We start from the raw sequence: 56714 nt of genomic DNA on the forward strand, positions 1-56714 counted from the left end.
CTCGAGTACGGGGCGAATCTCTGTGAGCACGCTGGGAAGGCGGTTTTTCGTTCGGGGGGGGCGGGGGTAATTTCAGTAAATTGAGCCTGGCGTAATCCGATAAGCATTGCCTAACCTAATACTGTTTCAGGTGGTGTTCGCGATCGGGAATCGGCAACGGAAGCGAGGCGGCGACGATGAACGGAAAACGTGGATCGACCGGAGAACCCCTCTCCGGAGGGGGAGCCGGGGACGCGGTGGCGTCGCAGACGGATGACGGGCGGTTGGTGCACGTCGCACCGGTCGCAGCTGGTGGCCGACCATCCACCCGCGACATGCTCGTCGCCGCCGCGATCGGCGTCGCGGGGTCTCTCATCATCGTGCCCCTGACCTACCTGCAGGTGTTCGCCGGCATCGCCCACGTTTATCTCGTCGCGGCGACGCTCGGGCTGTGGTTCCTGCAGTGCGTTGTTCCCCTCATCGTCGTCCGCAAGCCTGGCGCGAGCCTTATCGCGTGCCTTGCCATGGGCGTCGTGTCCGCGGCGACCACCCCGTTCGGCGTCGCCGCAATCGGGGCGCTGACTATGGAAGGATTGCTCATCGAGCTTCCGTTCATGGTCACCCTGTACCGGCGGTGGACGCGTCCCCAGTTCGTGGCGTCGGCGATGTTGTTCTCCGCGCTGATGGGAACGATGGCCCCGCGCGCAGTCGGCGTCGACTCGCCGACCACGCCCATGACCCTGATTAGCTTCGCCGTAGCCTTGGCATCGAGCCTGGTGTTTTTGGTCCTGGGCTTTGCCGTCGCAAAGGGGCTTCGCAGCCGCGGAGTCACCCGGTGACCGGCGGAGCACCCGCGTGCGCCGGTGCGACACGCGGGACGGCCCCGGCCCGGTTACGGGTTAGTGGCGCGGGCGTCCGGCACGCCGATGGGCGATGGGCACCCGACATGGTGGATCTCTCCTTCGATTTCGGCACGATCAACGCCATCACGGGACCCGTGGGATGCGGAAAGACGAGCCTGGCCCACCTCATCGCTGGACTGATCCCCTCGCACATCCCCATCGACCATGCCGGATTCGTGCACATCGTCGATGCCGACGGCACCGAACGCTCCGTGGACGGGGACCGGGTCACCTTCGTCGGGCAAGACCCGTCGACGCAGGTGCTCACGCTCCGAGTCGTCGATGACGTGTCGATGGCCCTCGAGTTTTCCCTCGTGGAAGCCGGCATCGTCGCCAAGCAATCAGCCGAGGCCCTATCGGAGCTCGGGCTGTCAGAGCTCGCGGAGAAGGATCCGTGGGCTTTGTCGGGTGGGCAACGCCAGCGGATGGCCATCGCCGGTGCTGTGGCCAGGGCGCCGGAGGTCATGATCTTCGACGAGCCCGCGGCCCACGTTGACGAGGACGGTCGTCGGTCGCTGTTCGCCGCCATCCGTGATTTGCGGGCCCCGGGGCGCGTTATCCTGCTCATCGAGCACGACCTCCGCCCGTTCGACGGGTGGGTCGACACGGTGACAATCCTCGATGCGGACGGGAGCGTCGCCGCGCACGGAGCACCGGAGGGCATCGCGGTGAAGGGCATTGCGACGTCGGCCGCGCCCGCCGGAGCGCCGGACGCCAGTACGCCGGGCACGGGGGCACCGGACCGTCCCGATTTGGAATCGGAGGCGGATGCCGTTCCACTGCTGGCCTTGACCGGAACCCACGTGGCCCGAGGCGGGGAGAGGATTCTGGACGGGGCCGATCTGACACTGGAACGGGGCGAGATTCATGCCCTAGTCGGCGCCAACGGAGCCGGTAAGTCCACCTTGCTGGCGGTGCTGTCAGGCCAGATGAAGGCGGGAGCGAACTTCCGGATCGACGGCGCGTCCGCCCGGCGCGTCCCCGACGCCTTCGCGTCGTGGGCGTTCCAGAACCCCGAGCACCAGTTCACCCGCGCGACCGTCGCCGCGGAAATCGACTCCGCGCTGGCCGGCACGGACCCGCACGGACCACTCGGCGCCGATGAGCTGCGGAAACTGCGGGAAGCCCTGTGCCCCAGGGCACTTGACCCCGTCTCGCCGTTCGTCCTGTCGGGCGGACAGAAAAGACGGTTGGGCATCTTCCTGGCGGTGGCGGCCAATCGCCGTTTGCTGCTTCTCGACGAGCCGTTGGCGCACCTGGATTCGCCGAGCTCGCGCATCGTACTGGATGCGCTAGCGGAATACGCCGGGGCCGGCGGAACCGTTGTGTTCACGTGCCACGACCGCCGTGTCGCGCGAACGTGGGCAGATAGGGCGAGCATCGTCGCCGAAGGGAAGGTCGCCTGGTCCGGTCCCGCAGCCGACCTGCCGGCTTCCCCGGAGTCGTCCCGGCGGGATCGCCCACTGCCCGCGGCCGGCGCACGGACGTCCTTGGACGAAAGCCCCTGGACCAGTGAATCCGCCGCTCGAAGGCGCGCGGGGTTGAACGCCATCACGATTGTCGCGGCGGTGATGTTCGTCCTCGTCGCCGCGCTGCTCTCCGGCGGAGACGCCGTTCTCGCCCTGACGGTGGTCGCGTTCCTCGCACTCGCTGCGATCGCGGAACGCGACGTTCGGGCGACGGCGGGGAAGGTCCTTCTTGTCCTGTTAATCGGGGTGTTCTTCGGCCTGCTCGGGTGGCGCTCCGAGTTCTACGGAGGTGGGGATGCGTCGGAAGCCGTCCGCCACGGCATCCATCACGGACTGCTGTTGATGGCCGTGTTCGCGGGGACGGTCCTGGTCTCCGCGTGCATGCGCGTCGAGGAGCTTTTCGACGCCATGGTGCAACGCCTCCGGGTGCCCTACACATGGTGCACCATAGCGATTTCCGGGGTGAGCATCGCAGCGTTCCTGCGCAGTGAAATCCCCCAGCTGACATGGGCGATTAGATTGCGCTCGATGCGACCGGAGCAGTCTTTCCGCTCCGGTTTCATTCGCGCGACGACGCCCGCGCGCATCGCTTTCCCGTTGTTCGTCAGCGCCGTGCGCTGCGCCGAAAAGCTGTCCCTGACCCTGGCGATGCGCAACTTCGGCCTCTATCCGCGGCGTACCTTCCGCACCGATCACCCCTGGCGAGTGCGTGACGGGTTCGCGGCCGCAGCGTCCGCCGCGGTCTTCGTCGCCGCCCTGGTGTCCGCAGTGACTTGACGGGCGCCTGGAACCGGCGGGTCCCGGGCCCGCGAGCGTTTCTGAGCTTGTGCGGAGACGCGCCCCACCCAGTTGCTTCACCCTTTCAACCCTTCAGACACATCCTCCGGGTCACGCCATGCGGGCCCGGTCCGCCCGGCACCGGCATGGCGCCGACAACCGAAAGAGGTACCAATGAACACGATCCGGACCATCAGCGACGTGCTTCGGGACAAGGCCGATGAGACGAAAAAGGGGATCACCTTCGTCGAGAATCGGCGGGACGTCTTCGTCCCGTATGGCCGGGTCCATGCGGAGGCGGTGGCGGCTGCGACTCGGTTGGCCGAAGCCGGCATCGGCCCCGGCGATCGCGTGATCTTCCAGGTTTCAGAGAACCGTGGGCTCATCCGGGCGTTCTGGGGCTGCGTCTACGCCGGCGCGGTTCCGGCGCTTGCGCCGCCGGTGTCGGGCCCGGTTGACGTCGACAGGGTGCGGACGCTCTCGGACATGATGCCCGGGGCCCCGATCCTGGTCGACGAACGCAGTTACACGCTGCTCACCGGCGCAAACGGTGCCGTGGTCGTGGGCGAGGACCGGCTGCTCGACGTGTCCATCGTCAATGACGCTGCCGCGGAACCGGTTGCGGCGATGCCGGGTGATGCTGAATCGGACTTCTCTCAGGCGGGTGACGTGGATTCCGGGGATGGCGCCGGGGCGGTCCCCGCGTTCCCGGTGCGAGGTGGGACGGCAGGCGAAGCCCTCATCCAGTTTTCGTCCGGCTCCACGGGATCGCCAAAGGGCGTCATCGTAACCAACGAGTCCGTGCTGAACGGGCTGCGCGCGACAATCCCACGCCACGCGCACCGGTACGAGAACAAGATGCTCACGTGGCTGCCGTTGACCCACAACCTTTCGCTGATCGGCTTCCACGTCTACGCCCTTTTTCGTGGGTACGACCAGGTGTTGCTGCCGGTTTCCGAGGTGGTCGCCGATCCCCCGAGGTGGTTCGAGGCCGTGACCAGGCACCGGCCGACGGTGACAGTGTGCCCGAACTTCGCGTTCAAGCATTTCCTGCGCCATCTCGAGCGCCGGCCCCTCGGGGATGACCACGGTTACGACTTCTCCAACGTCCAGAAGCTGATGAGCGGTTCTGAGCCCATCGACGCTCCATTGGCCCGGAGGTTCCTCGCGGCGATGTCCGCCGTGGGCCTCCGGGAGGATGCCCTGACCTCCGCCTACGGAATGTCCGAAGCTTGCCTGCTGGTCACGACCCGGGATATCTACTCGGGTCTGTCCACGGTGCGACTTGACCGGACGGGCATCGCCACGGGGCAGCGTTTCGAGGACATCGAGAGCGAGTCCGGAGCTGAGTTCGTCGCCTTGGGCAAGGCCGTCCCGGGGATTTCCTTGACCATCCGCGATGACGGGGGCGGGGTCCTCGGCGACGGCACCGTCGGTGAAATCCACATCGCCGGCGCTCCGATGACCCGCGCCGCGATCACAGCAGAGGGGATCGTGGAGCACGAGCTCACCGATGATGGGGCGTTCGCAACGGGGGACATGGGCATTCTCCGCGACGGCGAGTTGTTCGTCCTCGGCCGGAAGAAGGACATCATCTTCGTCAACGGCCGGAATTACTATTCGGCTGATTTGGAAGCCGTGCTGGAGAATGTGCTTGACCGCGATGTTGCCGTTCTCGGCCGGAGCAACCCAGCCACGGGCGAAGAGGAGATCGCCGTGTTCTTGGCCAGGCGGACCCCGACCGATCGTAAGGCCGACGATGCGACCGGTGCCGGGCAATCGGACGGGGATGAGCCTCCGATCGATGAACAGGCGGTGGCCCGGTCCGCGACGACCGAGCTGATGCGCGTCGCCGGGGTGCCCGTCTCCAGGGTTCTGTGGGTCGACGAGCTGCCCGTCGCGTCGAACGGCAAGAAGCTCCGCCGCAAGCTCGAGGCTCTGCTCTGAGGCGATGACGATGACCAATGAAACGATCGCGCCGGCCGTCGCATCTACCGCCGTGGGAAGAGCCCGCACCGGGGCTCGAGTCGCCCCCGAACGGCTGTCGGAGTCCATCGCCGACGCCATCGGCGTGCACCTGGATTCGGCGGACGTGAAACTCCGCGACCACATCCCGAACTCCCTGACTTTCCTCCAGATGCTGCTGGCGCTGGAGGACGAGTACGGGGTCACCATCGATTACGCGGCGATGGACCCCGGGGTCACGGTCGCTGATTTGGCGGCCGTCATCGACGCCGCCCGGGGTGGCGCTGATGCCGGATCTGCCGCAGGCGCCGCTGCCGGGGCCGATCCCGCTGTAGCGACGGGTGAGTCGGATGACGGCTGTGCCGGCAAAAATGGGGCTGGTCCCGCGGATGCGGTCCCGCTCAATCCAATCCAGACCGCCTACCTGCTCGGCGCGGACGAGGACATCGAGCTTGGTGGCCAAGCGACGTACATCTACGCGGAATCCCGGCACGACTATTCGTTGCCGCAGGTGGAGGAGGCCGTGCGGGCGGTCTTCGGGCGTCACGACGTGCTGTTCCATCGGCTCGACGTCGATGCCGGGGTCTTGAGCCCGACCGGCGTGTGCCTCGCCACCGTCGAGGTAGTCGGGTCCGGCGACGATATCGACGCGGCGGTGGGGGAGATCCGTCGGGACATGCGAACCGCGGCGCGATCGTCGAACGAGGACGGCCCCATGGTCGCCGCGAGGCTGCTCGCAGATGCGGGCGGGTGCAGGATGTTCATCTACTTCAACATGATCGTCATGGATGCGGGTTCGGTGTACCTGTTCTTCGACGAGCTCGAATCCCTGCTGGCCGGGGAGCCGCCGGCTCCGGCTTCCAGATATGGGGATGCCCTGGCGGCAATCTCTGCGCGCCGGCGCGACGGGAAACGGGCCGAGGACCTCGCCTACTGGGAGAAGAAGGCCGCAGATCTGCCGCGGCGTCCGGAGTTCCCGGCGGCCGTGGGGGGTGGCGACGATTGGTCGACCCGGCGCTTGGGCACGGTGCTCGACGCGGAGGTCACCGCCAAGCTCAGCGAACGTGCCCGCCGCATTGGAGTTACCCTGTCGTCGCTGGTGATGGCCGTCAACGCCGCCGTCGTCTGCAGGTGGCTGCCCGAATCCGCGTTGACGGTCAACGTGACTGTCAGCGAACGCAGCGGCCTCGCCGCGGGCACGAGGGTGATGGGAGATTTCACTTCATCGATGCTTGTCGGCGTCGACGCCGGGAGAGCCGCGACCATCGACGGGTTGGCGGAGGCAATCGACCTGGACATCCGCGAAGGGCTGTCCCACCGCTGCGTTTCCGGTGTGGAGGTGCTACAGCGATTCCTCCGGGACGCGGCCAATCAGTCCCAGGCCACCGCTCCGGTGGTGTTCACCAGCTACCTCGGCGGCGAGCGGGGAAGCGGGCGCAGCCCGGTCATCGAACGCGTCTACACGCAAACCGCGCAGGTGTGCCTCGACATCCAGGTGATGCCGGCATCGGGCGGGATGGCGTTGTCGTGGGACGTGGTCGACGATTACTTCCCTGCGGTAGATGCGATGTTCGGAGTCGTTGCGGAGGCCCTGGACGTGGTGGCGGAGGGGGGAGAGGCTCTGCCCATCCGTCATGCGGAGACGGAGAGGGCCGTCGCCCGCTACAACGATGCTGCGGGCCCGATCCACAATGACACCCTGGTTTCGCTTGTCGAAGCCGCATGCGCGGCGACTCCGGATGCGCCGGCCGTGCGCCTAGCCGCCCGGGGCATCTCGTACACCTACGCCGAGGTCTGGGCCAGGGCCGGACGCATCGCCCGCCAACTCTCGGATTCCGGCGTCGGGGCGGGGGATGCGGTGATCGTGCGCTACACCAAGCATCCCGACGACATCGTCAACATGGTCGGCGCATTGCGTGCGGGAGCCGCATTCGTGCCTGTCGACGCGGGCATGCCGGCCCAGCGACAAGAATACGTAGTGGAAGCCTCAGGTGCGGCGGGCCCGATTCTGGACACCGGCGTGATCGATGAACTGGACCAAAGCGGAGTAGAGGGCGTCGGCAAGCCCGCAGCCGCGGAAGTCTGCGACCGCGCGGGCAGCGCGGGTGCGCACTCTTCGCCCGGCACTGCCCCTGACGACCTTGCCTATGTCATCTTCACCTCGGGGACCACGGGCCGGCCAAAGGGTGTGCGGATCAGTCATCGCAACTGTGTCAACACCATCCTCGACGTGAACCGGCGGTATGGGGTCACCTCCGCTGATTGCATCATCGGATTGTCGTCGCTGGGATTCGACCTGTCGGTCTACGACGTGTTCGGTGCGTTCGCGGCAGGCGCGACGGTGACGATGGTCGGAGACGAACGCAACGCCGATGAAATCCTCGACGTCTTGCGGGAAGAGCGGGTCACGCTGTGGAACTCCGCGCCCGCCCTGTTGGAGCTCGCCCTGGTCCGGGCGACGGACGACGACGTGTTCCCGGATGTGCGCACCGTATTGCTCAGCGGCGATCGCATCGCAGCGGGGCTTCCGGCGCGCGCCATGGACATGTTCCCGAACGCGTCGATTAATAGCCTGGGCGGTGCGACCGAAGGAAGTATTTGGTCCATCCAGTACCCGCTGCAACGCGACAGCCTGGAAAACCGCATTCCCTACGGGTACCCGCTGGCGAACCAGGGCATCCACGTGCTCGCGCCCGACGGGGTGCATTGCCCCGTCGGGGTGCCGGGGGAAATCCACATCAGCGGCCTCGGCGTCGCGCAGGGGTATGCGGCCGATCCGGAGCGGACCGCTGCCGCCTTCGGGTATGTCCCAGGCATCGGTCGCTGCTACCGGACCGGAGACGTGGGCATGTTCAACGCGGAGGGTTTTGTGGAATTTCTCGGCCGCCGCGATCGTCAGGTGAAAATCGCGGGCTTCCGCGTCGAACTCGGAGAAATCGAATCGGTCCTCGAGCGGTCCGGCCTGGTGACCGCGTCGATGGCGGCCGTCGTCGAATCGGGCGATCGGGGACTACTGGCGTGCCTCTACGTTCCGGTGGACGATATGACCGGCTCGCGGGATGCCGTCCGGGCCGAGCTTGCCCGCTGCTTGCCAGCGTACATGGTACCGACGGTCCTGCTGCCGGTGGCGCATCTGCCCGTTACCGTCAACGGGAAACTGGATCAGGAGGAAATTCGTAGGCACGTCGGCGCCGCGGGCGGCGGGGCAACGGCCGATGGCGAGGTCGCCGGGGCGGGGGCCGGAGCCGTGGGCTCGGCTGGTTCCGTCGCCGACCCCGGGGCGATCGAGTTGGTGTCCGGAGTCTTCGACGAGATTCTCGGGGAAGCCCCGTCGACGGGTGCCGCGGATCCGGCGTGCGGCGCGGGAGAGTCCTTCTTCCGCCGCGGCGGCGATTCCCTGCAATTCCAGGTTATGATGCGCGCGATCCGGCAGAAGACGGGAGTCCGGCTCCGTTTCCGCGACGTCATCGAAGACCCGACCATCGCGCACATCGCCGGCCTTGTCTCAGATGCCATGCGGGAGTCCGGGGCCGAGTCTGAAGCCGTCTCCGAGGCAGTGCCTTCCCCCGATTGTGCCGTCGGTGCCGGTTCAGCCGCAGGAGGCGCCCGAGAATGCCCCGCGAGTGCCCACGGAAAGGATCCGGTGGAACAATTCGGGGATGACCCCCACGCGCCGTTCCCCTTGACTGACATGCAGAAGGCCTACTACGTTGGCCGGAACTCTGGGTTCGAGCTGGGCGGCGTCACCGAGCACTACTACATCGAATCCGTCACCGAACCCGGTACCGACATCGATCGCCTGGAAGACGCCCTCGACAAGCTAATCCGCAGGCATCCGATGCTGCGCGTCGTGTTCACCGCACAAGCCACGCAGCGGATCCTGCCGGAGGTTCCGCGCTACCGTATTGATGTCGCCGACTACCGGACCGCCGATGAGGCGACCGTGGTCGAGGCGGTGCGGCGCAAGCGCGATGAGCTGAGCCACCAGGTATTCGATCTGGGCAGCTGGCCCTTGTTCCATCTGTCGGCGTTCGCGCTCCCGGACGGGCGGCACCGCCTGTTCTTCAGCGTGGACATGATCATCGGAGACGGGGCGAGCCAGCGGATTTTCATCGACGACCTGGACAAGCTGTACCGAGGAACGGAGCTTCCGCCCGTCACTGGCGACTACCGCGCGTACGTCTTGGAGATGAAGCGTCGGGAAGCTTCGGCGGTCGGGCGGGGCGAAGAGACGTTGACTCGGACGGTGGTCGAGGAATTCCCGCCCGGCAACACCCTTCCATCAAGCGGTGCGGCCGCGGACGTGGATGTGCCGCGGATGCGTCGCCTGTCGTACACGTTCACCGCTGAGGAAACCGCACTGTTGCGGGAAAGGGCCAGCGCCGCCGACGGCAGCGTGTCCGCACTGCTTCTCGCCTGCTATGCGACGAGCCTGTCGCTGTGGTCGAAGGGGGATTCGGTCGGCATCAACATCACCACGTACAACCGTGATTCCGAAATCGCCGACGTCGCCGGCGTCTTCGGTGATTTCACCGGCGTCATTCTGATGCCTGTAAAAGCGGCCGCCGACCATGATCTCCGTTGGTGGACGGCGGAACTGCGCAACCGGCTGCTCGGGCACATGGCGGCCGGGTACTCCGGGGTGTCGTTGCTCGGCACCATCGCGCGCCACCGGGGTCTGCCCGTCGGACAGGCCATAGCGCCGTTCGTGTACACCTCGTTGCTGTTCGGCGAGGGGGCCGCGGCAGGCGATGGCTCGGGCAAGGATGCCCACGTCCTGGGAGACGTCGATTACGCCATCTCCCAGACTCCGCAGGTGCTGTTGGACAACCAGGTGATGGAGGTCGACGGGCGTATCAACGTCGCCTGGGATTTCGTCGAGCAGATCCTGAAACCGGAACTGGTGGAGGACATCTTCGACCATTACATCAGGTCGGTGTCGGGCTTCGCCGGGGGCTGCTCCGAAGCGGCGCCGCTGAGCGTCGGCCAGGTTCGGCACCTGCGCCTGGCGGTCGGGGGCACTTCTTCCGGCGGTGGGGTGATCGACGACGGCGTCGCGGGCGTGTTATCGGCAGAGCGCGACAGGGCGGGCGCGATCTCGAGGATCGCATCCGGGGACCTGATGGGCCGAGTTCGCGGATACCTGACGGTCATCACTGGGATAGTCCGGGCCGACCTCGGCGGCGCCGAAGCCGGCGCGGACGACAACCTGTTCCTCCTCGGCTACGACTCCCTGGGATTCGTGAAACTGATGCAGCGGATCCAGGACATCACCGGGGCGTCGGTGCCGCTCGCGGAAGCGCTGGCCAAGCCGACGCCACGTGGCGTGGCAGAGCTCGTCGGCCAGTCGACGGCCACGCCGACCGACCGGCGGGACGCGGATGACCCCGGCGCGTCGGCCACGGACCGTTCGCTGGTTCTATTGCGCAGCGGTGATGAGGCGCGCCCGATCTTCCTCGTCCACGGCGGATTCGGCACCGTCGACATCTACCGAGACCTGGCACTCGCGATCCCCGGTGGCGGGCAGGTGTGGGGTGTCGGCTTCGCGGAGTTCGAGAGACCATTCCCCCACGCTATCGGCATCGGCGATATCGCGGCCCACTACTCGGGCCGGGTCCGCGAGGTGCTCGTCGACGGTGCCGCCCCTGCGATCGTTGGATGGAGCCTCGGCGGCACCATCGCGGCCGAGATGGCGCTCCGTTTGGCCGATCTCGATCCTGCGCTGGTGTTTCTCGACAGCCTGGCTCCGGGGATCGCGGTCGACGTCGGGGATTTCGACGCGGAATCCGAAAAGGGGCTGCTGTCCCGGGTGATGCCCTCGATCGCCGATCTCCCGCACGGAACGCCGGTTGCCCGCCTCTGGGCGGAGTTCGGCGGGGTCGACGAGACCGATGAGGAACGAGGGGCCCGCCTGCGTGCCCTGGCCGCAGCGGTCGCACCGACGCTCCTGGAGGACCTTGGGCTTTCCGGCGACCGGGTGACAGCGACGGAGTTCAACTCGCTGCGCTCGCTCATCGATGCCCGCACTCGGTACCGGCCCGAGGGGCGGGTGAGGGAGGCGCTGTTCGTTTTCCCCGATGACGGCGAGGCTCACAACCACGACCAGTGGCGGGACCACCTCGTCGATGACCTCTGCGTCGCCGGCGTCGCGGGAAACCACTATTCGTTCGTCCTCGGAGAGGATGCCGCGCTGACTGGGGCTCTCATCGGGGAGTACATCGAACACCGGCGCCGGGCGCCGGAAACGGACGACAGGGCAGTGGACCCGTCGTCCGATGGAATCGACCGGTCGCGGGACCGGGGAAACGAGATGGAAAGTGACTGATCGACGAAACGGCGGGGAAGCACGGGACCGCGACGCGGGCGAACCTGTGAAAGTGCTGGTGGCCGGAGGTACCGGCGTCACCGGACGGCTCGTCCGGGGGATGCTCGGCGCCGTCGACGGGATCGAGCTGGCCTACACTTCCCGAAAGAAACCGGACGATGGCCCGGGGCGGCACTTCCCGCTGAGGATCGCCGCCGGCCACAACGAGATCTGCAGGGTATTCCGCAAACACGATTGGGTGGTCAACTGCACCGGCCCGTTCGAGGTGCACGCAGACTCACTCGCCCGTGCTTGCATTGACTCAGGCACCGGATACATCGACGTCAACGATTCGATCGACGCCCGCCGCGCAATCATGGCCCTCGACGGGGATGCCCGGCGGGAGGGGGTTCCCGTGCTCACCGGGTTCGGCCTGTGCCCGGGCTTGTCGACGGCACTGTTGATTCTCGGGGCCCGCGCTGCGGGGGTCGAAGAGGTCCGCGATGTGCGGGTCGATCTGAGAATCGGCGCCGACCAGGAATCCGGGGCCGCGTCGGTCGAGTCGATGTTCCGGACCATTCGCGGCGGATACCGCGCGATGCTCGGCGGCGCCATTGTCGAAGTGCGGCGCAACCCGGTGTCGTCGCAAAGCGGAATCGGCTACGAATGCCCGGACGTCGACGTCGTACGCGAGGTGTGTCCTTCGATCCGTGGATATTCCTACCACGTCGCCTTCGATGCCCTCCCCGATGCGTTGGTGGAGAAGATCTGCACGTCGAGACTGTACGCGATGCCCGTTGTCTCCGGTCTGCTCGCCCGTCTCGGGGCGGCCGTGACATCGCGGAAGGCGCGGGCGAAGGGCACTCCGCAACCCGCCGAGCTGGTCGCCGCACTGTCGTCCGCCGGCGCGGGCGATGCGGGGCCGTCGGCCGAGACGACCGTCGTCCGGGCGACCGGCCCAGGTTCCTACAAAATGACCGCGGCGATTGCTGCCGCCACCGTTGTGGCGGTGGCGGGGAAGCCGGTCACGCCGGGGTGCCGGGATCTCGTCGGCCACCCCCGGCTCCTCGAACCGGTCCTCGCCTTCGCCCGCGATGCGGGCATCCATATCGAGGTGCCGCATGACAACCCGACCACGGGGCCGCTGCCGACAGCGGCCCACTGCGATACCAAAGAAAAGGGGAAACGATGACGGAGAAAGCTGAACGAGGTGCGGCGATCGTCGTCCGCAACCTCACGAAGAGCTACCCGATTGCGGGCAAAGCGGGCACCGCGCCCGAAGGCGGTGCAGGTGCCCCGCCGGACGGCGGGCGTAAGGGAAAGCGCGGTGCCCGGATGCGCAAGCATGTGCTCGACGGCGTGAGTTTCACCGTGCCCGCCGGGGCGATTGTGTCGTTCCTCGGCCACAACGGCGCAGGCAAGACCACTCTCATCCGAATCCTGTCGACGCTCATCACCGCAGACTCCGGCGAGGTGAGCATCTTCTCGCGCGATGTGAAAGAGGATCCGGTGGGCGTGCGCGCCGACATTGCCACCACCGGCCAATTCGCGGCGATCGACGAGAACCTCACCGGCCGGGAGAACCTGGAGTTCTTCGGGCGTCTGCGCGGACTCGACCGCGCCGACGCGGCCGCCCGCGCGACGGAACTACTCGCGCAATTCTCGCTCGCAGACAGTGCCTCGACGTTGGTGTCGGCCTATTCGGGTGGCATGCGGCGGCGCCTCGACATCGCCGCGTCGCTGTGCGTCGTGCCCAGGCTGCTGTTCCTCGACGAACCCACGACGGGGTTGGACCCGGTCAGCCGCGAAGAGCTGTGGGGCTTCATCCGGCAGCTGCGGGACGACGGAATGACCCTGGTGCTGACCACCCAGTACCTGGAAGAGGCGGAGGCGCTGGCAGACCACGTCCATCTGCTCAAGGACCGCCGCATCGTCGCCAGCGGAACGCCGGAGGAATTGCGCCGCGACTTCGGGTCGCACGTGCTCCGCGTGTCCTTCGCCACCGCCGCCGGGGCGGAGGCGTTCGCCCGCTGCCTCGGGGGAACGTGCCTGGACCGCGCCCGCGTCGCGGGGAAGTCGGTGTCCCTCGACGTCGACCCCGGACCGCGGATCCTCGAGGCGGTGGCGCGGGCGATGGAGGCCTCGGAAGCGTTGCCGGATTCGCTGAGCGTGTCGCCGCCCACCCTCAACGAGGTGTTCATATCGATGAACGCAGGGGGTGCGGCGCGATGAGTGCGACGTCGGTCGCGGCGTTTCTCCATCGGGATCTGCTGCTGTTGCGACGCAACACCGCGTCGCTGATCTCCATGTTCGTAGTTCCGCCCCTCTTCCTGCTGTGCCTGTACGCGGTGTTTGGGTACTCGGCGGGGCAATCCGGCTTCGGGTACCTGCGTTTCGTGCTCGGCGGCTGCCTGTTCCAGGCGGCGATGTTCACCGCCGCGGCGTCGGCGATGGCGGTGGGACAGGACGTCGAATCCGGGCTTGTTGACCGCGTGCGCGTGTTGCCCGGGGCCACAGGCGGCTATGTCGCCGGCAGGCTCGCCACCGATTTGCTGCGGATGTCCGCGTCGATCGCGGCGCTGCTGGTCGTCGCGTGGGCCTGTGGCCTCGACATGGCTGTCGGTGACGTCGCGTGGACTGTCCTGTGGTCACTGCTCGCCGCAGCGGTTCTGTCCCTGGTCACGGACGGGGTGATCCTGATGGTGCCCGCCCCGGTGTCGACGGCCTCATCGATCCAGGCGCTGGAAATGCTGCTGCTTATGTTCTCCACCGCGTTCATTCCGGCGACCGCTTTGGACGGCTCCCTTCGCGACGTCGTACGTCACATGCCGTTTTCGCCGATGATCGAGGTGATCAGGGCAGCGTCCCCGGACGCCTTCCCGGATAGCGCCGGGGAAGAGGCAGCCCTGTGGCTCGGTGTCGCGGTGGTCGCCGGAATCGTCCTGTTCATCCGCCGGTTCACTTCGAGGAGCGAATCATGATCGACGCCATCTTCGTGCATTTGCGGCGCATCGCCCACATTTGGCTGCGGCGCCCCGACTTCTGGTTCATGACGTTCATTGCTCCGCTCGTGTACCTGTTCATCGTCAACCGCATGTTCGGTGGCCTGGTCAGGCAGCTCACCGGAGAGTTCGAACTCCGGAACGCGGTCATCCTGGTCGTGACGGCGTGGGCGTTCATCCTGGCCATCACGGGATCGTCCACCGTGTTCGTTGAACGCAGCAATGGCTTCCACGAGCGGTTAATCACCATGCCGTCACCGTACGCGGCCGTGCCGGCCGCACGGATTATTGCCGAGTTCATCCGGATCATGGCGATGACGGTCGTTGTTGCGGCGGTGGCCGCCTTGCTTTCCGACGGCCCCCCGGAGGTGTCCTGGTGGTGGAGGATCGCGGTGACCGGCGCGATGGTTGCCGCGGCGGCCGCATGCACCGGCACGTACATCGCGTTCTCCATCACCAGCCCCCAGGGTTCCGTGGCCCTCATCCCGTTAATCATCGTTGCGATGTTCGTCAACACGGTGCTCATGCCCGCCGACCACTTCCGTCCTCTCCTGCGCGGAATCGCCGGGCACACCCCCGTATCCGCGGCCGGCGAGGCCGTCAACGGCACCGGGGCTGCGGGTCTGGTGGTCTGCGCGGCCTGGTTCTTAGGCATCGCCGTGCTCGCGGCGTGGGGCATCGCCGTGAAAACGAGGCCGGGGGAGTCTGCATGACGGGCACGTCCACGGGCGCGGCGCCGCCGACGACGGCCCGCGAACCCGAGCACCTAACCCGAAACCGCCGCGTGGACGCGGCCCACACCCCCGGAGACAGAACCAGATGAAGTCGATTGCCCAGATCGTCCAGAACAACCGCAGACTCCTCGTGGCCTACGAGGACAAGGTCCAACCGAGGTTCCTCAGCCGCTATGCGCGTGAACCGATGGACGCCGCCGCCGTGTATCGGCAGCTCCGTGCGCTGGATCCCGGGCCGGATGCGCCGGCCCGGGTTCTCGACCTCGGTTGCGGAACCGGGTGGCTCTCCCGCATGCTCGCCGCCGAGCCTCGCTATCGCAGGGCGAACATCGTCGGCTACGACCTGTCGCCCAATGCGATCCGCATCGCCCGCGAACGCGCCGCCGTCGAAGGGCTCGGGGCCCGGACGGAATTCCACGTCGCCGACGTCCTCGCGCCGCTCGCGGGAGAGACCGGCGGGGCCGATGAAATCTGGGTCTGCGGCGCGCTCCACCAAATGAAGGATGCGGGTGCCGCGCTCGGCAGGGTCGCCGGGCTGCTCGCCGACGACGGCATCGCTTACGTGCAGACGTTCGCCGAGGATCCCGACGTGAACGAGCGGGTCGACATGGCCATCATGGCGAAGATGGGCCACCGGGTGTTCCGGGACAGCGAGCTCGAGGACCTCGCCGAAGCCAACGGGCTGAAGCTGGGCGGAGCCTCACACGCCGGCATGGTGTACTTCTGTACTCTCACGAAGAAAAGCGCAATCGGGGAGGCGGGCAAGTGAGCGCCGTGGACGGGACTGTAGGCCCGTGGTCGCTGCTCGCCCCGATCCGGACCCGGATGCGTGCGGTGGTCGCGTTATCCGTCCTGTCGTCGGTGGCTACCGTCGCTTCGCTGGTCGGCATCATCGACATCGCGATGACGTACCCGGAGGCCCCGGAGCATCGGACGTGGTTGGCCGTGGCTGTCATTGTCGTCGCCGCAACGGTGCGCATGGCCGCGGACGGCGCCGCCGGCATGCTCTCGCACCGGGCGGATAACGACCTGCAGCTCCACCTTCGGCGCCGGCTGGTCGCCCAAATCCGGAAGTTGCCGCTGGGCTGGCTGGACGCCCGGCGCTCGTCGGGAATCATCGGGTCGGTTGAGAAGGACGTCGCGGCTGTCCACCAGCTCATGGGCCACACCGTCGGTGAGACCGTGGTGGCGGTGCTGGTTCCTATGCTTTCCCTCATCGCGCTCGTCGCGGTGGATTGGCGGATTGCGGCGGTGGCGGTCGTCCCGGTGCTGGTCACCTTCGCCCTGATGGGTGTGATGATTTCGCGCGGAGCCGGTCTTCAGCGCGACTACGAGCGAGCCTCCGAAGGAGTGATGGCCGCGGTCATCGAGTTGGTGCGAGGTATCTCAGTGATGAAGTCCTTCGGACGCGCCAACCAGGGCGCGGGTCGCTACGATGCCGCGGCGCTGTCGTTCGTCCGTGCGTGGTCTGCCTGGTCCCGGCAGTCGAACATCTATCTCGGGGTCATCGACGTGGTGACGTCCCCGATCACAGTCCTCGCAGTGGTGTGCGGGGCCGGCCTCGCTCTGAGGGACGCCGCGGGAGGTCTACCGGAGGGGCTCGTCGCCGGGCTGGTTCTCGGCCTTGGACTCTCCGCGGCGATCGTGCGGGTGGCCATGAACTCCGAACCCATCATCGCGGGGATCGCTGCCCTGAAGTCCATCGCGGAGGTGCTGGGCACGCCGCCGATCGTCGAGCCCGCCGATCCGGTGCCCGTGCGCGGAGGCGCGCTCGAGGCCCGGAACCTGGTCTTCTCCTACGGCGATGGGCCGCGGGTCCTCGACGGGATGTCCGCGACGTTCGAACCGGGGACCCTCACTGCGCTGGTGGGGGCCTCCGGTTCCGGAAAGTCCACCGTCGCCCGGCTGTTGGCGCGTTTCTACGACCCCGTTGAAGGCTCGGTGCTGCTGGGCGGCGCCGATCTTCGCGACATTGCCGTGCGTGACGTGCACCGCTCGGTGTCGGTGGTGTTCCAAGATCCGCAGTTGCTCACGCTGCCGTTGCGGGAGAACATCCGGCTGGCCAGGAGAGACGCCACCGACGGCGAAATCATGGCGGCCGCGAAGCTCGCGAACCTCGATGCGGTCATCGCGGCGCTGCCGAAGGGCCTGGATTCGGTGGTCAACGTCGACGTGACCTTTTCCGGTGGTGAGGCGCAGCGCGTGGCCATCGCGAGGTCGATCGTCACGGACGCGCCGGTGCTCATCTTCGACGAGGCAACCGCTTACGCGGATCCGGCTTCCGAGGCCCTCATCCAGTCCGCAATCGAGCGTTTGGCCCGTTCACGGACGGTGATTGTGATCGCGCACAGGTTGAGCACGATCCGCAACGCCGACCGCATCCTCGTTCTCGACGGGGGAGCGGTCGCGGAGGCGGGTACCCACGACGAGTTGCTTGCGCGCGGTGGCCGCTACCGGGATTTGTGGCGCGCGTTCGCGCTCGACGACGAACCATCCGCCCCGCGGGGCACTGAATTAGACGATGAAAAGGCGGGGAACCGATGATTCGGGACTTGTGGTCGATGACGGATCGGCGCTCGAGAATGACGCTGGCGTGGCTCATTGCGTTGGCCGCGCTTGCCGCGCTGGCTCAGGGAGCGGCGTTCGTCGCGCTGCTGCCGCTGCTGTCGGCTCTGGCCGAGGGAGATGATGCGACGGCGTGGCGTTTCACCGGCGTCATCGCCGGCCTCGCGGCCGCCCATGCGGTGCTGTCTCTCGCCGCGGGGACGGTCGGCAGGGCGAATTCCGCAGCGGTACTGTCGTCCCTACTGCGTTCTCTGGGCGAACGCGTGCTGACGTTGCCACTCGGGTACGTCACCAAGTCCACGGCCGGCCGCTTTTCGGAGATGGCATCGTCGGGTATCGCGTTCGCGGCGTCCGTGCCGCATGTGATCCTGCGGCCTGTCATCGCCGCGGCGGTTGCGCCGACCGTCATCGCCTTCGGAATTCTGGCGGTGGATTGGCGCGTCGGTTTGGTTCTCGTCGCGTCGGCGCCGGTGATCTTCTTCGCCTACCGGGCCATTGGTCGCGTCGGCGGGGAGTCGGACGAAGCGCATGCTGACGCCGTCGCTGCCGTCTCCGGCAGGCTGATCGAGTTCACCCGCTGCCAGCAGGCGATTCGCGCCGCGGGCGACGGTTCGGCGGCGGACGCGATGGTGGATGAGGCAATCCGGGCCCAACACGATGCGTTCGCGAAGGCGACGTCGACGCAGGGGGCGGCCATCGGACGGCTGGGTTCGGTCGTCCATGCGGTGTTCACGGCGGCGGTGATAGTCGCCGTGGCAGTCGCCGCGACGGGCGGGATGGCGCCGGCGCATTTGGCGCCGATGCTCATCGTGGTCGTCCAGTTCACCGGACCGATCACCACGGCGGGAGCGTTGTCCGGCGGTTTCGGTGCGGGCCGCAACACGTTGGCTGCGTTGCGTGACCTGCGGGCAATCCCCGCCCTTCCCGAACCTGCCGCACCGGAGCTGCCCGACGGGCATGACGTGGAGTTCCGCGACGTGAGCTTCGGGTACGGGGATAAGAAGGTTCTCGACGGCGTCAGCTTCCGTGCACCTCAGGGAGCGCTGGTTGCCGTAGTGGGACCGTCGGGGGCGGGCAAGACGACGGTCATGCGGCTGCTGTCGCGTTTTCATGATCCGGACTCGGGGGAGGTCCTCATCGGCGGGGTACCCTTGCCTCGGATTGGCACCGACGGCGTGAACTCGCTGGTGACCCCGGTGTTCCAGGAGACGTTCCTTTTCGACGCGTCCGTGCGGGACAACGTGGTCTTCGCCGATCCCGGATTCGGTTCCGAGCCCGGTGACGGGGATCGCTTGCGCGAGGCCGCCCGGCGTTCCGGGGTGGACCGCATCGTGGAGCTGCTGCCTTCCGGGTGGGATACCCCGGTGGGGGAGGAGGGGACGCTGCTGTCGGGAGGCGAGCGGCAGCGCCTCGCCATCGCCCGGGCGCTTCTGAAGGATTCCCCGGTGGTGCTTCTCGACGAGCCGACGTCCTCGCTGGATGCGGCCACTGAGCGGGCGATCGTCGGCACGATGGAGGCGTTGCGCGGCGATCGCACCGTGATTGTCGTCGCCCATCGCCTGCACACCGTTCGCGATGCCGACCTCATCGTCGTGCTTTCGGAGGACGGGACGGTCGCAGAACGGGGCACGCACGATGAATTGCTGGCGAAGGGCGGCCGCTACGCCGAGTCGTGGGCGTGCCGGACGGGGAGCTCCTCGGGCGCCTGATCCTCATCACCTGGTCGATGCCCTCACGGGCGCCCTGCCGCAGCTTCCCGAATCCCACCGCCAGGCGCTCGGTGGACAGAGCGAAAACGCCGACGAAAACGCCGAGCAGCACGAACACCGACGAGCTGTAAAGACTGAAGCTCCCGGGAACGTGAAAATAGCCCCCTTCCCGCTACTGCTACCGCCCGTGAATCTGGTTCTGCGCAATCTCCAGCCCGTGGCTGGCGATTAGCTCCACCGCCTCCGCAGCAGTGGGCAGAGTGAAAGCGAGCTCCTCGCGTTCCTTAGCATTGAAATTACGCAGCACGTAGTCCGCCGGATCTTGGCGGCCCGGAGGACGGCCAATGCCAATACGCACCCGCATGTAGTCCTTCGTGCCCAACGACTTCGTGGTCGAGCGCAGGCCATTGTGGCCATTCTCGCCCCCGCCGCGCTTAAGCCGTACCACGCCCGGGTCCAGGTCCAGCTCATCGTGGACTACCACGACGTCGGTAGGCGCGACGTTGAAGAACTTGGCCAGCGCCGCAATCGGACCACCCGACAGATTCATGTAGGTCCGGGGCTTAGCCAGAATCACCTGTCGCTCGCCGCCATCGGAGGTCTTAAACCGAGTCTGCACAATCTCAGCGTTGGACTTCTTATGCACGCTAAACGACGAAGGCATCGGAGAAGTGCGGCTCGCTAGTTCATCTAGCACCAGATGCCCGACGTTATGGCGGGTGAGTTCATATTTGGGCCCAGGGTTGCCGAGCCCCACGACAAGCAGAGGTGTGGTGGAGGCGTTCATGAATTCAATCTTGGCACACGGTGCGCGGTCTGTTGGCTTCGGGGAGTTTCAAGAACAAAAAAGGGACGGACCAGAGTGTCCGTCCCTTTTTAGCTAAACGTGAAAGCCTGTACTGGTTCAGTCAGATAGAGCCATTCAGCGTTTGAATTACTCAGCCTCTTCCTCAGCTGGCTCATCCGGGGTCTCAGCCTCGCCCATGCCCTCGATGTCGGCATCGACGTCACCAGCCGGCTCCTCCTCCGGCTCGACGATGTTGAAGATGAGCAGGTCAGCGTCGTCGGTGAGGACCAGGCCCTCTGGCAGGGTAACGTCGCCGGCGTGAACCATGGTGCCGACCTCTGCACCCTCGACGGAGACCTCGATCTCTTCCGGAATAGCCAGAACCGGTGCATTGACCAGAATGGTCTCGGCATCCTGCATGAGCAGGGCACCCGGAGCGAGCTCGCCAGTCGGAACGACCGGAACCTCAACCTCAACCTTCTCGTCACGGTGAATGGCGAGCAGGTCAGCGTGGTCGATGTCGAGAGTCAGCGGGTTCTGGTCAACAGCCTTAACCATGGACAGCTGGGACTCGCCCTCGATGTTGACGTCCAGAACAGCGTTGACACCGTGGTTACGGATGACAGCGTGGAAATCCAGAGTGTCAACGAGGATGTGCTTCGGAGCATCCAGGTCAGCGCCGTAGATGACAACCGGGATGTCGCCAGCAACGCGGGCACGGCGAGCGGCACCCTTGCCGAACTCGGTGCGGTTACGAGCATCAATCTTGATGATGTTGGGCTTTGCCATGAAAATGGACTCCTAAACGATTCGATACTGAGTCGTCGAGTCGAGCACGTGCCGCATCCATGCCACCGTGGGCGCAAAAGTTGGGCTGCGAGCGTCGCGTCGATAACGGCAACCACCTACTGTGGTCGCCCTCGCCGAGACTTACCGGAAAAATTGTAGTGGACTAACAGGTCAAACAGCAAACCCCGTCACCACCAGCAAAACTAGGTTGCTGGTCGCGGCGGGGTGCCCGTCGGCAAGCGGAAAGAGCTTATGCCTGGCCCTCGAAGAGAGTGGTGACGGAACCGTTTTCGAAGATCTCGTGGATCGTCTTAGCCAGCAGCGGCGCGATTGGCAGGACGGTCAGGTTGTCCCAGCCCTCGGTGGACTGCGGCAGAGTATCGGTGGTGATGACCTCGCGGGCACCGCACTTCGACAGGCGCTCGCGAGCTGGGTCAGAGAAGACGCCGTGCGTGGTAGCGATGATGACATCGGAAGCGCCAGCCTCACGCAACACCTTGACAGCGCCGGCGATGGTGCCGCCGGTGTCAATCATGTCGTCGATGAGTAGACAGGTCTTACCGGAGACCTCGCCGACCACACGGTTGGCGACAACCTGGTTCGCGACATCGACGGAACGGGTCTTGTGAATGAAAGCCAGCGGGGCGTCGCCCAGGGTGTTGGCCCACTTCTCGGAAACCTTCACACGGCCGGCGTCAGGGGAGACCACGACCAGGTTGTCCAGGGAGTAGTTCTTCTTGATGTACTCCGACAGAATCGGCATGGCGTGCATGTGATCGACCGGGCCGTCGAAGAAGCCCTGAATCTGGTCGGTGTGGAGGTCCACGGAGACGATGCGGTCAGCGCCTGCGGTCTTGAGCAGGTCAGCGACCAGGCGAGCGGAAATCGGCTCACGGCCACGGTGCTTCTTGTCCTGGCGGGCGTATGGGAAGAACGGCAGGATAGCGGTGATGCGCTTGGCTGAACCGCGCTTGAGCGCGTCAATCATAATCAGCTGCTCGATGAGCCACTTGTTCAGCGGTGCCGGGTGCGCCTGCAGTACGAAGGCATCGGAACCGCGGACGGATTCCTCGTAGCGCACGAAGATTTCGCCGTTGGCAAAATCACGAGCGGTCATCGGAGTCAGCTCTGTGCCGAGCTCCTTGGCAACTGCCTCGCCCAATTCCGGGTGTGCCCTTCCGGAGAAGAGCATGAGGTTCTTTTGGTTATCGATCCACTGGCCGGTCATCTGCCGTCTAGCCTTCCTGGTCTTCCTTGTTGTTGTCAGCGTTGTCAGCTACCTGCGCCGCCTGCGCTGCCTCAGCAGCAGCGGTACCTGGACGCTTCCGCTCGACCCATCCCTCGATGTTGCGCTGACGGCCACCACTGACCGCCAATGCTCCCGGAGGAACGTCGTCCTTAATAACAGTACCTGCACCTGAGTACGCACCATCACCCACGGTCACCGGAGCGATGAACATGGTGTCGGAGCCGGTGCGAACATGCGAGCCGATAACGGTGCGGTGCTTGTTGACGCCGTCGTAGTTCACGAACACGCTGGAGGCACCAATGTTGGAGTGCTCGCCAATCTCCGCATCGCCGACGTAGGTCAGGTGCGGAACCTTCGAACCGTTTCCAATCTGCGCGTTCTTCGCTTCTACGAAGCCGCCGAGCTTCGCGCCGACACCGAGTTTGGTGTTCGGGCGAATGTAGGTGAACGGTCCGACCGTCGCATCCTCGCCGATCTCCGAATCGGAACCGTGTGTACGCACGACGCTGGCGCGCTTGCCGACGACCATGTTGGTCAGTGTCGTGTCCGGTCCCACGGTGGCCCCGTCGCCAATCACAGTCTTGCCGTGCAGCTGCGTGCCCGGCAGAATCGTGACGTCGCGGCCGATTTCCACCTCAACGTCAATCCACGTGGTGTCCGGATCGACGATAGTGGCGCCCCCGCGCATAGCTGCCTCGCAGGTGCGACGGTTGAGCTCACGGCCAAGGGTAGCCAGCTGGACGCGGTCATTGACACCGGCGACGACGGTGGCGTCGGCGAGGCGGTGACCGCGCACTGAGCGGTCGGCCTCACGGGCGATGCCGATGACATCGGTGAGGTAGAGCTCGCCCTGGGCATTGTTGGTGTCCAGCTGCTTGAGAGCGTTTGCCAGGGTCTCGGCATCAAATGCGTAGACACCGGAGTTGACCTCGGTGATCTCGCGTTCCTCGTCGGAGGCGTCCTTTTCCTCCACGATGCGCAGAACTTCGCCGTCGGCGTTGCGAACGATGCGGCCGTAGCCGTGCGGGTTGTCAGCAGTGGAGGTCAGCACAGTCACAGCTGCGCGTGGCTTGCGGTTGTGCTCTTCGAGCAGCGCCTGGAGCGCTTCGGAATCCAGCAGCGGAACATCGGAAGTGGTCACCAGAATGGTGCCATCGAAGTTCTGCAGCTCGGGGTGCTCCAGCGCGCACTGAACAGCGTGGCCGGTACCGTTTTGCTCGTCCTGGTGGGCAATGACGACACCGTTGGAGTGCTCGGTATCCGAAGCCCAAGTCCCGATGGCGTCGATTACCTTTTCGCGCTGGTGGCCAACGACAACAGCAATCTCATCCGGATTAATGCCCTTGGCGGCATAGAGCGCGTGCTCCAACATGGTACGACCGCCGATAGCGTGCAGCATTTTCGGCGTATCGGATTTCATTCGGGTGCCTTGACCCGCGGCGAGAATGACCACAGCGGTGGCCGAACCGTTCGACATGAAACTTGCTACTCCTCGGTCAGGGTGCATCACGGTCACGGCGGGGCGAAAAGTCACTTCTTAATTAAGGGGCCGGCCCCCCGCTTGCTCTCCCACCAGGACTCGAACCTAGAATGCCGGTACCAAAAACCGGAGTGTTGCCATTACACCATGGGAGAATGGGGCAAACGCGAAAAATTGCATGGCTGATTCGACTCAGCCAACTCGCTTGCGCCTGCGATATACGATAGCAAGACTTTAGCCACTAATCTAAAAGCATGGCCTCCAATTCTCCGAGACGACGTATGACCGGTCCACAGCGCAAAGCTCAGCTGACAGAAGTCAGCCGTGGAATCTTTGCCGCCAAGGGGCTTGATGCCGCCTCAATGGAGGAGATCGCTGCCGCAGCCGGGGTCTCAAAGCCGGTTGTCTACGAGCATTTCGGCACCAAAGAGCGGCTCTACCAGGCAGTCGTCGACCAGGAGATGAAGACCCTGGAGGCCACGATTAGGGAAGCGTTGTCCCTGGGACGCTCGCGTTACCGCATCGAACAGGCGGTGTTGGCACTGCTGACTTATGTGGAGGAAAACCCGGAGGGATTCTCGATTATTTCTCGCGACCCCGGCGTGGCGGGTGGCTATGAGACGCTGCTGAATAATGCCACTGAGTCGGTTACGCCTATCCTCGCCGAGGCTTTCAAACGCGCCGGCTTCGACCCGGCCATGTCGGTGCTCTACGGAAACTGCATGGTCGGTATGGTTTCGCAGACCGCTCGCTGGTGGATGGAGAAGCGCAGTCCGGATAAGGAGACAGTGGCGGCGCACATCGTAAACCTGTGCTGGAACGGGCTGGCCGGCATGGAGGGTTCTCCGACTCTGCATGGTTCCGCTGATGTGCCAGCGGCCGCTGAGGGCGCGAAGTTCGGGGCAGGTGCTGCAGCAGACCCGATGCAGGTGGCGGAGAACGGCTAACCAGCACGCAGGGTGGATCCGGGGTGCATGGTTATATTGGGGCTATGCCAACTTCTGCGTCCTCCTCGGCGAAAGCCACACCCAGCATTCTGCCGAACCCGCTGTCGGGGCTGGAAAGCCTCGTTGTCACGGATCCTCAATTTGTCGGCGTGCTCGGGCGCATCGGCGAAGACGAGCTGGCGCTCACGGGTGCGGACGCGGTGCGTTCGCACCTTATTTACGCCATGTCTACGAAGGTGCCGGTGCTGGTCGTCACGGCTACCGGCCGCGAGGCGGAGGACCTGACCGCCGAGGTCAAGTCGATGATCGGCGACCGTGTAGCTATGTTCCCCTCGTGGGAGACGCTCCCGCATGAGAAGCTTTCGCCGGCCGTGGATACTGTGGCGCAGCGTCGTAAGGCGCTTTACGACGTTCGCCGGGGCAAAGTCGACGTTCTGATTGCGGCGGTGCGCTCGTTGGTGCAGCCGATTGTGGACGACCTCGAGGCTGAAACCAGTGCCCCCATTCACGTTCAGCTGGACCAGGACTGCGAGAACCTAGTTGAGCGGTTGGTGCATCACGGCTATTCGCATGTGGACATGGTCGGCAGGCGTGGCCAATTTGCCGTGCGTGGCGGCATCGTCGATGTTTTCCCTGCGACCGAAGAGCTGCCGGTACGTATCGAGCTCTGGGGTGACGAGGTCACCGACCTGCGCGCCTTTTCCGTCGCTGACCAGCGCACGATCTCTGAGGTAGAGGTCGACCAGCTGGATATCTTCCCGTGTCGTGCACTGCTTATCGACGACGACGTGAAGGCCGCCGCGGAGAAACTCGCCACCACGCGCTCTGGCCAGGTCCAAGAAATGCTCACCCGCATCGGCGATGGCCAGTGGGTGGAGGGCATGGAATCGCTGATCCCACTGATTAGTCAGCATCCGATGAAGATGCTCACCGAGGTCATGCCGGAGAAAACGCATGTGCTCATGTGCGGGCCGGAGCGCATTCGCTCCCGCGCACAGGACCTTATCAGTGCAGGCGAGGAGTTTATGGCCGCAGCGTGGGAAACTGCTGCGATGGGTGGCTCGGCGCCAATCGCCACGGATGGGCTGGAGCCCAGCGCGTACCGCAGCTTGGCCTCTATCCCGATGCCCACTTCGTGGCATATTTCCCCGCCCGGCATGCTGGAGGCGGGAGTCACCGAAGATGATGTGCTGCCACTGACCTTCGAGCCTGGGCCCGCGCCACGCGGAGACTTAAAGGAAATTGGTCACCTGATGAAGCAGCTGCGCGATGCCACGGTCGCGGGGGAGCGAGTGGCGTACGTGGCGGCGACGCCCGCGGGGGCGCGTCGGCAAGCGGAAAAGTTTAGGGAAGCCGGAATTGCGACGCGCATGGCGGCAGGCCCGGAGTATCCCGAGTCCGGAAGAATTACCGTCTACCAGGGTGTTTTGCACGGTGGTCTGGTATTCCCGCGTATTCCCGGTGGCGCGCTGACTCTGATTACCGAGCAGGACATCACAGGTAACCGCATCGCGGAAGGTGCGCTTGGTGGGCGCCGCAAGCCGGCGAAGCGCCGTGGTCGCGTGGATCCGCTGGCGCTGAAGGCCGGTGACTATGTCGTGCACGACACGCATGGCATTGGTCGGTTTGTGAAGCTCACTGAGCGCACCATCGGCACGGGCGAGGATCAGGCACGCCGCGAGTACGTGGTGCTCGAGTACGCACCGAGCAAGCGCGGAGGTCCCTCGGACCAGCTCTACGTGCCGATGGAGAGCCTGGATTTGCTGTCGCGCTATGTCGGCGGCGAAAAGCCCACCCTGTCGAAGATGGGCGGGTCGGACTGGAAGTCCACCAAGCGCAAGGCCCGTGGTGCCGTCCGCGAGATTGCGGAAGAGCTGGTCAAGCTCTACGCCGAGCGCCAAGCCGCGCCGGGCCACGCGTTCGCGCCGGATACGCCATGGCAGCAGGAGATGGAGGATAACTTCCCCTTCACCGAGACCGAAGATCAACTGCAGGCCATCGACGAAATTAAGTCCGACATGGAAAAGCCGGTGCCGATGGATCGCGTGCTCATCGGCGATGTCGGCTACGGCAAGACCGAGGTGGCACTGCGTGCTGCCTTCAAGGCTGTTCAAGATGGCCGTCAGGTGGCAGTGTTGGTGCCGACCACACTTCTGGCGCAGCAGCACTTGACCACTTTCACCCAACGTATGGAGGGCTTCCCGGTCACCATCCGTGGACTGTCCCGCTTCACCTCGCCGAAGGACTCCAAGGAGGTCCTCGAAGGGTTGAAGAACGGGACGGTCGACATTGTTATCGGCACGCATCGTCTCCTGCAGACCGGCGTGCAGTGGAAAGAACTCGGCCTGGTCATCGTTGACGAGGAGCAGCGTTTCGGCGTCGAACACAAGGAACACATCAAGGCGCTACGGCACCACGTCGACGTACTCACCATGTCCGCAACGCCAATTCCGCGCACGCTCGAAATGTCGATTGCTGGCATCCGCGAGATGAGCCAGATTCTCACCCCGCCGCAGGACCGTCACCCGGTGCTGACATACGTCGGCGCGCAGTCCGACAAGCAGGTCGCCGCTGCTATCAGGCGAGAGCTGCTTCGCGACGGCCAGGTGTTCTACCTGCATAATAAGGTGGAAACCATTGACAAAGTCGCCCAGACTATCCGCAATTTGGTGCCCGAGGCCCGCGTGGTAGTGGCCCACGGTCAGATGGGGGAGGAGCAGCTGGAGCGCACGGTCGATGGCTTCTGGCAGCGCGAGTACGACGTGCTGGTGTGTACCACCATCGTGGAGACCGGCCTGGATATTGCCAACGCCAATACGTTGATTGTGGAAAACGCGCACCATATGGGCCTTTCCCAGCTGCACCAGCTGCGTGGTCGTGTGGGCCGTTCCCGTGAGCGCGCCTATGCCTACTTCCTCTACCCGGAAAATCAGACGCTGACGGAGACTTCCTACGACCGTCTGTCCACGATCGCGCAGAACAATGACTTGGGTGCCGGTATGGCTGTGGCCATGAAGGACCTGGAAATGCGCGGTGCCGGAAATATCCTCGGTGCGGAGCAGTCCGGTCACATTGCCGGTGTCGGCTTCGATATGTACGTCCGACTGGTTGGCGAGGCCGTGGCCGCGCTGAAGGCAGTGGCCGATGGTGAAACTCCGGATGCTTCCGATAACGAACCGAAGGAAGTGCGGATCGATTTGCCGGTCGATGCGAATATTCCGGCCGAATATGTGTCGTCGGAACGCCTACGTCTAGAGGCGTACCGCAAATTTGCTGCCGCCAGTGCGCTGGACGATATCGACGTAGTGCTCGAAGAGCTTGTTGACCGTTACGGAACCCCACCCATTGAGGTGGAGAGACTGGCGGTTATTTCACGACTTCGAATTATTTGCCGGGAATTCGGCGTGCATGAAGTTCAAGCCATGGGTGCGCACATTAGAATAACCCCTATGGAGCTTGCTGACTCCAAGCAGGTGCGTCTCAAGCGCCTGTATCCACAGGCGACCTATCGTGCGGCAACGCGCACGGTTTCCGTCGGAATGCCGAAGGAAGGGCGAGGGTTGCGGGCAAAACCTGTCCGCGATATTGCATTGGTGCAGTGGGTAGCAGACTTCTTGACATCGATGGCGGGAATTCCACGTATGGATATCTCGCACATGGGAAAGGACTAGAAACCGTATGACTATCATCAAGCTCGATAGCCGCTTTCCAACAGCGATTCCGCTGGAAGCCGCTAGCCTGCTGACCGGTGAAGTCAGCTACACCGAAGAAGTCCCGATCCGTGTGCGCTGGGCAATCGCCGACGCCGGTGGGCACTCGGTGTCCCAGGCGGAGATTCTGGTCACCACCGATATGGAAAACGACGAGGTACTCGATCGCCTCGATGCGGGCGAGAAGGTCTACTCGGTCGAGCTGGATGATGCGCAGGACCCAGCAGCTCCGGCAGCTCAGGTTGCGGCGGCTCCCCAGCAGGACTCGGTGAAAGAACCTGAGTCAGAACCGGTTGCAGAGCCAGGGGCAGAGCCTGTTGCAGAACCGCTGACTCCGCAGGAACAGCTTGCCGCAGCTCGTCTGCCCCACGTCGTCGAGGCCGTGGACATCATGGCGGCAGCACGGCGCACGGGGCAGTGGGAAGCTCGCCAGACGCACAAGAGCCTGCTGCCGTATCTCATTGAAGAGACCTACGAGTTTGTCGACGCAGTCAACGAGGGCGGTGACATTCGTAGCGAGCTGTCAGATCTGCTGCTGCAGATCCTCTTCCACGCTGAAATCGCGGAGGACTTCGACTTCGACGATGTGGCGACCGACTTTATTTTGAAGATGCGCGCTCGTCAGCCGTACCTCTTCGACGGCACTGTGGCCGAGGGAGAGATGGTGTCGGAGGAAGAACAGGAGCGACTGTGGGCTTACGGCCGCGGACGTCCGCGCTCGAACCCGGCCACACAGCTGCCAGCTCTGACTTTGGCTGAGGAAGCCATCCGCCGCGCACGTGCACTGGGACTGTCCGATGCAGACATTCCAGTGGAGATTCTGGTCCCGACCCCGGGGCTGGAGACTGAGTCCGGTGCGGAAGAACGGACCCGACAGGCTTCACGCGCATTCCTGACTGAGCTGGCCCAGATGGAGAATCAGCAGGCCGGCAGTGCTGAGCAGTGGGCAGCGGGCAGCGAAGATAACGAAGAGGCTGAGGACTTCGGCCCGTCGGAAAGCGACAGCTAGTTTCCAGCAAAAGTGATTTCTGTCCTCGAGTTTGAGTGATTTTTACGGTCTACCCCGTAGAGTAATTCCCCATGCCTTCTAATTCTCCCTTTGATGAATACGCGCACCCCGCACCCCGCGGGGCGAAGCCGCGTGGCCGCAGTAAGGGGAAAAAGAAGTCCTCGAGAGGCTGTGGCTGCCTCGGTCTAACCTCCCTGGCGGTGCTGATCATCATTGGCACGGTTGGGGCGTTGGCTATGTTCACTGGACCCGTAATCCCGTCGTTGACCAAGAAGCCGATTCCGGATAATGTGCCGCCTGCTGCGGCTGAGCCACCGCCGATGATTGATGTCAACGCGCCCGGGCGCACCTCGGAACAGCTCCGACAGTGGGCGCAGCAGATTTCCCCGAAGACGGGTATTTCTGAGGACGCTCTCCGCGCCTACGGCAACGCATATGTGATTGCGGCAGAACAGTTCCCGAACTGCCACCTGGAGTGGAACACGCTTGCAGGACTGGGCAAAGTGGAGACTAATCACGGCACGTACTCGGGCAATTGGCTCAAGCCGGCTCATATCGGCGCCGATGGGGTAGTCAGTCCGACGATTATCGGTCCGCCGCTGGACGGCACGAGTGGGTTTGCTGAGGTTCTCGATACTGACAACGGTGAACTCGACGGTGACACAGAGTATGACCGCGCTGTGGGGCCGATGCAGTTTATTCCCGAGACCTGGCATCGTTTTGCGATGGATGCTTCTGGTGATGGCGTCGCCGACCCCAACAACATCGACGACGCAACTGCGACCACGGCACGGATGCTCTGCAGTGGGGAACGCGACCTCGCCACCCCGGAAGGGTGGGCATCTGCAATTCGCTCGTATAACCAGTCTGAGCAGTATCTTCGCGATGTTCGGGATGCTGCGGCGAACTATGCGCTGAATCAGCCCGCATAGGGTGAAAAGGATTTAAGGCGAAGGTTGGCAAACCGTGCCACAATTGGAGTCATGTGCCGGAACGGTTCCGGCGGAAAGGTGACCTATGGCTGCAATCATCGAGTTGAACGCACGCGAAATTCTGGACTCCCGTGGTAACCCGACCGTTGAGGTTGAGGTGCTGTTGGAAGACGGCGCTGTGGGCCGCGCTGCGGTTCCGTCCGGTGCCTCCACCGGCGTTCATGAGGCACACGAGCTCCGCGATGGCGGAGACCGTTACCTGGGCAAGGGGGTCGAGAAGGCTGTCCGCGCTGTGCTCGAGGAGATTGAGGACGCAATTATTGGCCTCGAGGCTGAGGACCAGCGTCTGGTTGACAAGACCATGATTGAGCTGGACGGCACCGACAACAAGTCCCGCCTGGGTGCTAACGCAATCCTGGGTGTTTCCATGGCTGTTGCCAAGGCTGCTGCTGAGTCCGCTGGCCTGGATCTGTTCCGCTACGTCGGCGGCCCGAACGGTCACGTTCTGCCGGTTCCGATGATGAACATCCTCAACGGTGGCGCACACGCTGACTCCGGCGTTGACGTCCAGGAGTTCATGATTGCTCCGATTGGCGCCCCGACCTTCAAGGAAGCACTGCGCGTCGGTGCTGAGGTCTACCACGCACTCAAGAAGGTCATTAAGGACAAGGGCCTGTCCACTGGCCTCGGTGATGAGGGCGGCTTCGCTCCGTCGGTTGACTCCACCAAGGCTGCTCTTGACCTGATTGTTGAGGCAATTGAGGCTGCAGGCTACAAGTTGGGCGACGATGTCGCTCTGGCTCTCGACGTCGCTTCTTCCGAGTTCTTCAAGGACGGCAAGTACCACTTCGAGGGCGGCGAGCATACCGCTGAGGAGATGGCAGCTGTCTACGCTGACCTGGTTGAGAACTACGCCATCGTCTCCATCGAGGATCCGCTGCAGGAGGATGACTGGGAGGGCTACACCACCCTGACTGCTCAGCTTGGTGACAAGGTCCAGATCGTCGGCGACGACTTCTTCGTCACCAACCCGAAGCGTCTGGCAGAGGGCATTGAGAAGAAGGCCGCTAACGCTCTGCTGGTCAAGGTCAACCAGATCGGTACCCTGTCCGAGACCTTCGAGGCCGTCGCAATGGCTCACAACGCCGGCTACAAGTCCATGATGTCCCACCGCTCCGGTGAGACTGAGGACACCACCATCGCTGACCTGGCCGTCGGCCTGAACTGTGGCCAGATTAAGACCGGTGCTCCGGCTCGCTCCGAGCGCGTTGCTAAGTACAACCAGCTGCTGCGCATCGAAGAGTACCTCGGCGATGCCGCAGTCTACGCTGGCCGCAGCGCTTTCCCGCGCTTCAAGTAAAGAGCTGAGGCGCTGCGAAAGCTGCGTCTAGCACTGCCCGTCCGCACCACGCACGTGGTTGTGGGCGGGTTTTTGTTATTTCATCGGCTGGCGGTCGGGTAGAGTGTGGGGCATGAGTGCATCGGACCGATCTCGCCGCGGAACACAGTCGCGCCCCGCAGGGGCGGGGCAGCGTTCGGCAGCGGCAATCGCATCAGGAATGCGCTCGCTGAGCACGGCACAGAAGATCGGTATTGGTCTGCTGGTGCTTTTCTTAGTTTCTGTTCTCGCAATTCCGCTGCGGACTTTTGCACAACAGCAGGCGGATGTAGCCGCCACGCAGGACAATATTGCTCGCATGGAACAGCGAATTAAGCAGTTAGAGGATGAAAAGGAGCTTTACTCCAACCCCGCCTACGTTAAGGAGCAGGCACGTCTGCGCCTGGGGCTGGTAGAGCCGGGGGAGACCCCATTCCGTATCCTCGATCCGGCCGTGGGCGAACAGCCTGTGACGCAGCCGGAGGAAATTCCGCAGCACCAGGCTAAGAAGTGGTACGAGACGCTGTGGGATTCCATTTCCATCCCGCCCGAACCCGAAGAGACTCGCCCGAATCCGGGGCGCGATCAGGCAACGAGGCCAGAGAGCTTGCCGACGGTACCGGAGTCCTAAACCTCCATACGGCTACCTGAGCCTCTCGGTGAGGTTGCATGCGCGGCGGAGTGTGCCGTCGTAAAGCGAAACAACGCGCTTGTAAGGCGACTGTGAGATTATGTGTCAGTAAAACGGAAGCAAAAGGAGTGTGACCGATGTCTGTGGATACCGCAGATTTGGAAGTGATAGCGGAGCAGCTCGGACGTGAACCGCGCGGTGTAGTGGACATCTCTTACCGCAGCCCCGACGGCACTCCTGGTGTGGTCAAGACGAAGCCGCGCTTGGACGATGGCACTCCGTTTCCCACGCTCTTTTATCTGACTGATCCGCGACTCACCGCGGAGGCCTCCCGGTTGGAGACGACCGGCGTGATGAAAGAAATGACCGCGCGTCTGGAAAGCGACGAAGAGCTCGCCGCCGATTACCAGCGCGCGCACGAGGCGTTTCTGGCAGAGCGCAATGAGATGGAAGACCTGGGCACGGACTTCTCCGGTGGCGGCATGCCGACGCGCGTGAAGTGCCTCCACGTTCTTATTGCCTACGCGCTGGCCAAGGGGCCGAATCACTTCCGACTGGGTACTGAGTCGGTGGCGCTGGCGGCGGAGAACGAGAAGCTGCGCGGTACCGCGATTCCCGCAGATTGGCCCACGATTGCCGAGCTCGGTATTGCGTATCCGGGGGTGGAGGGATAAATGACGACCCTCGCTGCCGTCGACTGCGGCACTAATTCGCTTCGCCTGCTTATCAGCCGGGTCGAGGTTGTCGATGGAGTTCTCGAAATCACAGAACTGCACCGACTGATGGAAATCGTCCGCCTTGGCCAGGGCGTGGATGCCACTGGCATGCTGGCTCCAGAGGCGCTGGAGCGCGTGCGGGAGGCTCTGACGAAGTATGCGGAGCTTATGCAGGTCGAAAAAGTGCAAGCAGTCCGAATGGTGGCGACATCGGCGACACGCGACGCAAGCAACCGTGACGATTTCTTCGCCATGACCCGCGAGATTCTCGCTCCGTGGGGTGCAGAGGCCGAGGTTATTTCCGGCGACGAGGAAGCGGCGCTGTCCTTCCGCGGGGCAGTCGATGACTTGGAGCCCGAGCTGGGGCCGTATTGCGTCATCGACGTCGGCGGCGGCTCCACCGAGGTTATTGTCGGTGACCACGATGGTACGGTAGCCGGCTCTGATTCCGTGGCTATGGGCAGTGTGCGCTTGACCGAACGGTTCCTGCAGGCCTCGCCGCCGACGGCGGAGCAGGTCCAGGAGGCGCGTTCGTATGTTGCGGAACTGGCCGACGAGATTGTTGCGAAGGTGCCTGTCGACAAGGCTCGCACCATCGTCGGCTGCGCCGGGACCTTCACCACCCTGTCGGCGCTGGCACAGGGCCTAGAAACCTACGACCCGGAGGCAATCCACCTGTCGCAGCTGCGCTTTGCGGCGTTGCGTGCGTTGACAGCATCCGTCGTCGAGACCGATGCGGAATCCCTTGCTGCGAATCCGGTCATGCACCCGAAACGCGCGGATGTCTTCGCCGGTGGTTCCATCATTGTTGACGGTCTGATGGACATGTTTGAGGCGCTGCCACTTTCCGAGGCAGCCAAGGAAGAGCAGCGCTTTTTCTACATCAGCGAGAAGGATATCCTCGACGGAATTGTGGCGAGTTTGGTAGACACCCATATCGCCCATTAATCTTTCTTAGGGGCCCCTATAGCCCAATTGGCAGAGGCAGAGGACTTAAAATCCTTTCAGTGTGGGTTCGAGTCCCACTGGGGGCACCAAAAGGCCAGGTCAGAGAGTTTTCTGACCTGGTTTTTTCATGCCTAGACTTAAAACTGTCCAAAAAGTGTCCAAATAACAATCGGACTCGCTAGAGAAGTAGCAAGGTGTAACGCTGCTCGGCAGGTCGGAATCACTACCTAAAGATACTGTCGGCACTCCTGGGGCTTATCGATCCGCTTCAACCGTTACGAGGTTCGTAACAGATGACTCCTTTCTGCACGGTCATCTTGGCCGGCAAGGTTCCCGGAGCCGGGAATATCTCCCGTGCGCATGTGAGGCTTACACCGTGGTCGTCTTGACAATGGTTGCCCACGACATAGCGTCCGTGCGCGTGTGGGGCTTACGCACCCTGTAATCCAGAATTCTGGATTATGGAAATAACTCCCGTGCGCATGTGGGGCTTACACGATTCTTGTTGGTGATATTAAGGACGTGGGCAGCATGTGGGGCTTACCCTCGGTGACCTGCGCAAAACCCCTGTTCACAAATCAATTCTAAGCGGTTAAACGCGGGCAGCGCGTACCCTAACACCCTCCAAACGCTCACAGAGCCTCCTAGCGCAACACCCCGAAAAACACGCCAGAACCAACACACACGCCCCAAACCAGCACCCAACCACCAAACAACACCCACAACCCGCCAAACACGCCCACAGGCACCAAAAACAGCCGGAGAGAGAGAAGCCCGAAGCGGACGGGATGCGAGGGTAGGAAAAACCCGACCGCCTTAAGATTTTCAGGGGTCGGTCCTGGGCGTCACCAAATGAATGGTTCTGTTCGGTGGAGGGCGGGGCGGGTGTTGTCTCTGGTGCCGTCGCCTCGTTGTTGATTACAGGTTGCGTGCAAGAGCCTGTCTGCGAGGTTGTTGTGTGCTCCGTATTGGCCGAGAGCTCGCGAATGGTCTGCATGCAAAGGACGCTGATCCCAATTGAGTTTCGCGTCTCGATACATCGGCTTGCCACACCACCAACAAAGAGCGCCGTCGTGGTGTAGATGCATGAGGCGTTTCCGGGTCTTCTTGTGGATACTGCCGCGGCCTTTTTGGTTCTCGGTCTGCCGCGGTTGCCTTTTCATTGAAAGTAATCCTCTTGTTGATAGCGGAAAGACCCCCTTGGAAAAAGTTCCTCGAGGGTCTTGCCTGGTTGGTTTTTTGGGTTAGCGCACCCAATTGTTTCGCTGGCGTTCCTCCAACTGCTCAAGTGTCAGCGAATGCCCAATTTCAATGCGTGGAATCGCTGCCGCTGCGTTGAGAGCCTTCACAGTTGCTTCCTTGTCAGCGTTGTAGGCTGCAATCCAGTTTTCGCGCTGCGCTGCTGAAGCCTTACTTAGACGGATAGCTTGATCAACTACAGCTTCGGCTTCGAGTCGGTGCTGCTGTCGCTTCGATGCGAGACCAATGTCCATGTTGCGCTTCATTTCGTCCCAGACGTTCTTGTCGATGATGACGTTGTTGTCTGGATTGGTGATTGCGATTGCTTCGCGTGCTGCTGATGCTGCAATGCGCTGTACGTCTTCTTGGTTGAGTGAACTGTCGAGACGATTGGAATCTGCGTCGTGAGCTGATTCGGCTACTTCGAGAATCTTGGCGACAAAGTCATCGGCGGACGCCTCCGGGTCGAGACCCAGGGCGGCGTACATCGTGGCTACCTGGTCATTAGTGAAGGTGAGGTCACTGGGCTGGCCGTCCTTCTTGAGGGGGCGGGTATTGTCCTCGCCGTCCTCGGAGGGGGTGGGGGTGCTGAAAAACAGGCGCTTAAAGTCAGGCATGGGGGTCTCCTTAGTGAGCGAGGCTAATCAGTGCGTCGGTGCCAGCGTCGGCATCGTCAACGCACCAACCAACAATGTGGCTGTTGTCAGTGGCGGTAGTGGCCTTGCCAGCGTCACCAACGGTTACCGGGTCTCCTGCCTTCAGGCCGGTGGCGGCGGTGATGGTGACGATGCGGCCGGAGCCACGCGCAACACCAACGTGCTCGCCGGTGGCCGCGTCGTACTTAGCGACTCCGGCAACCGCCTTGCCTGGGGTGGCGGTGGCGACGCTGATAAGGCTGCTGGTGAGTCCCTTCGAGTAGGTGACGAGGGTCTTGCCTGCCACCTGGTCGGTGGCAACGGCTGTGAGGTCGGTGCCGGGGTTGAATCGCTCTTGCATCTGGTTGTTGAAGAACATTGGTTTACTCCTTAGAAAACTCGATTACCCCGATAGCGGACGGGGTAGTAATTCCCATGACCGGCATTGCGTATGCCTGTGTCCAGGTCTGTCGGTGTGCCTCGTCTCGCCATGTGGTGACGTTCAGCGGCTCTTCGTACTTGACGAAACCGGCCTTGCCGGGGTCAACGAAGTAAGCCAGATCGTCGGCCACAAAGTTGGTGGAGATCAGGTCGAGGCCGAAGTCTTCGAGCATGGTGCCGAGGTCGGAGCCGTAGACCGTTCGCAGGGTCGCCTTCATTGCCGGGGAGACAAGCATCTTGGTGTACTCGATGCCGAGCTCTTGCTGTTCAGCGACTGCGAACAGGTTGGCGATATGGGAGTGAGGGCGGTCAGCTGGGGCGGTGATGGTTGTGGGGTTGCCGTCGAGGACAACGTCCTTCCAGCCGGTGCCGGGGATTGCAAGGGTGTTGGTCTTGTGGGCATCACGGGCGGCTTCGATAGTTTCGATTGCTCGCTGGTTGAGCTTGCGCACAAGAGTGTTGGACAGGACGCGGACGTCGTTGTCGAAGTCGATTGCCTGGTTGCGTCGGCGTGCCTCGTCACTGGTGGCGAACTTGCCGCCGTAGTCTTCGACGCGGGCGAGTTTCGCTTCGGGGCGCTCGCGGTAGACGATGGTGTACTCGTCTCCTGGCATGCGCTGCGTCACATCGTTGTCGGTGTAGAAGTTCTTCTCCGTGGTCTCCGAGTAGATCACTGCACCACCCTGCACCGGGGAGTTGTCCTGTGAGAAGACGGTCTCGACAATCAGATTCGGGGTTGCCAGTTCTGCGATTCGGTGCTCAATGATGGTTGGGTCATTGAGGACGGAATCAACGGTGATAGTGCGGTCGTTGAGATCTGCCGCTCCAGGGTAAAACATTTCACTTATCCTTCATTCGCAAGTTGACCATGTGCTCTACGGTGTCTCCTCCGAGACCCGTGAGGTATCCGACGAGCCATGCTCCGAGTAGTTCCGGGTCGCGGTACATCGGAACATGGAAGGCGATGTGAGAGGGGATCGTGAAGGCAATTCCCTTGGTTCCCCTATCGTCGGCCTTGAGGTTGATATCAATTGGCGCCATGTCCATTGCTTCGCCGAAGCTCAACATCTTGTATGGCGGCCTGTTTTCGTTCTTTATGGGCATCGTTATTTCTCCAATAGATCGCGGATATCTTGAAGACTTGTCATTGCTGGCCATTCCGCTCCGAGAAGAGCGAGACCAGTAAGGCAAAACCGGAATGTTCGGCCTTCGTGTTGGAAGTCGAGGGCGGCTTCGATACTGCGCTGTGGATAGGCTTTTGAGACGTTGTCGTACAGCCAACGAGGAAGGTCTACGAGGTCTCCGAGCAGTACGTCGCCGGCCTCGCCGGTACGTAAATTGACCACACGCCCCAGGGAAGGAGAGCCGGAGAAACGTGGGTCAAAATGTCCGAGGCGGACGGGGATAGCGGGTAGATGTGGTGCTGCTGCGACGGCGGAAGCAAGGTCGGCGCGGGTTATGGCGCATTGTCCTGTTTCTGCGTTCCAGGTGCCGACGCGGGCGAGCTCCACATCTGCAATTGAGCAATCACTCGCGGTAGTCGCGGAAGGCCACGACATCACTCCTGTTGAAGATCCAGAAGCCTTGAGGTTTGGAGCCGGGTAGCCTGCCTGCTCTGGCGAGAGCTCGGACGTTGGGCTCGCCACAACCCAAAATTTTGGCGGCTTCGGCGGAAGTGATTTGCTCATACTCCACAGTCTCGCCGGTGTCCTCAATTGGCTTTTGCGTTTTTACGTTGGCGTAAACGGCATTGGCGAAGGCAATCATGCTCGCCGGAATCTTGGCGCCTTGACGGGCGAGAGCTGCGTTCGCTTCAAGTAGAGTTCTGGCAATGCTTGTTGCTTCTTCCGGGCTCAAGATGAAACACGACTCCTTGTAATGATGCATTCCTAAACGTCTCCTTCTAGTAGTCCAGACACACCGCGATGAGCTCCGGCTTCGTCAGACCGGCGGCGGGGATACCGAGGGCGGTGGCGTAGTCCTCCCAAACTTTTTTCGGCGCGGCCTTGCGCGGCGGCGCTGGTCGCTGCTCCTGTGGTGTCGGCTCGGCCGGTTCCTTGACAGCGGGAACTTGGTTTCGTGGTGCCGCTTGCTTAGTGGACTGCTCGGCGGGGCTGGCTGATCCACTGCGGATAAGGCGCTCGCCGGTGGTGGCCGTGGTGGTGAAGACGGTGCCCTTCTTAACGAGAGTGCCGTCGAGGAAAATTGAAGTTAGTGCCGTGAGTTTCACTTAGTTCTCCTTGTTGTTGTCGAGCAGCATTCCTGCCCAAAGTCCTTGTTTGTGGTCATGCTTGAGTTGGCCTGCAACCGTGGTGCATTGAGTGAAGACAGGGCACCTCCGGCACAGGTTGCGGGCTTGGTGGTGGCGGGCTTCGCGGCGCTCCGAGGTCTCGCCATGAACAGTGAGGTCGAATAAGGGAGCGTGGCCTTTGCAGGCGGCTCCGTCGAGTGAGGCGTCGGTGATGGGGCGGAGGCTTGCCGGGAGGCGCCTAACCTTCGGGAACGGTGGTGTCTTCACTCGTCGGCCTCCAGGAGGTCGGCAACAGCGTTGGCTAGCTGGATCATCTGGTCTTCGTCGAGCAACATTGCTCCGCATGGAGTGCCGAGGAACCACTTGGTTTTATCGCGTGAATCGGGGCGAAGAACGATGCTTAGCCTCCTGTTTGAGTTGACTGCCTTACATTTAATGTGACGCTTCACGACTACTTAGCTCCTTGCGCTAGAAGGTATTTACCTTCGAAGGTTTGGACGATGAGACCTTGCTGTTCGAGATGAGAAAGAGCAGCGTCGAGGTTGTCTTCCGGGTTCAGCTTCTTAGGCACGAGGCTCACAATTTGCGGCTTGGCGAGGCCATGCGTAGGACTAAGAGCCGAGGTGAGAGCGTCGAGAAACTCATCATTGGTTTGAGTTTTCGACACTTTCGACACCGCTGTCGAAAGTTGATTTTTGCCTTCTACCTGTGATTTCGACACATTCGACAATTTCGACACATACTTTCCACGGCCTTGCTTGGCGATAAGGTCTTTACGTTCTGCGCGTGCGAGGTATGAGCCAGCGTCCTTGCGGGTAAGGCCAAACTTCTCGGCAATAGCAGCGGGAGTAACAGGGGTGTCGCTTTGATCCACGAAGTGAACAATCTCTGTCATGCGGTCGCCGAGGTTGCTTTGTGCCTGTGCTGCTCGAATTTCGGCTACAGCCTCGCTTGCGGTGGACAGGTCACCTCCGACGATTGACCACAGTCCAGCGTCGAACTTCATTCCGTACTCGGCTTCAGGAACATCACGGCCGGTAATCGACAGGACGGCTTCGTCTTCGTTTCGTTGGCGTTGAATGACGGCGGTGAAGTCGGCGGCGCCAGCGATACCTTGCGTACCGCTCACGGCGTTTTGGAAGTCGGAGTGTATGCCCTTGTTGGTGTGGTGGACGGCAAGGAGAGTTCCTCCCGGCATGGCTGCGACATACTTCTTCAGCTTCGCTCCGAAGCGGTAATCGCGTTGGTACTCGTTTTCACCTGCGGCCTTGCCGGGCATCACGCGGCCGATAGTGTCGAGAATGATAAGCGGTGCTTCGTCGTGGTGTTCCTCGATGAAGAGCGAGATGAGGGCATCGGCCTCCAGTGAGTCAGCATCGACTACTAGCTTCAACGAGTTATTTGGCTGGACGTGGCGGGCATCTTTGAGGACGTTCAGGCGCTCTTGAAGTCGGCGGTGTCCATCTTCGAGAGCCAAATACAAGACCGGGCGCTTCTTGGCGGGCAACGCGTCGAGCGCTCTACTTCCGGTAGCGCAGGCAACAGCAATGTCGAGAACGAACCAGGACTTACCGGCCTTCGGCGGCGCAACAATCAGGCCGTAGCCTTCCGGGATAAGTCCGTCGATAGCCCACGCCAGTGGCGGAAACTCCTGCTCACTCAAGGTGAGCCAGTCAATCGTGCGTTCGTCTTGAAGCTGAAGGACGGCCTGCAAGTCGGCATCGACGTCTTCAACGTCAGCATCGTTATCTTCGAGCTGGGGAGCGAGACCAACCGCGCGCATAACAGCATCTTCGATTTCGTCAGCCTTGCTCACAGTTAGGCCACCGCCTTAAGAGCGTCGGCGCCTTCGACGCGCTGGGCGAGGTACTGAAGGCGAGTGCCACTGTTGCGCGTCATCTCGTCAAGTTCAGCCACAGGCAACTTATCTGCGTTCTGGTCGGCCAAATTCAGGAAACTCCGAAGCGCATTGCGGTAACGAGTCTCTCGGAGCTGTCTGGCGTAGACACCACACAGCCAGGCTTGCGGTGTGACCTTTTGAAGGTCTTCGTAGGCCGCTCTGATGCCAATATGCATGTTGCCGGAAAGAGCGCCAGTCGCTAGAAGGTGCTGCCACAGTGCAGCGTCGGCGGCTTCGAAGCCTTCGGCGGTATCCAGCTCTGGCATCGTGAGAAGAGCTCGGTACACCTCGCGAGTTGGTGGGGTGGCGAAGTCTTCCGCTTCGACGAGCAAGAGATGATCTCGTCGGTTCTGCGGCGGGAGCTTAAGGACGCTGGCAAGGAACTCTGTTCCCTGGTACTGAATCGAGTTTTTAGTAATCACTTGTAGCCTTCCTGGTCGGCTCTTCAACAAACATTCGATGTCGTAATCGGCACCGAACCCCGTAGTCTCTTTCAGATTCGGAAAACTCTAAGGACTGGGGGAAGTCCCTGCTCCCGGTCGGAGAATCGAACTCCGTCAAACGAACCGTTCCGGGATAACCCTGCTTACCGTTGTGTCACAGTGACGCTTAAGCGCTTTTCGTTTTTACGGCGGCGTAAATCAGGTGGGTGACGTCGAGGTGTGCGAGCAGGGTGGCCGCGTCCTCGACAAGTGCTGTGTCGGCTTCGTCGAGAAGCTCGTCGCAAACAATGGCGGTCACTTTTCGGCCTCCCAGCGGTCGGCCAGATCCAGCGCCATATCAGCCGGAATGAGGAACTTCGGCCAATGGCCTTCCATGCTCTTTTCGAGTCGCTTCATGTCCCGGCAGGCCGGGCACGGGTAGTACTCAGCCGACAGTGGCACGCCGTCGCTATCAACCTTCACGGGAGTTACCCACTGGCGGGCGATGAAGTGGCCACATGCGGCGTGGTCGCCTGCCTCTGTTCGGCGGACGATGGTGTGTGCTGCGATCCTGCGACGTCGCCTTTTCGATTTCGTCCCTGTCTTCCTATCGGAGATATGTTCGAAATCTGTGTTATTCTTGTTGTGCATCTTTCGAGATGTTCCTTCCGTCTCCTGGTTCGGGATTGGGTAGAGGATTAGCGTCTTACCGTGTCGGCGGTGAGGCGCTTTTTCTTATTTCAGATTCGCGAGCATTTGGGTGAGTGCCTTTTCACCCTGGTTGACTAGGTATGTCATGCCGAGGGTGAAGGAGTCCTTTGCCATGACCTCCAGGAGCGCGTCGGTGCCGAAGCGGGCGATGATTCCGTTGAGCATGAATTCCTTATCGAGGCCGGGTGCATAGACATAATCCGCACCCTTGGCAACCTCGATGTAGTCCAGGAGAGTGCGGCGGAAGTTTGGCTTGATGCGCTCGGCGATAAGCTCCTGTACTTCGAACTCCCACGGGGCGCCTTCCGGCGAGCGGTCTGGCATGTGCTCCTGGATTAGCGGAATTGTTTCGCAGGCGGTCAAGGTGATGTAGGAGTTGGCGTAGTTGGACATTGGTTTTTCCTTCCTGGGGGTTAGTTGTCTTCGTCGCGGGTGGCGGCTTCGTAGTCGGCGTTAGCGATTCGGAAGTCGATGAGAGCACCGGCGACAGCTTCGTCGGCGTTGACGTTCTCGCCGTTCTCGACTGCGCGGAGGACAGCGAGGGCGAGGGTTAAGGCGGCGTCGGCGCGAAAGAGGGTGAGTTCTTCGGTGGTGTACTGGTTCGGCATTGTGGTTCTCCTTTTTGGTTAGGCGGCGTCGGCGGGTAGTTCGTCGAGGCCGAGCAGGTCGAGCAGTGGCTTCGCTGGAATCACGTAGCGGCCACCAACTTTGATTACTGGTGTTGGAAAAGCGTCATTGCGAATCGCCTCGTATACGGAAGACCTAGAGACTCCGAGAAGCGGTGCAACTTCGGAGGGGTTCAAGGAGGGCTTCATAATTACTCCAAACTGTCGGACAGGCAGAAAATAAACTGAAATTCTGCTCTATAGACAGTTTTATCACATCTGTCTGGACAGCACAATACTTATGCTTAAAATGTCCATATGACAGAAAAGTCGGACTGGTCGAACGAGTACACGCAAAAAGTCATTGCGGAGATAGTGAAGCGGCGTAAGGCTGAAGGCATCACGGTTGCGCAGCTAGCCGAGCGAACGAAACTCGCGGGATTCCCGATTAGTGCCAGCGTCCTTACCAACATGGAGACGGGTAGACGTAAGGATCGGCTCACAGTTGCGGAGCTAATCGTTATCGCTCATGTTCTGGGGACTAATCCAGCGCTGCTTCTTTCTCCCGGCTATCCAGACGGGGAGCTCGAAGGCTTACCGAATCGAACTGTTAGTGCGAAGGAGTTCTTCGACTGGATCGTCGGTACGGTCAGCGGCTGGCCTATCCGGGTGAAAAGAGATGGCGGGCGAACTGGCGTGCAGGCTAGTTCAGGAATGGGAGCCCAACTTGTTCGTTTTGTGGAAGAGCGCTCGCGAGTGGCGCATGAAGCCGTTAGTGAATCAAGGCGGCTTGCGATTGCACGAGATCCAGACGCGGAGGCTCCACTGCGCTCCATTCAGGCGCGAATAGGACGGCTGAACCAACATATTAAGGAGTCAGGTGGTGTCGTGGTCGAGAAGTCGGCACTCACAGACGAGCAGCGAGAGGCGCTCCTAGACTTTCTTAATAAGTGGCCTTGGAAGTCGCCGGAAGGTGAGTAACCCTTCCTGTATAAGCACTGTCGAAACTGTCGAAAGTGTAGAAAAAGCAGGTCAACACACATAAATAGTTTTCGACAGTCGTGTCGAAAGTGTCGAAAAGGAACCACCACAATGGCACGAGGCAGACCAGCACTCACACCAGGAACCTGGGGCGAGATAAACATAAAACCAGTCGCAACCGACGAAGACGGCAAACCAACCCGCTGGGAAGCAGACACGAGACTACGACTCACCACAGGCGAAACCGTCAGAGTCCGAGCACGCGGGCAATCAGCAAACAAAGCCAAAACCGCGCTGAAGCAACGATGCGCACAAAGACTCGAAGAGCACACCGACCACGCGGAGTTATCCTCGACAAGCACCTTCTCGAAACTGCTCGACGAATACCTAGCCGTCAAAAAGACCGACGGCACCAAACCGCAATCCGTCGATAGATACACCGACGTCATAGAAAAGCATCTGAAGCCCACCCTCGGAGCTCTAAGGCTCAACGAGATAACGCCCCTCGTTATGGATCAGTGGATTCACTCGTCTAAGCGTCGCAACGTCCAGCAGTGCAGAACAGTCCTCAACGGAGCGTTCGGGCTCGCTGCTCGATACCGTCTCATCGGTCATAACCCAATGAAAGATGTTCGGCCACTGAAGACGGCCAAGAAAGAGGTCAATCGACTTACGCCTGAAGAAGTAACAGAATTCCTTAAAGACCTGCGAAAAAGCGATTACGAATACGTTTACGAGGTGTGCGTCCTAGCGCTGCTCACAGGGTTTAGAGCAGGGGAGTTGTTAGCGCTCAACTTCAGCGACATTGACGACGAAAAAGACCCGCCTGTCCTTACCCTCAATGCAACGATTAGTTACTCGAAGGCAACGGGGAACATTCGCCAGGAGCACGGAAAGACCGATGCGGCCACACGCTCAATCTCGCTAGCGCCGAAGGCAATGGAGATTATTCGAAAGAACAAGGAGCGTCACGGCGATTATCTCCCGATGGTGTTTCCGTCAGCTACGGGAACGTACAGGTGGGAAAACAATTTCAACGAAGATTTTCGGATGGCGCGCGGCGAGCGGTGGAAGAACGTCACGATCCACACGCTTCGACGGACGTTTAGCAGCGTAGGCAAAGGCAACCTCGACCCGTGGTCTCTTGCTGTTGCGATGGGACATGCCGACAGCTCGATTACCGAGAAGTTCTACATCGCACGTGACGCGGTGGACGTTGCAGCATTCGCAGACCAGCTAATCCCGGATAAGGGCGAGGAAGTGTAACGCGGCGGGAACTGTCCAAAAAATGTCCAAATAATAACCGGAATTACCGAATACGGGCGAAACTAGACGGGTTAACTAGACCATTGACCTGGAATAATAGGAATCTTGGTCAGTGGCAGGAACCAACATTATCGCCCTTTAACACCCTTTCAGTGTGGGTTCGAGTCCCACTGGGGGCACCAAAAGGCCAGGTAGAAGCGTTTTTCTGCCTGGCCTTTTGCTATTTGTGTGCGCTCCACACATATTACGGCAGGACGTTGAACTTCTTGCCGAGAACAAGTGCCGTGTTGAACACCTTCGAGTACAGCTCACGCGGCATCTGTGGCATCGACACCGGGGAAAGACGCTGCACGGTCACCGTCTGCGCATCGGTGTACTTCAGCAAGCCGCCCGCTGCTTGACGACGGCCCACACCCGAATCCTTGAAACCACCCATCGGGGCATCGACAGACGCGAAGGCCGCAGCAAAACCATCGTTGACATTGACGGTACCGGCCTCAAGCTGTGGAGCCAGCTCCTTTGCGCGACGCGGGGAGGTCCACAGCGAAGCGTTGAGGCCATAACGGGAATCGTTGGACTTGGCGATAGCCTCATGGACATCCGAGACACGCTGGAGGACTACCACCGGGCCGAATACCTCTTCGGTCAGCAGGGCGACGCCCTCCGGGACGTCGGTAAGCACGGTCGGCTCGTAGAATAGCGGTCCCAGATCCGGGCGAGGACGACCGCCGGCCAGCACGGTGGCGCCGGCCTCGATGGCCTCGTCGACCATGGACTTGACGGTGTCGAACTGGCCCTGCGACTGCAGGCAGCCCATCTCGGTTTCCCACTCGTAGCCAGCGCCGATGGACATTGCCTTCACGCGGTCGGTGAATGCCGGGACGAATTCGTCCCAGACTGAGTCCACGACATAGATTCGCTCAATGGACACGCACAGGTGACCGGAGTTGGTGAAGCAGCCGATGCGCGCGCCCTCGACCGCGCGGTTGATGTTGGCATCCTCAGCGACAATCAGCGGGTTCTTGCCGCCGAGCTCCGCGGAGAAACTAATCAGGCGCTCGCCGCACTGCTGTGCCAGTGAGCGGCCGGTCTCGGAGGAGCCGGTGAACATCAGGAAGTCGCACTGGCCGACAATGCCCTGGCCGACAACGCGACCTGGGCCTGGAATGACCTGGAAGAGATCCTCCGGAAGACCAGCGCGGTAGAGCAAATCGACAGCGAAGAGAGCGGTAAACGGAGTGGTGCTGTCCGGCTTGAGCACGATGGCGTTACCAGCCATCAGTGCAGCCAGCGCGTCGGAAACCGCGAGAGTCAGTGGGTAATTCCACGGAGCAATAACACCGACGACGCCCTTTGGGTGGTGGTAGACGGTGGTCTTGGAAAGTACTGGGACAGCACCGTGTGCTCGCTTCGGCTCAAGCAGTTTCGGGCCCTGATTGCCGTAGTAGCGGGCGGTGATAGCGGTGTGTACGAGCTCCTCGTGGGCACTGGCGCGGTTCTTGCCGGTCTCGGCCTGCAGCAGGTCCAGCACCTGGTCGCAGTGGGTAAAGAGCAGGTCGTGGAAGTGGTGCAGCACTTCGCCGCGCTTTTCCGGTGCCATGCGGGCCCACTTCTTCTGCGCCGCACGGGCACGCTTGAAGGCCTCGTCGACATCGGCCTGGGTACCGACAGGAATCTGCGCCAGCTCCTGGCCGGTAAATGGCGCCGAGATAGTGGCGGTCTTCGACTTATCAGCTACCGTGACGCGCTGAAGAAGGCGGGCAACGAGCTCGTCGTTAAGCGGATTGCGGATGGTAGTTCGGTTTGTCGTAGCAGTAGATGCTGTCATGGCACAGATACTACTGTTGCGCGGCGCCCCGAGATAGTAAATTTGGCAAAACTACAAAAACTTAGAAAACTTTAGTAAGTAGTCCAGCCCATCCGACGGTTGCGGTCCGGGTCGCGCGGGCCATCGTTGCCGAACTCGAACGGTTCGTGGCCGTCGACATCGCCGTAGCGCATCTCCGGGTCATCATCCAGATCGTCGTCGACGTCGATGTCCGGCTTTTCCTCGGCCAACCGCTTGCCGAGAGTGTCATGCGGAGAAGCGCCCCGCCAGCGGTCCGGCGGATCCATTACATAATTCTCGCCATCACCGGTGAGGAAGTCGCCATCGAGTCCCTCTGAGCCATCGAGCGTGGTCTCGTCGAAATCACCAGTGGTATCCGGATCGTAGTCAAGGCCATCAGACATCTTGACCAACCTCCTGTTTCATAATCACTCATGTGGTGCCCACGCCTGGCGACTGTGAGTTTTTCCGCGATTACAAAATCACCGCCAGCAGGCGAGGAATTACCTTGATACTAACTGTTTTTCAGGGTTGGGAACAATACCTTTACATCGCCCGTTGTAGAAAGTGTAGGCAAACGTAAGCGCGTGTGCCTGAATACAAAACGTAAGAAAAACTGAGAAAAGAAAGAAGGACGACGTGCGCGAAAGCAGCAATCCTGCATTCAGTTCACTTACTAAGACCGTCGCCCGCGGACAGGCGGGCGCACATCACTACGGCCAAGGTCAGATGGGCGCTGGCTACGGGGATAACCCGTACCAGTCGCAGGTTGCCGCCGACTACCGTCCGATGACGGTCGACGATGTCGTTTCCAAGACCGGCATCACGCTGGCAACCATCATCGTTTTGGCTGCGGTCAATTTCTTCATTGCCGTCAGTGTCTCCACCAGCCTGGCCATGATTCTGACCATTGTCGGCGCCATCGGTGGTCTGATTACTGTTTTGGTTTCCACCTTCGGCAAGAAGTACGGCTCCGCGCCGGTTACCCTCACCTACGCGGCCTTCGAGGGCCTCTTCGTCGGTGGCATCAGCTTCATGTTCACTGCTCCAATTCAGGGCGTTGCCGCTGGTGCGCTGATTATGCAGGCCGTGCTGGCTACCCTGGGTGTCTTCATCGGTATGCTCTTCGTCTACAAGTCGGGCGCTATCCGCGTGACCCCGAAGTTCACCCGTTTTATGAGTGCGGCTCTGATTGGTGTCCTGGTCCTCATGCTGGGCAACCTGGTGCTCTCCCTGTTCGGCCTGGGCTTCCCGCTGCGTGACGGCGGCATGCTGTCGATCATCTTCTCTCTGGTCTGCATCGGCCTGGCAGCCTTCAGCTTCCTGATTGACTTCGATCAGGCTGATCGCCTGGTTCGCGCTGGCGCTCCGGCTCAGTACGCCTGGGGTGTCGCCCTCGGTCTGGCTGTGACCCTGGTCTGGCTCTACACCGAGATTCTGCGTCTGCTGTCCTACTTCAGGGACTAAACGCTAGAAAACTAACTAACGCACAAGCGCCGGGTAGCCCGTTATTACGGGTTGGCCGGCGCTTTGTTGTTGGCAGTCGACGTATTGACCGATAGGGCTGTGCAGTGTGACGTCGTAAAGCGCGATATCGAAGCGGGAGAGGGCACAAAAAATGGACCGATAGGCCATATGGGCTTCTATCGGTCCAAGAATCGGGCACTGTGGCCCGAAGTTGCCGCCTGGGTTGAGGCGGTCTAACGCCGGGAGCGCTTAGGCGTCCATCTCCGGGTCGTACGGCTCAGCCTTGACCACAGTGACAGACACTTCGTCGCCGCTCGGGGAAGCGTAAGTGCGGGTCTCGCCCTCCTTAGCGCCGACCAGAGCCTTGCCCAGCGGGGAATCGGTGGAGTAGGTCTCCAGGTTCGGGTTGGAGGAGTCAGCGCCACGGGTACCGATGAGGAAGGTCTCGGTGTCGTCTTCGTCGCCGTCGTAGTAGACGTGGACCACGGTGCCGACCAGAGCCACACCGGACTCCTGTGGAATCTCGCCGACGGTGGCGCGCTGCAGCAGGTCTTCGAGGTAGCGGATGCGTGCCTCTTCCTGTCCCTGCTGCTCGCGGGCGGCATCGTAGCCGGCGTTTTCCTTCAAGTCGCCCTCTTCGCGACGCTCGTTAATCTCGGCGGCGATGACCGGGCGGTTTTCATATAGCGCCTCAAGCTCGGCCTTGAGCTTGTCGTAGGACTCCTGGGTGAGCCATGGGCTATTGTTCTTTGCCTCAGTCATGGTTCCTCCTGTGTTTTTGGCTATTTAATACAAAAGCGGCCCCGCGTGGGGCCGTCGGCTGCGTCACAGGATAGCACTGTCACGCCACATGGCAATAACAGGCGCGTCGGAGTGTTGTCGCGCACGCTTTACGACGTGCCCCCGCAGCGCATGATCCTCAGTCGCGAAGGGAGATTACTTCGCAGGTGCGAGGAACTCCGGAATGTCGGTGGAGCAGCCATAGACATCGCCTGCGACGGCCAGCTCGCGGGTGGCAATGGGGACGTCCATCCGCACGGTAGCGGGGCCGCCGCCCGGGATGAATACGTCGCGACGCCCGACCTCTGCCACGTCATAGTTCAGCGCATAGATAATGCAGTAGCTATCCAGCTCCGGCTTTTCGCGGGTGACGTCCAGCGTGAAGATGAACTGCTCATCTTCCTTACCTGGAGTGCGGCTCCAGCCCGCTTGCGTTGCAGAGACATCCGGGGCGGAGACGCGGTTCATCTGAACGAAGATGTATGCGCCGGCGATGACGAGCATGCCAACAATAGCGATGACAACCAATTTTGCGGGGAGAGTGCGACTGTTGTCCCCATAGCGCTCGCGCTCTCGCTTCGGCGCTGCGGTATTTCGGGTGTTTCGCTCCGAACTTTCAGCCATGCTTTTTAGCCTATCGGAGTTCTCGGTCGACGTGGTAAAATGTTGACAGTTAAACAATCTTTCTGGTGTGGCGCGGTGTCCTGCTGCTATGTCGTTCCACCGAGTAGCGATGCTGCGTGGTCATATGATGGTGCAGCGCTATAGTGGGGCGGTATTGAAACGGTGCTGGAGTAGCATCGTTGCGGTCGAAGGGCTCCGGCCTTGGCCAGAAAACATGGACTGAGATAGTAGCGGGAGTGACTTCAATTGACACTTCGTCTGATGGCAATTCACGCTCATCCTGATGACGAATCGAGCAAGGGCGCCGCAACGATGGCCCGATATGCGGCGGAAGGGCATCGCGTCAAAGTGGTGACCTGCACCGGCGGTGAGGCCGGCAGCATTCTCAACCCTGCGATGGATCGGCCGGAGGTGCGGGAGAATATCGCCGCAGTGCGCGTTCACGAAATGGCTGCAGCCGCTGAGACTCTCGGCGTTGAACATGAGTGGCTCGGCTTTACCGACTCCGGTCTGCCTGCGGGCAACCCGGTGCCGGTGCTGTCGCACGGAGTGTTTGCTCGCCAATCGGTCGAGGATGCGACCAAGCCTCTCATTCGGGCAATTCGCGAGTTTCGTCCGCACGTCGTCATTACTTACGACGAAAACGGTGGCTACCCGCACCCGGACCACATCATGACCCATATCGTGTCCATGCGCGCTTGGCTGGAGTCTGGAACGGATAAGTACCCCGAGCTCGGTGAACCATGGGAGATTTCCAAGCTCTACTACACCCACGGTTTTATCAAGGCGCGCCTCATCGCGCTGGATAACTACTACCGCGACAACGGCTTGGAAAGTCCACTGGCCGAGTCCTTCCGCCGCTGGACTAAGACTCCTGGCGACATCATGACCCGCGTGACCACGCAGGTTGAGTGCGGCGATTACTTCCAGCAGCGGGATCAGGCGCTGCTGGCGCACGCCACGCAGATCGATCCGAACGGGCCATTCTTCGCCGTGCCAGTAGACATTCAGCAGCGCGTTTGGCCGACCGAAGAGTTTGAGCTCGCCCGCACTCGCGTGCAGACCGAGCTGCCAGAGACCGATCTCTTCGCCGGTATCGACCCCGACGCGGAATAGTCCGGAATTAACGCTAAGCTGGAACTCATGATTGAAAGCTTCGACGCCTTGGCGGCTCGCACGACAATTTTCCTGGCGCAGAACCCCACTGGTCCGCGGGGTGCTGACTTCGGTAAGGCCTCTCCTATTGGCCTGCTCATCATTGTCGTTTTGCTCATCGTCATCCTGGCTCTCGGCTGGGATCTCTCGCGGCGCGCGAAGCGCATGGCCGCCCGCCGGAAGTTTGCCGAGGCGCACGGTATGGATCCCTTTGATTCCGAGGCCGTGGATAAAGCGATGGCTGCAGCAGAGCAGCGTCGTGAAGCGGAGTAGTTAGCGTCAAGGCATGTGCGCGCCGCTTGACGACGGGCAATGTGTGCACCCCTGATTGTTTCCCATGTGGCGGGATTTGGAGTTCGAATTGCGGGATTCTAGGCAGTGCGCTACAGTCAAGCACATGCGTATGTGGCGATTTTATTTTTCGAAGGCTCCGGAGGCAGTGACGACCTAGTCACAGCCGGCGGCTAATCGTCACGTCGCCACCAACCGGAGCCAAAGGCAGCAGCCCCAACCAATCGGGGCGCTGCCTTTTGTCGTATCTACAGCCAAAATGCGCAACTAATCACCCAGAGAAAAGAGACCTCAGATGACCCCTCCAACTTCCCTCGAAGCCCCCGCCTCGACCGCGAACCGCCGCGTCGTAGCCTTCCACGACCTGCCCTCCCCAGAAGAGGTCATGGCCAAACAGCCACTGACCCCAAACCTGGTTAACGAGGTAGAGCAGTCGCGACTCGACGTCGCCCGCGTCATCGCCCGTGAAGACGATCGTCTGCTGGTCGTTGTCGGCCCGTGCTCCATTCACGACCCTGAGGCCGCCATCGACTACGCCCGCCGCCTGAAGGCCACCGCCGATGAGCTCGACGAGGACCTGCTGGTCGTCATGCGCGTCTACTTCGAAAAGCCGCGCACCACCGTCGGCTGGAAGGGACTCATCAACGACCCCGACCTGGATAGCTCCTTCAAAATCAACAAGGGCCTGCACATGGCCCGCGAGGTACTCATCGAGGTCCTGCGCACCGGCCTGCCCGCCGGCGCCGAATTCCTCGAGCCCAACAGCCCGCAGTACATTTCCGACGCCGTCTCCTGGGGTGCAATTGGTGCGCGCACCACGGAGTCGCAGGTCCATCGTCAGCTCGCTTCCGGACTTTCCGTGCCCATCGGCTTCAAGAACGGCACCGACGGCAACGTCCAGGTCGCCGTGGACTCGCTGGTCTCCGCAGCAAACCCGCACTTCTTCTTCGGCATGAACGACCAAGGCCGCGCCGCCGTTGTCGAAACCGCCGGCAACCACAACTGCCACATCATCCTCCGCGGTGGCACCTCCGGCCCGAACTGGGACGAAGAATCGCTTAACGACGCCGAAGCGCGCCTGAACAAGGCCGAGCAAACCGTCAGCATCATGGTGGATGCCTCCCACGCCAATTCCGGAAAATCCGAGGTGCGCCAGGCCGAGGTCGTTGAGGAGCTCGGCAAGCTCATCGGGGGCGGCGACGAGCGCATCACCGGCATCATGATGGAGTCCTTCCTCGAAGCCGGCGCGCAAAAAATTACCGATGGTCGTAAGGGCCTCGTATACGGCAAGTCCGTCACCGATGCGTGCATGGATTGGGAAACCACCGACCGGCTGCTGCGTACGCTTGCGGCAGAAGTTCGGAAGCGTCGGCAGGCACGCGACTAAGCACAAAGTGGCCGTGCCCATTGGGTAGGGTTACATATGTGAAAGAAAACCAGCCGTCCTCACTCCGGCGGATCGCCTATCCGCTCTACGAGCGCAAACTAGCCCAAGAGCTAGAAGGAAAACCTCGCCCCAAGCACGTTGCCATCATGGCCGATGGCAACCGCCGCTGGGCGAGGGAGGCTGGATTCACCGACGTCAGCCACGGCCACCGCGTCGGCTCCCGCAAAATCGCAGAATTCGTCGGCTGGTGCGCCGAGCAGGAAATCGAGCTGGTCACCATCTACCTGCTCTCCACCGAAAACCTCGGGCGAGACCCCGAAGAGCTGGAATTACTGTTCGACATCATCGCCGACGTCGTCGACGAATTGGCGCAATCGCCTAACGACGTGCGCCTGCGCATGGTCGGCCACCTCGAGCTCCTTCCGGAAAGAATGACCGCCCGGCTGCGTCACGACGAAGAAGTCACCGCGAACAACACCGGCATCCAGGTCAACATCGCCGTTGGCTACGGCGGCCGGCAGGAAATCGTCGACGCAGTACGCAGAATCATCCGGGAATCAGTCGCCGAGGGAATCGATGCTTCCGAGCTTGAGGAGCGCATCACCACCGATGCCATTTCTCGCCGCCTCTACACATCCGGACAACCGGACCCCGATCTAGTCATCCGCACTTCCGGAGAACAGCGGCTCAGCGGCTTCCTCCTCTGGCAAACCGCCTACTCCGAGATTTGGTTCACCGATACCTACTGGCCCGAATTCCGCCGCATCGACTTCCTCCGCGCACTTCGAGACTTTTCGCAGCGCTCACGCCGCTTCGGCAAATAACCTCCCTACATCCGGAAAAATTTCCGGATGTTAGAGTTTGCGCATCCGGACCCTCGAAACCTTGTGGTCCCGAGACTTCGTAAGAACTAATGACGCCCGCACTCGAGTGGGCAAAATATTTTCCGTCAGGTTCGGCAAGTTCACCTGCTGCCAAATGCGTCGGGCCACCTCGGCCGCAGCTTCGTCGTCAAGCGTGGCGTAATCCGCGAAGTGCGCGCCCGGAGCGCGAAACGCCGTCTGGCGGAGACTGAGGAAACGATTAATGTACCAGCGTTCGATGTCCGCGCGCGGGGCATCGACGTAGACACTGAAATCGAAAAGATCGGAAATCATCAGCGTCGGGCCCGTCTGCAAAACGTTGAGCCCCTCGAGAATGAGAATGTCCGGACGATCGACATCGACGAACTCATCCGGCACCCGGTCATAGAGCGTGTGCGAATACACCGGCGCCTTCACATGCCGCGCCCCCGACTTCACCGCCGTGACAAACCGCATCAACGCACGCTGATCATACGACTCCGGATACCCCTTGCGCTGCATAATCCCACGGCGATTCAATTCCTCAGAAGGATAGAGGAAGCCATCAGTAGTAACCAAGTCCACCCGCGGATTAGTCTCCCAGCGCTCGAGCAGGACCTGCAGCAAACGCGCCGTCGTTGACTTGCCGACCGCCACCGAACCCGCGACGCCGATAATAAACGGCACCGACGCCCCCTTCGAAGGATTTTCCCCAAGAAAGTTCGACGTTACGGCGTTCAGCTCCCGATGCGCCGCCACACGCATGTGAATCAGACGAGAAAGCGGAAGATAGACCTCGGCGACTTCGTCCAGGTCGATGTTTTCACCGATACCGGAAAGTCGTTCAGCTTCCTCTTCCGTCAGCACCAGAGGCATATTCTTGCGCATTTCGCGCCACTGCTCGCGTTTGAACTCGACGTACGGGCTGGGGGATGTTGCGCGCGTCATACTTCCAATTGTGCCAAGGGGGTGCCGAAAACCGGAAAACGAGTCAATAAAGGGGGCATACCTGAATGGTGCTGCTTTCGTGGTTTGCCCCATAAAGGGCTAGCATGGCCTGTGGCATTGAAGTTTCATTGAAAGGTCGAAAACCTACTCATGACCGGGTCTAACAATAACGATGTCCGCTACCAATCGCTGCGTGAACTCGATCCCGACCTCGCAGAGGCAATGGCAGGGGAGCTCTCTCGTCAGCGTGACATGCTCGAAATGATTGCCAGTGAGAACTTTGTTCCACGTGCAGTGCTGCAAGCTCAGGGCTCGGTTCTGACCAACAAGTACGCCGAAGGCTACCCGGGCCGTCGTTACTACGGTGGCTGCGAATACGTCGACGTCGTCGAGGACATGGCACGCAACCGCGCCAAGGAGCTCTTCGGCGCTGAGTTCGCCAACGTTCAGCCACACGCAGGTGCGCAGGCCAACGCTGCCGTTCTGCATGCGCTAATCAACGCCGGTGACAAGATTATGGGCCTCGACCTGGCACACGGCGGTCACCTGACCCACGGCATGAAGCTGAACTTCTCCGGCAAGCTCTACCACGTCGCCGCATACGGTGTGGACAAGGACACTATGCGGATCGATATGGACAAGGTGCGTGAGCAGGCGCTCGCAGAAAAGCCGGATGTTCTCATCGCAGGTTGGTCGGCGTACCCGCGCCACCTCGACTTCGAAGCTTTCCGTTCCATCGCCGATGAGGTCGGTGCGAAGTTGTGGACGGACATGGCGCACTTCGCAGGCCTGGTTGCCGCCGGTCTGCACCCGTCGCCGGTTCCGCATTCTGACGTTGTGTCGACTACCGTTCACAAGACCCTCGGTGGTCCTCGTTCGGGCATGATTTTGGCTAAGCAGGAGTACGCCAAGAAGCTGAACTCCGCTGTTTTCCCGGGGCAGCAGGGGGGTCCGCTGATGCACGCCATCGCCGGCAAGGCCGTGGCGCTGAAGATTGCTGGTACCGAGGAGTTCAAGGAGCGCCAGGAGCGCACTCTGGCTGGTGCCCGCATTCTGGCTGAGCGTCTCACCGCTTCCGACTGCGCCGAGGCTGGCGTCGATGTTCTCACTGGCGGCACCGATGTCCACCTGGTTCTGGCGGATCTGCGCAATTCTGAGATGAACGGCCAGGAGGCCGAGGATCTGCTCCACGCTGTTGGCATTACCGTCAACCGCAATGCTGTTCCGTTTGACCCGCGTCCTCCGATGGTTACATCCGGACTTCGTATCGGTACTCCGGCGCTGGCCACCCGTGGTCTCGACGAGAAGGCCTTCACCGAGGTCGCCGATGTCATCGGTACTGCTCTCGCCGCCGGCAAGAATGCGGATGTTGACTCCCTGCGTGCTCGTGTTTCGAAGATTGCTCAGGAATTCCCGCTTTACGACGGCATCGAGGACTGGAACCTCATCTAATTCTGCGTTTTTGCAGCGCAAGTACCCGTTCTAGCAGTGCGCTAGGACGGGTTTTCCCGTACATCCGGGTTTTGGTCCGGAGGTGGTGGCTCCGGCCCGAGCTGTTTCGTCGTGCCTGCCCGGTATCCGGCGTAGGACCTCCCGGACATTGATGTCACGAATGAGTTGCTAAACAGCGGCGGCCGAGTTTTATCCGGCGGGCGCCATCGAATATGTCCGGATGTGGGGATGCGTTCGAGGTGGCCGTTGCGTCCTTCCCGGTCGTCGTCGTTAAGCCCGTTGTGTTCTCGGCAGACCATGGTGAGGTTGTCCAGCGTGGTTGTGCCGCCGTTTTTGTGGGCGACTAGGTGGTGCGCTTGTCCGCTATAGGCGGGGCGTTCACAGCCGGGCCAGGCGCAGATGGGGTTGTCGATGAGCATCGCGATGCGCTGCTCTTCAGTCGCCAGACGTGGGTTGCCGATGGGAAATAAGTCCGTAATGGCGCTGTGTTCGTCGTAAAGCACGGCCCACCCGGTGTCGGCGAGTAGGGCGTTGAGGAAGACGTCGGGCGCGAGCGCGGAGCCGTTGGTGGTGGCGGCGAAGCGCGGGCTGTAGTCGATGAGGTCTTGTGCGGTGATGATGATGGCGGGTTGGTAGCGCATTTCATCGAGCTTGTCGACGGGCATTGCGGCATCGGCATGCTCGAGGCGCTCGGCAAGCGCCTGACCGACGCAACGGTCGTGGGAAAACTCCGGATGGGACTTCCGGATTTCTGCGGCGCGGATGGTAAGCGGCGACAGGAGATTGTCGAGCATATCCGAGGGGCCGGAGATGTGGAAGTGCTTCATTCCCCGGATGTCTACCTTCCGGGAAAATCGGGCGCGCAGATGCTGGGGTGGCTCGTCTTCGGTGTTGAGCTCGGTGAGAGTTTCCCGCATGTAGAGATCGAGTTCTTCGAAGCCGAGGCGTTCGGCGGCAGCGACGAAGGTAAGCCGCAGGTTGTCGTGGAGTTCGGCGTTGTTGGCTTGGCGGCTGCGCTTGTCGATAAGCACGCAGGTGTCCAGGCTGAGGCCGAGCTGGCGCGCAAGGGCGGTGGCATCTTCGCGGGCTTTGGTGTTTTCCTCGGTGTCAGCGGGTTGGAGATAGTGGGCGGCGACGCGTAGCAAAAGCCGGAGGCGCGCCGGGTCAAGGCCGAGGGTTGCCGCCAGGTGGGAGGTGGCGTCGCGGCCGTCGGGACGCGCGGCGTGGAGTTCCGCCAGCGTGTCCATTCCGCGCGAGGCCAGTGCGGCGAGCGTCCCAAGAACTGTCATGCCTTTGAAGGTAAAAGTCCGGATGTAGGGGGACAACGCCTATGGGGGCAGGCTGTGGATAAGTCAGCCGGTTTAGCAGTTATCCACATCCGGACTTTTCACTGCGCAAAACGCACCGCAGCCGTACCGCCGTACCGCCGCAGCACGCGCTGCCGTCTGTTACGCCCCGAAGTCACGCAGGGCGCTGCCGGTGAGGCGGAAGGTGTCCCATTCGTCCA

53 protein-coding genes and 2 tRNA genes (1 of these 55 running past the window's edge) are annotated in these 56714 nt (G+C 62.0%); 28 read left to right on the forward strand and 27 right to left on the reverse strand.

Going from position 1 to position 56714, the window contains the following annotated elements; translation table 11 throughout:
- The first annotated feature begins 236 nt into the window (after nucleotides 1–236).
- From HMPREF2878_RS08670 to HMPREF2878_RS08720, 11 genes are all read left to right on the forward strand, one after another.
- On the forward strand, nucleotides 237–818 hold the full coding sequence (locus HMPREF2878_RS08670) for an ECF transporter S component (RefSeq protein WP_187400548.1): 582 nt from the start codon (nucleotides 237–239) through the stop codon (nucleotides 816–818).
- A 107-nt stretch (nucleotides 819–925) separates the two neighbouring features.
- Nucleotides 926–3127, forward strand: coding sequence for an ATP-binding cassette domain-containing protein (locus HMPREF2878_RS08675; protein WP_246821871.1), 2202 nt, complete (start codon nucleotides 926–928; stop codon nucleotides 3125–3127).
- 174 nt (nucleotides 3128–3301) lie between these two features.
- Nucleotides 3302–5074, forward strand: coding sequence for an AMP-binding protein (locus HMPREF2878_RS08680; protein WP_070653324.1), 1773 nt, complete (start codon nucleotides 3302–3304; stop codon nucleotides 5072–5074).
- 10 nt (nucleotides 5075–5084) lie between these two features.
- Nucleotides 5085–11417, forward strand: coding sequence for a non-ribosomal peptide synthetase (locus HMPREF2878_RS08685; protein WP_070653371.1), 6333 nt, complete (start codon nucleotides 5085–5087; stop codon nucleotides 11415–11417).
- A complete protein-coding gene (locus tag HMPREF2878_RS08690) occupies nucleotides 11410–12588 on the forward strand; it encodes a saccharopine dehydrogenase family protein (RefSeq protein WP_239660040.1) in 1179 nt (392 codons plus the stop codon). Before HMPREF2878_RS08685 ends, HMPREF2878_RS08690 begins: the two co-directional genes overlap by 8 nt.
- A complete protein-coding gene (locus HMPREF2878_RS08695) occupies nucleotides 12585–13628 on the forward strand; it encodes an ABC transporter ATP-binding protein (protein ID WP_049172221.1) in 1044 nt (347 codons plus the stop codon). The genes HMPREF2878_RS08690 and HMPREF2878_RS08695 overlap by 4 nt, the downstream gene beginning before the upstream one ends.
- The gene (locus HMPREF2878_RS08700; protein WP_049172223.1) at nucleotides 13625–14377 is read left to right on the forward strand and encodes an ABC transporter permease; all 753 of its coding nucleotides are present in this window, start codon (nucleotides 13625–13627) and stop codon (nucleotides 14375–14377) included. Before HMPREF2878_RS08695 ends, HMPREF2878_RS08700 begins: the two co-directional genes overlap by 4 nt.
- Nucleotides 14374–15111 carry an ABC transporter permease gene (locus tag HMPREF2878_RS08705; RefSeq protein ID WP_070653326.1) on the forward strand — a complete coding sequence of 246 codons (738 nt, stop codon included), beginning with the start codon at nucleotides 14374–14376 and terminating at the stop codon, nucleotides 15109–15111. The genes HMPREF2878_RS08700 and HMPREF2878_RS08705 overlap by 4 nt, the downstream gene beginning before the upstream one ends.
- Nucleotides 15112–15217: 106 nt before the next feature.
- Nucleotides 15218–15901: an SAM-dependent methyltransferase gene (locus HMPREF2878_RS08710; protein WP_049172229.1), complete on the forward strand. Its 684-nt coding sequence runs from the start codon at nucleotides 15218–15220 to the stop codon at nucleotides 15899–15901.
- On the forward strand, nucleotides 15898–17676 hold the full coding sequence (locus HMPREF2878_RS08715; RefSeq protein WP_070653328.1) for an ABC transporter ATP-binding protein: 1779 nt from the start codon (nucleotides 15898–15900) through the stop codon (nucleotides 17674–17676). The genes HMPREF2878_RS08710 and HMPREF2878_RS08715 overlap by 4 nt, the downstream gene beginning before the upstream one ends.
- Entirely contained in the window at nucleotides 17673–19406 is a 1734-nt protein-coding gene (locus tag HMPREF2878_RS08720; RefSeq protein ID WP_016423209.1) for an ABC transporter ATP-binding protein, read from the forward strand. Before HMPREF2878_RS08715 ends, HMPREF2878_RS08720 begins: the two co-directional genes overlap by 4 nt.
- Nucleotides 19407–19584: 178 nt before the next feature.
- Here the strand turns inward: HMPREF2878_RS08720 and pth are convergent, their stop codons facing one another.
- The 5 genes from pth to HMPREF2878_RS08745 all read right to left on the reverse strand — a co-directional run bounded on the left by pth (nucleotide 19585) and on the right by HMPREF2878_RS08745 (nucleotide 23866).
- On the reverse strand, nucleotides 19585–20193 hold the full coding sequence (gene pth, locus HMPREF2878_RS08725; protein WP_016423208.1) for an aminoacyl-tRNA hydrolase: 609 nt from the start codon (nucleotides 20191–20193) through the stop codon (nucleotides 19585–19587).
- Nucleotides 20194–20340: 147 nt separating this feature from the next.
- Nucleotides 20341–20982 carry a 50S ribosomal protein L25/general stress protein Ctc gene (locus HMPREF2878_RS08730; RefSeq protein WP_016423207.1) on the reverse strand — a complete coding sequence of 214 codons (642 nt, stop codon included), beginning with the start codon at nucleotides 20980–20982 and terminating at the stop codon, nucleotides 20341–20343.
- 250 nt (nucleotides 20983–21232) lie between these two features.
- Nucleotides 21233–22210 (reverse strand): ribose-phosphate diphosphokinase, encoded by a 978-nt coding sequence (locus HMPREF2878_RS08735; RefSeq protein WP_070653330.1) that lies wholly within the window; start codon nucleotides 22208–22210, stop codon nucleotides 21233–21235.
- 7 nt (nucleotides 22211–22217) lie between these two features.
- Nucleotides 22218–23708, reverse strand: a complete 1491-nt coding sequence (gene glmU / locus HMPREF2878_RS08740; RefSeq protein ID WP_049172238.1) for a bifunctional UDP-N-acetylglucosamine diphosphorylase/glucosamine-1-phosphate N-acetyltransferase GlmU — start codon at nucleotides 23706–23708, stop codon at nucleotides 22218–22220.
- Between the two features lie 87 nt (nucleotides 23709–23795).
- Nucleotides 23796–23866: transfer RNA gene (locus HMPREF2878_RS08745), tRNA-Gln, on the reverse strand.
- A 99-nt stretch (nucleotides 23867–23965) separates the two neighbouring features.
- On the opposite strand from HMPREF2878_RS08745, the gene HMPREF2878_RS08750 reads away from it, so the two are divergent.
- The 9 genes from HMPREF2878_RS08750 (at nucleotide 23966) to HMPREF2878_RS08790 (ending at nucleotide 34071) form a co-directional block, all read left to right on the forward strand.
- Nucleotides 23966–24658 (forward strand): TetR/AcrR family transcriptional regulator, encoded by a 693-nt coding sequence (locus HMPREF2878_RS08750; protein WP_141744756.1) that lies wholly within the window; start codon nucleotides 23966–23968, stop codon nucleotides 24656–24658.
- A 44-nt stretch (nucleotides 24659–24702) separates the two neighbouring features.
- Nucleotides 24703–28329: a transcription-repair coupling factor gene (mfd, locus tag HMPREF2878_RS08755; protein WP_049172242.1), complete on the forward strand. Its 3627-nt coding sequence runs from the start codon at nucleotides 24703–24705 to the stop codon at nucleotides 28327–28329.
- A gap of 7 nt (nucleotides 28330–28336) precedes the next feature.
- Entirely contained in the window at nucleotides 28337–29377 is a 1041-nt protein-coding gene (locus tag HMPREF2878_RS08760) for a MazG nucleotide pyrophosphohydrolase domain-containing protein (protein ID WP_049182369.1), read from the forward strand.
- Between the two features lie 71 nt (nucleotides 29378–29448).
- Nucleotides 29449–30309: a lytic transglycosylase domain-containing protein gene (locus HMPREF2878_RS08765; protein WP_049172246.1), complete on the forward strand. Its 861-nt coding sequence runs from the start codon at nucleotides 29449–29451 to the stop codon at nucleotides 30307–30309.
- Between the two features lie 85 nt (nucleotides 30310–30394).
- Complete coding sequence (eno, locus tag HMPREF2878_RS08770) at nucleotides 30395–31669, forward strand: phosphopyruvate hydratase (protein ID WP_048733955.1); 1275 nt, start codon at nucleotides 30395–30397, stop codon at nucleotides 31667–31669.
- A gap of 112 nt (nucleotides 31670–31781) precedes the next feature.
- Complete coding sequence (locus HMPREF2878_RS08775) at nucleotides 31782–32318, forward strand: FtsB family cell division protein (RefSeq protein ID WP_048733957.1); 537 nt, start codon at nucleotides 31782–31784, stop codon at nucleotides 32316–32318.
- Between the two features lie 137 nt (nucleotides 32319–32455).
- Nucleotides 32456–32992 carry a DUF501 domain-containing protein gene (locus HMPREF2878_RS08780; RefSeq protein ID WP_048733959.1) on the forward strand — a complete coding sequence of 179 codons (537 nt, stop codon included), beginning with the start codon at nucleotides 32456–32458 and terminating at the stop codon, nucleotides 32990–32992.
- Nucleotides 32993–33982, forward strand: a complete 990-nt coding sequence (locus HMPREF2878_RS08785; RefSeq protein WP_069359270.1) for a Ppx/GppA phosphatase family protein — start codon at nucleotides 32993–32995, stop codon at nucleotides 33980–33982.
- Nucleotides 33983–33994: 12 nt separating this feature from the next.
- Nucleotides 33995–34071, forward strand: a tRNA-Leu gene (locus HMPREF2878_RS08790).
- A 1155-nt stretch (nucleotides 34072–35226) separates the two neighbouring features.
- Here HMPREF2878_RS08790 and HMPREF2878_RS08795 read toward each other — a convergent pair.
- The 15 genes from HMPREF2878_RS08795 to HMPREF2878_RS08865 all read right to left on the reverse strand — a co-directional run bounded on the left by HMPREF2878_RS08795 (nucleotide 35227) and on the right by HMPREF2878_RS08865 (nucleotide 42396).
- Nucleotides 35227–35838: a hypothetical protein gene (locus HMPREF2878_RS08795; protein ID WP_070653332.1), complete on the reverse strand. Its 612-nt coding sequence runs from the start codon at nucleotides 35836–35838 to the stop codon at nucleotides 35227–35229.
- Nucleotides 35839–35848: 10 nt separating this feature from the next.
- Nucleotides 35849–36235: a capsid cement protein gene (locus HMPREF2878_RS08800; RefSeq protein WP_083310838.1), complete on the reverse strand. Its 387-nt coding sequence runs from the start codon at nucleotides 36233–36235 to the stop codon at nucleotides 35849–35851.
- Between the two features lie 4 nt (nucleotides 36236–36239).
- A complete protein-coding gene (locus HMPREF2878_RS08805; protein WP_070653334.1) occupies nucleotides 36240–37136 on the reverse strand; it encodes a major capsid protein in 897 nt (298 codons plus the stop codon).
- A 1-nt stretch (nucleotide 37137) separates the two neighbouring features.
- A complete protein-coding gene (locus tag HMPREF2878_RS08810) occupies nucleotides 37138–37401 on the reverse strand; it encodes a hypothetical protein (protein WP_070653336.1) in 264 nt (87 codons plus the stop codon).
- Between the two features lie 2 nt (nucleotides 37402–37403).
- Nucleotides 37404–37856: a hypothetical protein gene (locus HMPREF2878_RS08815; protein ID WP_141753134.1), complete on the reverse strand. Its 453-nt coding sequence runs from the start codon at nucleotides 37854–37856 to the stop codon at nucleotides 37404–37406.
- Nucleotides 37825–38154: a helix-turn-helix domain-containing protein gene (locus HMPREF2878_RS08820; protein WP_210387016.1), complete on the reverse strand. Its 330-nt coding sequence runs from the start codon at nucleotides 38152–38154 to the stop codon at nucleotides 37825–37827. The genes HMPREF2878_RS08815 and HMPREF2878_RS08820 overlap by 32 nt, the downstream gene beginning before the upstream one ends.
- Nucleotides 38155–38200: 46 nt before the next feature.
- Nucleotides 38201–38527 (reverse strand): hypothetical protein, encoded by a 327-nt coding sequence (locus tag HMPREF2878_RS08825; protein ID WP_070653342.1) that lies wholly within the window; start codon nucleotides 38525–38527, stop codon nucleotides 38201–38203.
- A complete protein-coding gene (locus HMPREF2878_RS11640) occupies nucleotides 38528–38893 on the reverse strand; it encodes a WhiB family transcriptional regulator (protein WP_083310839.1) in 366 nt (121 codons plus the stop codon).
- Nucleotides 38894–38999: 106 nt separating this feature from the next.
- Entirely contained in the window at nucleotides 39000–40364 is a 1365-nt protein-coding gene (locus tag HMPREF2878_RS08840) for an AAA family ATPase (RefSeq protein WP_070653348.1), read from the reverse strand.
- A 2-nt stretch (nucleotides 40365–40366) separates the two neighbouring features.
- Entirely contained in the window at nucleotides 40367–40870 is a 504-nt protein-coding gene (locus HMPREF2878_RS08845) for a hypothetical protein (RefSeq protein WP_070653350.1), read from the reverse strand.
- 187 nt (nucleotides 40871–41057) lie between these two features.
- Nucleotides 41058–41189: a hypothetical protein gene (locus tag HMPREF2878_RS11585; protein ID WP_256375043.1), complete on the reverse strand. Its 132-nt coding sequence runs from the start codon at nucleotides 41187–41189 to the stop codon at nucleotides 41058–41060.
- Nucleotides 41186–41521, reverse strand: a complete 336-nt coding sequence (locus HMPREF2878_RS08850) for a hypothetical protein (protein WP_070653352.1) — start codon at nucleotides 41519–41521, stop codon at nucleotides 41186–41188. The genes HMPREF2878_RS11585 and HMPREF2878_RS08850 overlap by 4 nt, the downstream gene beginning before the upstream one ends.
- An 84-nt stretch (nucleotides 41522–41605) precedes the next feature.
- Nucleotides 41606–41974 (reverse strand): hypothetical protein, encoded by a 369-nt coding sequence (locus HMPREF2878_RS08855; protein ID WP_070653355.1) that lies wholly within the window; start codon nucleotides 41972–41974, stop codon nucleotides 41606–41608.
- A gap of 20 nt (nucleotides 41975–41994) precedes the next feature.
- The gene (locus HMPREF2878_RS08860) at nucleotides 41995–42189 is read right to left on the reverse strand and encodes a hypothetical protein (protein WP_070653357.1); all 195 of its coding nucleotides are present in this window, start codon (nucleotides 42187–42189) and stop codon (nucleotides 41995–41997) included.
- Between the two features lie 18 nt (nucleotides 42190–42207).
- Nucleotides 42208–42396 (reverse strand): helix-turn-helix transcriptional regulator, encoded by a 189-nt coding sequence (locus tag HMPREF2878_RS08865; RefSeq protein WP_070653360.1) that lies wholly within the window; start codon nucleotides 42394–42396, stop codon nucleotides 42208–42210.
- Nucleotides 42397–42504: 108 nt separating this feature from the next.
- On the opposite strand from HMPREF2878_RS08865, the gene HMPREF2878_RS08870 reads away from it, so the two are divergent.
- Nucleotides 42505–43167 carry a helix-turn-helix domain-containing protein gene (locus HMPREF2878_RS08870; RefSeq protein WP_070653362.1) on the forward strand — a complete coding sequence of 221 codons (663 nt, stop codon included), beginning with the start codon at nucleotides 42505–42507 and terminating at the stop codon, nucleotides 43165–43167.
- Between the two features lie 111 nt (nucleotides 43168–43278).
- Nucleotides 43279–44433, forward strand: a complete 1155-nt coding sequence (locus HMPREF2878_RS08875) for a tyrosine-type recombinase/integrase (protein WP_070653364.1) — start codon at nucleotides 43279–43281, stop codon at nucleotides 44431–44433.
- 244 nt (nucleotides 44434–44677) lie between these two features.
- On the opposite strand, the gene HMPREF2878_RS08880 is transcribed toward HMPREF2878_RS08875, so the two are convergent.
- The gene (locus tag HMPREF2878_RS08880; protein ID WP_070653366.1) at nucleotides 44678–46261 is read right to left on the reverse strand and encodes a succinic semialdehyde dehydrogenase; all 1584 of its coding nucleotides are present in this window, start codon (nucleotides 46259–46261) and stop codon (nucleotides 44678–44680) included.
- Between the two features lie 71 nt (nucleotides 46262–46332).
- Nucleotides 46333–46665, reverse strand: coding sequence for a hypothetical protein (locus HMPREF2878_RS08885; protein ID WP_048733964.1), 333 nt, complete (start codon nucleotides 46663–46665; stop codon nucleotides 46333–46335).
- A gap of 235 nt (nucleotides 46666–46900) precedes the next feature.
- Here HMPREF2878_RS08885 and HMPREF2878_RS08890 point away from each other — a divergent pair, with 235 nt between their 5' ends.
- Nucleotides 46901–47728 carry a Bax inhibitor-1/YccA family protein gene (locus tag HMPREF2878_RS08890; protein WP_048733966.1) on the forward strand — a complete coding sequence of 276 codons (828 nt, stop codon included), beginning with the start codon at nucleotides 46901–46903 and terminating at the stop codon, nucleotides 47726–47728.
- Between the two features lie 249 nt (nucleotides 47729–47977).
- On the opposite strand, the gene greA is transcribed toward HMPREF2878_RS08890, so the two are convergent.
- A complete protein-coding gene (gene greA, locus HMPREF2878_RS08895; protein ID WP_048733968.1) occupies nucleotides 47978–48490 on the reverse strand; it encodes a transcription elongation factor GreA in 513 nt (170 codons plus the stop codon).
- A gap of 174 nt (nucleotides 48491–48664) precedes the next feature.
- Nucleotides 48665–49132: a DUF4307 domain-containing protein gene (locus HMPREF2878_RS08900; RefSeq protein ID WP_070566587.1), complete on the reverse strand. Its 468-nt coding sequence runs from the start codon at nucleotides 49130–49132 to the stop codon at nucleotides 48665–48667.
- A 261-nt stretch (nucleotides 49133–49393) separates the two neighbouring features.
- On the opposite strand from HMPREF2878_RS08900, the gene mca reads away from it, so the two are divergent.
- The 4 genes from mca (at nucleotide 49394) to HMPREF2878_RS08920 (ending at nucleotide 52789) form a co-directional block, all read left to right on the forward strand.
- Nucleotides 49394–50248 carry a mycothiol conjugate amidase Mca gene (gene mca / locus HMPREF2878_RS08905; protein ID WP_070546065.1) on the forward strand — a complete coding sequence of 285 codons (855 nt, stop codon included), beginning with the start codon at nucleotides 49394–49396 and terminating at the stop codon, nucleotides 50246–50248.
- A gap of 27 nt (nucleotides 50249–50275) precedes the next feature.
- On the forward strand, nucleotides 50276–50560 hold the full coding sequence (locus tag HMPREF2878_RS08910; RefSeq protein WP_048733974.1) for a hypothetical protein: 285 nt from the start codon (nucleotides 50276–50278) through the stop codon (nucleotides 50558–50560).
- Nucleotides 50561–50873: 313 nt separating this feature from the next.
- Entirely contained in the window at nucleotides 50874–51965 is a 1092-nt protein-coding gene (locus HMPREF2878_RS08915; protein WP_049172260.1) for a 3-deoxy-7-phosphoheptulonate synthase, read from the forward strand.
- Between the two features lie 38 nt (nucleotides 51966–52003).
- Nucleotides 52004–52789 (forward strand): isoprenyl transferase, encoded by a 786-nt coding sequence (locus tag HMPREF2878_RS08920; RefSeq protein ID WP_016423188.1) that lies wholly within the window; start codon nucleotides 52004–52006, stop codon nucleotides 52787–52789.
- Between the two features lie 30 nt (nucleotides 52790–52819).
- Here HMPREF2878_RS08920 and coaA read toward each other — a convergent pair whose 3' ends face one another.
- On the reverse strand, nucleotides 52820–53755 hold the full coding sequence (gene coaA / locus HMPREF2878_RS08925; RefSeq protein WP_038626177.1) for a type I pantothenate kinase: 936 nt from the start codon (nucleotides 53753–53755) through the stop codon (nucleotides 52820–52822).
- 150 nt (nucleotides 53756–53905) lie between these two features.
- Here coaA and glyA point away from each other — a divergent pair, with 150 nt between their 5' ends.
- On the forward strand, nucleotides 53906–55207 hold the full coding sequence (gene glyA, locus HMPREF2878_RS08930; RefSeq protein WP_005510713.1) for a serine hydroxymethyltransferase: 1302 nt from the start codon (nucleotides 53906–53908) through the stop codon (nucleotides 55205–55207).
- Nucleotides 55208–55248: 41 nt separating this feature from the next.
- Here glyA and HMPREF2878_RS08935 read toward each other — a convergent pair whose 3' ends face one another.
- Together HMPREF2878_RS08935 and HMPREF2878_RS08940 are read right to left on the reverse strand one after the other, a co-directional pair.
- Nucleotides 55249–56496 carry an HNH endonuclease signature motif containing protein gene (locus tag HMPREF2878_RS08935; RefSeq protein WP_246821950.1) on the reverse strand — a complete coding sequence of 416 codons (1248 nt, stop codon included), beginning with the start codon at nucleotides 56494–56496 and terminating at the stop codon, nucleotides 55249–55251.
- A 159-nt stretch (nucleotides 56497–56655) separates the two neighbouring features.
- Nucleotides 56656–56714, reverse strand: partial view of a GNAT family N-acetyltransferase gene (locus tag HMPREF2878_RS08940; protein WP_070653368.1) — the 3' portion only. 487 nt of this gene lie beyond the right edge of the window; only the last 59 of its 546 coding nucleotides appear in the window; its start codon lies off the right edge, out of view; the stop codon is at nucleotides 56656–56658.

Source organism: Corynebacterium sp. HMSC065H09, from assembly GCF_001812845.1.
Classification (GTDB): Bacteria; Actinomycetota; Actinomycetes; order Mycobacteriales; family Mycobacteriaceae; genus Corynebacterium; species Corynebacterium jeikeium_D.

What these genes read in the sequence shown, in the direction of transcription:
- HMPREF2878_RS08675 (WP_246821871.1), top strand. Translation starts at nt 926, where the DNA reads ATGGTGGATCTCTCCTTCGATTTCGGCACGATCAACGCCATCACGGGA.
- HMPREF2878_RS08680 (WP_070653324.1), top strand. Translation starts at nt 3,302, where the DNA reads ATGAACACGATCCGGACCATCAGCGACGTGCTTCGGGACAAGGCCGAT.
- HMPREF2878_RS08685 (WP_070653371.1), top strand. Translation starts at nt 5,085, where the DNA reads ATGACCAATGAAACGATCGCGCCGGCCGTCGCATCTACCGCCGTGGGA.
- HMPREF2878_RS08695 (WP_049172221.1), top strand. Translation starts at nt 12,585, where the DNA reads ATGACGGAGAAAGCTGAACGAGGTGCGGCGATCGTCGTCCGCAACCTC.
- HMPREF2878_RS08700 (WP_049172223.1), top strand. Translation starts at nt 13,625, where the DNA reads ATGAGTGCGACGTCGGTCGCGGCGTTTCTCCATCGGGATCTGCTGCTG.
- HMPREF2878_RS08705 (WP_070653326.1), top strand. Translation starts at nt 14,374, where the DNA reads ATGATCGACGCCATCTTCGTGCATTTGCGGCGCATCGCCCACATTTGG.
- HMPREF2878_RS08710 (WP_049172229.1), top strand. Translation starts at nt 15,218, where the DNA reads ATGAAGTCGATTGCCCAGATCGTCCAGAACAACCGCAGACTCCTCGTG.
- HMPREF2878_RS08720 (WP_016423209.1), top strand. Translation starts at nt 17,673, where the DNA reads ATGATTCGGGACTTGTGGTCGATGACGGATCGGCGCTCGAGAATGACG.
- pth (WP_016423208.1), bottom strand. Translation starts at nt 20,193, where the DNA reads ATGAACGCCTCCACCACACCTCTGCTTGTCGTGGGGCTCGGCAACCCT.
- HMPREF2878_RS08730 (WP_016423207.1), bottom strand. Translation starts at nt 20,982, where the DNA reads ATGGCAAAGCCCAACATCATCAAGATTGATGCTCGTAACCGCACCGAG.
- HMPREF2878_RS08735 (WP_070653330.1), bottom strand. Translation starts at nt 22,210, where the DNA reads ATGACCGGCCAGTGGATCGATAACCAAAAGAACCTCATGCTCTTCTCC.
- glmU (WP_049172238.1), bottom strand. Translation starts at nt 23,708, where the DNA reads ATGTCGAACGGTTCGGCCACCGCTGTGGTCATTCTCGCCGCGGGTCAA.
- HMPREF2878_RS08750 (WP_141744756.1), top strand. Translation starts at nt 23,966, where the DNA reads ATGGCCTCCAATTCTCCGAGACGACGTATGACCGGTCCACAGCGCAAA.
- mfd (WP_049172242.1), top strand. Translation starts at nt 24,703, where the DNA reads ATGCCAACTTCTGCGTCCTCCTCGGCGAAAGCCACACCCAGCATTCTG.
- HMPREF2878_RS08760 (WP_049182369.1), top strand. Translation starts at nt 28,337, where the DNA reads ATGACTATCATCAAGCTCGATAGCCGCTTTCCAACAGCGATTCCGCTG.
- HMPREF2878_RS08765 (WP_049172246.1), top strand. Translation starts at nt 29,449, where the DNA reads ATGCCTTCTAATTCTCCCTTTGATGAATACGCGCACCCCGCACCCCGC.
- eno (WP_048733955.1), top strand. Translation starts at nt 30,395, where the DNA reads ATGGCTGCAATCATCGAGTTGAACGCACGCGAAATTCTGGACTCCCGT.
- HMPREF2878_RS08775 (WP_048733957.1), top strand. Translation starts at nt 31,782, where the DNA reads ATGAGTGCATCGGACCGATCTCGCCGCGGAACACAGTCGCGCCCCGCA.
- HMPREF2878_RS08780 (WP_048733959.1), top strand. Translation starts at nt 32,456, where the DNA reads ATGTCTGTGGATACCGCAGATTTGGAAGTGATAGCGGAGCAGCTCGGA.
- HMPREF2878_RS08785 (WP_069359270.1), top strand. Translation starts at nt 32,993, where the DNA reads ATGACGACCCTCGCTGCCGTCGACTGCGGCACTAATTCGCTTCGCCTG.
- HMPREF2878_RS08795 (WP_070653332.1), bottom strand. Translation starts at nt 35,838, where the DNA reads ATGCCTGACTTTAAGCGCCTGTTTTTCAGCACCCCCACCCCCTCCGAG.
- HMPREF2878_RS08800 (WP_083310838.1), bottom strand. Translation starts at nt 36,235, where the DNA reads ATGTTCTTCAACAACCAGATGCAAGAGCGATTCAACCCCGGCACCGAC.
- HMPREF2878_RS08805 (WP_070653334.1), bottom strand. Translation starts at nt 37,136, where the DNA reads ATGTTTTACCCTGGAGCGGCAGATCTCAACGACCGCACTATCACCGTT.
- HMPREF2878_RS08810 (WP_070653336.1), bottom strand. Translation starts at nt 37,401, where the DNA reads ATGCCCATAAAGAACGAAAACAGGCCGCCATACAAGATGTTGAGCTTC.
- HMPREF2878_RS08815 (WP_141753134.1), bottom strand. Translation starts at nt 37,856, where the DNA reads ATGTCGTGGCCTTCCGCGACTACCGCGAGTGATTGCTCAATTGCAGAT.
- HMPREF2878_RS11640 (WP_083310839.1), bottom strand. Translation starts at nt 38,893, where the DNA reads ATGCGGAGCAATGTTGCTCGACGAAGACCAGATGATCCAGCTAGCCAA.
- HMPREF2878_RS08850 (WP_070653352.1), bottom strand. Translation starts at nt 41,521, where the DNA reads ATGCACAACAAGAATAACACAGATTTCGAACATATCTCCGATAGGAAG.
- HMPREF2878_RS08855 (WP_070653355.1), bottom strand. Translation starts at nt 41,974, where the DNA reads ATGTCCAACTACGCCAACTCCTACATCACCTTGACCGCCTGCGAAACA.
- HMPREF2878_RS08860 (WP_070653357.1), bottom strand. Translation starts at nt 42,189, where the DNA reads ATGCCGAACCAGTACACCACCGAAGAACTCACCCTCTTTCGCGCCGAC.
- HMPREF2878_RS08865 (WP_070653360.1), bottom strand. Translation starts at nt 42,396, where the DNA reads ATGAAGCCCTCCTTGAACCCCTCCGAAGTTGCACCGCTTCTCGGAGTC.
- HMPREF2878_RS08870 (WP_070653362.1), top strand. Translation starts at nt 42,505, where the DNA reads ATGACAGAAAAGTCGGACTGGTCGAACGAGTACACGCAAAAAGTCATT.
- HMPREF2878_RS08875 (WP_070653364.1), top strand. Translation starts at nt 43,279, where the DNA reads ATGGCACGAGGCAGACCAGCACTCACACCAGGAACCTGGGGCGAGATA.
- HMPREF2878_RS08880 (WP_070653366.1), bottom strand. Translation starts at nt 46,261, where the DNA reads ATGACAGCATCTACTGCTACGACAAACCGAACTACCATCCGCAATCCG.
- HMPREF2878_RS08885 (WP_048733964.1), bottom strand. Translation starts at nt 46,665, where the DNA reads ATGTCTGATGGCCTTGACTACGATCCGGATACCACTGGTGATTTCGAC.
- greA (WP_048733968.1), bottom strand. Translation starts at nt 48,490, where the DNA reads ATGACTGAGGCAAAGAACAATAGCCCATGGCTCACCCAGGAGTCCTAC.
- HMPREF2878_RS08900 (WP_070566587.1), bottom strand. Translation starts at nt 49,132, where the DNA reads ATGGCTGAAAGTTCGGAGCGAAACACCCGAAATACCGCAGCGCCGAAG.
- mca (WP_070546065.1), top strand. Translation starts at nt 49,394, where the DNA reads ATGGCAATTCACGCTCATCCTGATGACGAATCGAGCAAGGGCGCCGCA.
- HMPREF2878_RS08910 (WP_048733974.1), top strand. Translation starts at nt 50,276, where the DNA reads ATGATTGAAAGCTTCGACGCCTTGGCGGCTCGCACGACAATTTTCCTG.
- HMPREF2878_RS08915 (WP_049172260.1), top strand. Translation starts at nt 50,874, where the DNA reads ATGACCCCTCCAACTTCCCTCGAAGCCCCCGCCTCGACCGCGAACCGC.
- coaA (WP_038626177.1), bottom strand. Translation starts at nt 53,755, where the DNA reads ATGACGCGCGCAACATCCCCCAGCCCGTACGTCGAGTTCAAACGCGAG.
- glyA (WP_005510713.1), top strand. Translation starts at nt 53,906, where the DNA reads ATGACCGGGTCTAACAATAACGATGTCCGCTACCAATCGCTGCGTGAA.
- HMPREF2878_RS08935 (WP_246821950.1), bottom strand. Translation starts at nt 56,496, where the DNA reads ATGACAGTTCTTGGGACGCTCGCCGCACTGGCCTCGCGCGGAATGGAC.